At 67.3% G+C, this 57671-nt stretch carries 48 protein-coding genes and 2 pseudogenes (1 of these 50 running past the window's edge); 31 read left to right on the top strand and 19 right to left on the bottom strand.

Going from position 1 to position 57671, the window contains the following annotated elements; genetic code table 11:
- On the top strand, nucleotides 1–124 hold the 3' portion of the coding sequence (locus tag QM693_RS17150) for a YVTN family beta-propeller repeat protein (protein WP_283352933.1). The gene continues 848 nt to the left of window position 1, outside the view; only the last 124 of its 972 coding nucleotides appear in the window; its start codon lies beyond the left edge, outside the window; the stop codon is at nucleotides 122–124.
- Between the two features lie 2 nt (nucleotides 125–126).
- Here the strand turns inward: QM693_RS17150 and QM693_RS17145 are convergent, their stop codons facing one another.
- On the bottom strand, nucleotides 127–1326 hold the full coding sequence (locus QM693_RS17145; RefSeq protein ID WP_283352932.1) for an MFS transporter: 1200 nt from the start codon (nucleotides 1324–1326) through the stop codon (nucleotides 127–129).
- 155 nt (nucleotides 1327–1481) lie between these two features.
- Here QM693_RS17145 and QM693_RS17140 point away from each other — a divergent pair, with 155 nt between their 5' ends.
- The gene (locus QM693_RS17140; RefSeq protein WP_283352931.1) at nucleotides 1482–1925 is read left to right on the top strand and encodes a MarR family winged helix-turn-helix transcriptional regulator; all 444 of its coding nucleotides are present in this window, start codon (nucleotides 1482–1484) and stop codon (nucleotides 1923–1925) included.
- A 41-nt stretch (nucleotides 1926–1966) separates the two neighbouring features.
- On the opposite strand, the gene thpD is transcribed toward QM693_RS17140, so the two are convergent.
- From thpD to QM693_RS17120, 4 genes are read right to left on the bottom strand one after another with little or no spacing between them, the layout of a single operon-like run.
- Nucleotides 1967–2881, bottom strand: a complete 915-nt coding sequence (gene thpD / locus QM693_RS17135; RefSeq protein WP_283334855.1) for an ectoine hydroxylase — start codon at nucleotides 2879–2881, stop codon at nucleotides 1967–1969.
- Nucleotides 2882–2917: 36 nt separating this feature from the next.
- Nucleotides 2918–3595: a GntR family transcriptional regulator gene (locus tag QM693_RS17130; RefSeq protein ID WP_283334856.1), complete on the bottom strand. Its 678-nt coding sequence runs from the start codon at nucleotides 3593–3595 to the stop codon at nucleotides 2918–2920.
- Nucleotides 3582–4322: a maleate cis-trans isomerase family protein gene (locus tag QM693_RS17125; protein WP_283352930.1), complete on the bottom strand. Its 741-nt coding sequence runs from the start codon at nucleotides 4320–4322 to the stop codon at nucleotides 3582–3584. Before QM693_RS17125 ends, QM693_RS17130 begins: the two co-directional genes overlap by 14 nt.
- Before the next feature lie 34 nt (nucleotides 4323–4356).
- A complete protein-coding gene (locus QM693_RS17120) occupies nucleotides 4357–5097 on the bottom strand; it encodes a maleate cis-trans isomerase family protein (protein WP_037242482.1) in 741 nt (246 codons plus the stop codon).
- An 83-nt stretch (nucleotides 5098–5180) separates the two neighbouring features.
- Between QM693_RS17120 and QM693_RS17115 the strand changes: the two genes are divergently transcribed.
- The 4 genes from QM693_RS17115 to QM693_RS17100 all read left to right on the top strand — a co-directional run bounded on the left by QM693_RS17115 (nucleotide 5181) and on the right by QM693_RS17100 (nucleotide 9538).
- Nucleotides 5181–6155 carry a D-2-hydroxyacid dehydrogenase gene (locus tag QM693_RS17115; RefSeq protein ID WP_283352929.1) on the top strand — a complete coding sequence of 325 codons (975 nt, stop codon included), beginning with the start codon at nucleotides 5181–5183 and terminating at the stop codon, nucleotides 6153–6155.
- A gap of 36 nt (nucleotides 6156–6191) precedes the next feature.
- Complete coding sequence (locus tag QM693_RS17110) at nucleotides 6192–7562, top strand: amidase (RefSeq protein WP_283334857.1); 1371 nt, start codon at nucleotides 6192–6194, stop codon at nucleotides 7560–7562.
- Nucleotides 7563–7703: 141 nt separating this feature from the next.
- Nucleotides 7704–9194 (top strand): protein kinase family protein, encoded by a 1491-nt coding sequence (locus tag QM693_RS17105; RefSeq protein ID WP_283334858.1) that lies wholly within the window; start codon nucleotides 7704–7706, stop codon nucleotides 9192–9194.
- Nucleotides 9191–9538 carry a YidH family protein gene (locus QM693_RS17100; protein ID WP_247252241.1) on the top strand — a complete coding sequence of 116 codons (348 nt, stop codon included), beginning with the start codon at nucleotides 9191–9193 and terminating at the stop codon, nucleotides 9536–9538. The genes QM693_RS17105 and QM693_RS17100 overlap by 4 nt, the downstream gene beginning before the upstream one ends.
- Here the strand turns inward: QM693_RS17100 and QM693_RS17095 are convergent.
- From QM693_RS17095 to QM693_RS17060, 8 genes are all read right to left on the bottom strand, one after another.
- A complete protein-coding gene (locus QM693_RS17095; protein WP_283334964.1) occupies nucleotides 9530–10414 on the bottom strand; it encodes a formylglycine-generating enzyme family protein in 885 nt (294 codons plus the stop codon). The genes QM693_RS17100 and QM693_RS17095 overlap by 9 nt on opposite strands.
- 74 nt (nucleotides 10415–10488) lie before the next feature.
- Nucleotides 10489–11430, bottom strand: coding sequence for an HAD family hydrolase (locus tag QM693_RS17090; protein WP_283334859.1), 942 nt, complete (start codon nucleotides 11428–11430; stop codon nucleotides 10489–10491).
- 5 nt (nucleotides 11431–11435) lie between these two features.
- The gene (locus tag QM693_RS17085) at nucleotides 11436–12974 is read right to left on the bottom strand and encodes an arylsulfatase (RefSeq protein WP_283334860.1); all 1539 of its coding nucleotides are present in this window, start codon (nucleotides 12972–12974) and stop codon (nucleotides 11436–11438) included.
- Nucleotides 12975–13082: 108 nt separating this feature from the next.
- Complete coding sequence (locus tag QM693_RS17080) at nucleotides 13083–13736, bottom strand: hypothetical protein (RefSeq protein ID WP_283334861.1); 654 nt, start codon at nucleotides 13734–13736, stop codon at nucleotides 13083–13085.
- 61 nt (nucleotides 13737–13797) lie between these two features.
- Nucleotides 13798–15999 (bottom strand): maltose alpha-D-glucosyltransferase, encoded by a 2202-nt coding sequence (gene treS, locus QM693_RS17075; RefSeq protein WP_283352928.1) that lies wholly within the window; start codon nucleotides 15997–15999, stop codon nucleotides 13798–13800.
- Between the two features lie 97 nt (nucleotides 16000–16096).
- Nucleotides 16097–16477: a DUF1937 family protein gene (locus tag QM693_RS17070; RefSeq protein WP_283352927.1), complete on the bottom strand. Its 381-nt coding sequence runs from the start codon at nucleotides 16475–16477 to the stop codon at nucleotides 16097–16099.
- A gap of 46 nt (nucleotides 16478–16523) precedes the next feature.
- Entirely contained in the window at nucleotides 16524–17312 is a 789-nt protein-coding gene (locus QM693_RS17065) for an alpha/beta fold hydrolase (RefSeq protein WP_283334864.1), read from the bottom strand.
- 1 nt (nucleotide 17313) lies between these two features.
- Complete coding sequence (locus tag QM693_RS17060; RefSeq protein WP_164059353.1) at nucleotides 17314–17832, bottom strand: RbsD/FucU domain-containing protein; 519 nt, start codon at nucleotides 17830–17832, stop codon at nucleotides 17314–17316.
- 252 nt (nucleotides 17833–18084) lie between these two features.
- On the opposite strand from QM693_RS17060, the gene QM693_RS17055 reads away from it, so the two are divergent.
- The 15 genes from QM693_RS17055 to QM693_RS16985 all read left to right on the top strand — a co-directional run bounded on the left by QM693_RS17055 (nucleotide 18085) and on the right by QM693_RS16985 (nucleotide 35761).
- On the top strand, nucleotides 18085–18843 hold the full coding sequence (locus tag QM693_RS17055) for an SDR family NAD(P)-dependent oxidoreductase (RefSeq protein ID WP_280778986.1): 759 nt from the start codon (nucleotides 18085–18087) through the stop codon (nucleotides 18841–18843).
- Between the two features lie 124 nt (nucleotides 18844–18967).
- Nucleotides 18968–20605 (top strand): GMC family oxidoreductase, encoded by a 1638-nt coding sequence (locus QM693_RS17050; protein WP_283352926.1) that lies wholly within the window; start codon nucleotides 18968–18970, stop codon nucleotides 20603–20605.
- A complete protein-coding gene (locus QM693_RS17045) occupies nucleotides 20602–21111 on the top strand; it encodes a hypothetical protein (protein WP_283352925.1) in 510 nt (169 codons plus the stop codon). Before QM693_RS17050 ends, QM693_RS17045 begins: the two co-directional genes overlap by 4 nt.
- A 60-nt stretch (nucleotides 21112–21171) precedes the next feature.
- The gene (locus QM693_RS17040) at nucleotides 21172–21957 is read left to right on the top strand and encodes a GntR family transcriptional regulator (protein ID WP_280778990.1); all 786 of its coding nucleotides are present in this window, start codon (nucleotides 21172–21174) and stop codon (nucleotides 21955–21957) included.
- Nucleotides 21950–23770 (top strand): putative nucleotidyltransferase substrate binding domain-containing protein, encoded by a 1821-nt coding sequence (locus tag QM693_RS17035; RefSeq protein WP_283352924.1) that lies wholly within the window; start codon nucleotides 21950–21952, stop codon nucleotides 23768–23770. The genes QM693_RS17040 and QM693_RS17035 overlap by 8 nt, the downstream gene beginning before the upstream one ends.
- Nucleotides 23767–24411, top strand: a complete 645-nt coding sequence (locus tag QM693_RS17030; protein WP_283352923.1) for a 3'-5' exonuclease — start codon at nucleotides 23767–23769, stop codon at nucleotides 24409–24411. Before QM693_RS17035 ends, QM693_RS17030 begins: the two co-directional genes overlap by 4 nt.
- A 199-nt stretch (nucleotides 24412–24610) precedes the next feature.
- Nucleotides 24611–26074 (top strand): APC family permease, encoded by a 1464-nt coding sequence (locus tag QM693_RS17025; protein WP_283352922.1) that lies wholly within the window; start codon nucleotides 24611–24613, stop codon nucleotides 26072–26074.
- 44 nt (nucleotides 26075–26118) lie between these two features.
- Complete coding sequence (locus QM693_RS17020; RefSeq protein ID WP_283352921.1) at nucleotides 26119–27558, top strand: aldehyde dehydrogenase family protein; 1440 nt, start codon at nucleotides 26119–26121, stop codon at nucleotides 27556–27558.
- Nucleotides 27555–27812, top strand: coding sequence for a hypothetical protein (locus tag QM693_RS17015; protein WP_283352920.1), 258 nt, complete (start codon nucleotides 27555–27557; stop codon nucleotides 27810–27812). Before QM693_RS17020 ends, QM693_RS17015 begins: the two co-directional genes overlap by 4 nt.
- Nucleotides 27813–27848: 36 nt before the next feature.
- Nucleotides 27849–29282: an FGGY family carbohydrate kinase gene (locus tag QM693_RS17010; protein ID WP_283352919.1), complete on the top strand. Its 1434-nt coding sequence runs from the start codon at nucleotides 27849–27851 to the stop codon at nucleotides 29280–29282.
- A complete protein-coding gene (locus tag QM693_RS17005; protein WP_283352918.1) occupies nucleotides 29275–30714 on the top strand; it encodes an NAD(P)/FAD-dependent oxidoreductase in 1440 nt (479 codons plus the stop codon). Before QM693_RS17010 ends, QM693_RS17005 begins: the two co-directional genes overlap by 8 nt.
- Nucleotides 30711–32045, top strand: coding sequence for an NAD(P)/FAD-dependent oxidoreductase (locus QM693_RS17000; RefSeq protein WP_283352917.1), 1335 nt, complete (start codon nucleotides 30711–30713; stop codon nucleotides 32043–32045). The genes QM693_RS17005 and QM693_RS17000 overlap by 4 nt, the downstream gene beginning before the upstream one ends.
- Nucleotides 32046–32126: 81 nt before the next feature.
- Nucleotides 32127–33467, top strand: a complete 1341-nt coding sequence (locus tag QM693_RS16995) for an MFS transporter (RefSeq protein ID WP_280779002.1) — start codon at nucleotides 32127–32129, stop codon at nucleotides 33465–33467.
- Nucleotides 33468–33648: 181 nt separating this feature from the next.
- Nucleotides 33649–34545 carry a dihydrodipicolinate synthase family protein gene (locus QM693_RS16990; protein WP_043780845.1) on the top strand — a complete coding sequence of 299 codons (897 nt, stop codon included), beginning with the start codon at nucleotides 33649–33651 and terminating at the stop codon, nucleotides 34543–34545.
- A gap of 181 nt (nucleotides 34546–34726) precedes the next feature.
- Nucleotides 34727–35761, top strand: coding sequence for a proline racemase family protein (locus QM693_RS16985; protein ID WP_283352916.1), 1035 nt, complete (start codon nucleotides 34727–34729; stop codon nucleotides 35759–35761).
- Nucleotides 35762–35804: 43 nt separating this feature from the next.
- On the opposite strand, the gene QM693_RS16980 is transcribed toward QM693_RS16985, so the two are convergent.
- Both QM693_RS16980 and QM693_RS16975 read right to left on the bottom strand, forming a co-directional pair.
- The gene (locus QM693_RS16980) at nucleotides 35805–36689 is read right to left on the bottom strand and encodes an LLM class flavin-dependent oxidoreductase (protein ID WP_283352915.1); all 885 of its coding nucleotides are present in this window, start codon (nucleotides 36687–36689) and stop codon (nucleotides 35805–35807) included.
- Between the two features lie 46 nt (nucleotides 36690–36735).
- A complete protein-coding gene (locus QM693_RS16975; protein WP_349307503.1) occupies nucleotides 36736–37842 on the bottom strand; it encodes a LacI family DNA-binding transcriptional regulator in 1107 nt (368 codons plus the stop codon).
- Between the two features lie 209 nt (nucleotides 37843–38051).
- Between QM693_RS16975 and QM693_RS16970 the strand changes: the two genes are divergently transcribed.
- Genes QM693_RS16970 through QM693_RS16960 form a run of 3 tightly spaced genes read left to right on the top strand, consistent with a single transcriptional unit; the run spans nucleotide 38052 to nucleotide 42108 of the window.
- Entirely contained in the window at nucleotides 38052–38717 is a 666-nt protein-coding gene (locus tag QM693_RS16970) for a ThuA domain-containing protein (RefSeq protein ID WP_283352914.1), read from the top strand.
- A 20-nt stretch (nucleotides 38718–38737) separates the two neighbouring features.
- On the top strand, nucleotides 38738–40525 hold the full coding sequence (locus QM693_RS16965) for a thiamine pyrophosphate-binding protein (protein WP_283334878.1): 1788 nt from the start codon (nucleotides 38738–38740) through the stop codon (nucleotides 40523–40525).
- Nucleotides 40522–42108 (top strand): GMC oxidoreductase, encoded by a 1587-nt coding sequence (locus QM693_RS16960; protein ID WP_283352913.1) that lies wholly within the window; start codon nucleotides 40522–40524, stop codon nucleotides 42106–42108. Before QM693_RS16965 ends, QM693_RS16960 begins: the two co-directional genes overlap by 4 nt.
- Nucleotides 42109–42180: 72 nt before the next feature.
- Here QM693_RS16960 and QM693_RS16955 read toward each other — a convergent pair whose 3' ends face one another.
- The 3 genes and pseudogenes from QM693_RS16955 to QM693_RS16940 all read right to left on the bottom strand — a co-directional run bounded on the left by QM693_RS16955 (nucleotide 42181) and on the right by QM693_RS16940 (nucleotide 46566).
- On the bottom strand, nucleotides 42181–43404 hold the full coding sequence (locus QM693_RS16955) for an MFS transporter (protein ID WP_283352912.1): 1224 nt from the start codon (nucleotides 43402–43404) through the stop codon (nucleotides 42181–42183).
- Nucleotides 43405–43521: 117 nt separating this feature from the next.
- Nucleotides 43522–44838, bottom strand: a pseudogene (locus tag QM693_RS37625) (MFS transporter); the annotation flags it as partial.
- Nucleotides 44839–45024: 186 nt separating this feature from the next.
- The gene (locus tag QM693_RS16940) at nucleotides 45025–46566 is read right to left on the bottom strand and encodes a PucR family transcriptional regulator (protein WP_283352911.1); all 1542 of its coding nucleotides are present in this window, start codon (nucleotides 46564–46566) and stop codon (nucleotides 45025–45027) included.
- A 132-nt stretch (nucleotides 46567–46698) separates the two neighbouring features.
- Between QM693_RS16940 and hisD the strand changes: the two genes are divergently transcribed.
- From hisD to QM693_RS16905, 7 genes and pseudogenes are all read left to right on the top strand, one after another.
- On the top strand, nucleotides 46699–48024 hold the full coding sequence (hisD, locus tag QM693_RS16935) for a histidinol dehydrogenase (RefSeq protein WP_283352910.1): 1326 nt from the start codon (nucleotides 46699–46701) through the stop codon (nucleotides 48022–48024).
- Nucleotides 48021–49415 carry an aspartate ammonia-lyase gene (locus QM693_RS16930; RefSeq protein ID WP_283352909.1) on the top strand — a complete coding sequence of 465 codons (1395 nt, stop codon included), beginning with the start codon at nucleotides 48021–48023 and terminating at the stop codon, nucleotides 49413–49415. Before hisD ends, QM693_RS16930 begins: the two co-directional genes overlap by 4 nt.
- Before the next feature lie 170 nt (nucleotides 49416–49585).
- The gene (locus QM693_RS16925) at nucleotides 49586–51172 is read left to right on the top strand and encodes a GMC family oxidoreductase (protein WP_283352908.1); all 1587 of its coding nucleotides are present in this window, start codon (nucleotides 49586–49588) and stop codon (nucleotides 51170–51172) included.
- A 35-nt stretch (nucleotides 51173–51207) separates the two neighbouring features.
- Nucleotides 51208–53007, top strand: coding sequence for a thiamine pyrophosphate-binding protein (locus tag QM693_RS16920; protein ID WP_283352907.1), 1800 nt, complete (start codon nucleotides 51208–51210; stop codon nucleotides 53005–53007).
- A gap of 12 nt (nucleotides 53008–53019) precedes the next feature.
- Complete coding sequence (locus QM693_RS16915; protein WP_283334886.1) at nucleotides 53020–53859, top strand: sugar phosphate isomerase/epimerase family protein; 840 nt, start codon at nucleotides 53020–53022, stop codon at nucleotides 53857–53859.
- A gap of 173 nt (nucleotides 53860–54032) precedes the next feature.
- Nucleotides 54033–55415, top strand: a pseudogene (locus QM693_RS16910) (NAD(P)/FAD-dependent oxidoreductase).
- A 72-nt stretch (nucleotides 55416–55487) separates the two neighbouring features.
- Complete coding sequence (locus tag QM693_RS16905; protein WP_317570270.1) at nucleotides 55488–56552, top strand: LacI family DNA-binding transcriptional regulator; 1065 nt, start codon at nucleotides 55488–55490, stop codon at nucleotides 56550–56552.
- Nucleotide 56553: 1 nt separating this feature from the next.
- Here the strand turns inward: QM693_RS16905 and QM693_RS16900 are convergent, their stop codons facing one another.
- Nucleotides 56554–57447: a LysR family transcriptional regulator gene (locus tag QM693_RS16900; protein ID WP_283352906.1), complete on the bottom strand. Its 894-nt coding sequence runs from the start codon at nucleotides 57445–57447 to the stop codon at nucleotides 56554–56556.
- Nucleotides 57448–57671 lie beyond the last annotated feature (224 nt).

Below are 57671 nucleotides of genomic sequence, written 5' to 3'. Positions count from 1 at the left end.
CGGCGACAGTGCCGGTGGCGTCGCGGTCTCCGCCGACGGCGCGAAGGCCTACGCCACCAGCCAGAACGACAACACGATCGCCACCCTCACGCGCGCACCGGGCGACGCGACGCCGCCGCGCTGACACTAGACCGACACCACCGCCGGATCCTCCTCCACCGACTGATCTTTCGACCGCCGGTCGACTGCGGTGGCGAGGACGAGAACGGCGAGCGCACCGACGGTCAGCGCGGCACCCATCCAGATCGGGGACGTGAAGCCGAGTCCCGCGGCGATGGTGATGCCGCCGAGCCAGGCCCCGAGTGCATTGCCCACGTTGAAGGCGGCGATGTTCGCGCCGGACGCCATCGTCGGCGCCTGTGCCGCGTAGTTCATGATCCGCATCTGCAGCCCGGGGACGGTCGCGAAACCGAAGGCGCCCATGAAGAACAAGGCCACGATCGTCATCGGCTTGCTCCCCGCGGTGAGCGCGAACACGACGAGCACGACGGTGAGCACGGCGAGGACCGTGATCAGCGTGCGGGTGAGTGCCTTGTCGGCGGCACGTCCACCGAGAACGTTGCCGACGAACAGACCGCCGCCGAAGAGCACGAGGAGCCAGGGGACGCTGGTCGACGCGAATCCGCCGACCTCGGTGAGGGTGAATGCGATGTACGTGAACGCACCGAACATGCCGCCGAATCCGAGGATGGTGACGGCGATCGAGAACCACACCTGCGCAGACCGGAAGGCCTGCAGTTCGGTACGCAGACCGCCGGATTCCGGTGCGTCCGCCGGACGGGACACGGACGGCACCAGCGTTGCGATGCCGATCAACGCCACGACGCCGATGACGGTGATGGCCCAGAACGTGGAGCGCCAGCCGAACTGCTGGCCGAGGAACGTGCCGAACGGGACGCCGAGAACGTTGGCGATGGTCAGTCCAGCGAACATCGTCGCGATCGCGCCTGCCCGCTTGCTCGCGGGCACGAGGTCGGCGGCGAGGACCGAGCCGATGCCGAAGAACGCGCCGTGGCACAGGGCCGCGAGGACGCGTCCGCCCATCATGACCTCGTACGTCGGGGCCAGCGCCGACAGCAGATTGCCGCCGATGAACAGCACCATCAGCGCCTGGAGCACACGTTTGCGGTCGAAGCGGGTGACGGCTGCGGTGATGACGATCGCCCCGATGGCGACGGAGAGGGCGTAGCCGGAGATGAGGTAGCCGGCCACCGACTCGCTTACCTGGAAATCGGCCGACACCTCCGGCAGCAATCCCATGATGACGAATTCGGTGAGACCGATCCCGAAGCCGCCCATTGCGAGGGCGAGCAGACCCAGTGGCATTGCAGCCACTCCTTTCGTACAGACTGGGAGATAAGAGCGCTAGCTCGAATACCGCGTCTGCATTAGTTGCAGGCGCGCCATAAATAGTTGCACACGCCTGATATGTGCGCAAGCTGGTATTCTGGCCTGACAGTCGTATCCACAGGAGGTGGGCAATGGCAGTCGCCGACGACGCCGTCGAGATCCGGTCGCAGGGATGGCGCACGCTCGCGGCCCTGCACGGGCTGCTCGAGGCGGAGCTCGAGCGTGCCCTGCAGCGCGGGCACGATCTCTCGGTGGTCGAGTACACGGTGCTCGACGCCCTCGGCCGTCAGGACGGCTGGCACATGCGCATGGCGCAACTCGCCCGCGCGGCGGCGTTGAGCAGCAGCGCCACCACCAGACTCGTGAACCGTCTGGAGAACCGCGGACTGCTCACCCGCATTCTGTGCGACGACGACCGCCGCGGCATCTACACCGAGCTCACACCGGCCGGGCGGGCGGCGCTGGACGAGGCCCGTCCCACCCACGACGCCACACTGGAAGCGGCGCTCGACCGGGCCGCCGACATTCCCGAGCTCGCCCACCTCGCCCGAGCCCTGCACGAGGTCCCCGCATAGGTGAGTGGCAAGGCGTGCCGGAGCACTCCTTGCCACTCACGTCAGGACAGCGGAGTGAAGTCGCGCGACGCGATGTACTCCGGCCGCGGACGCGCCGCGGCGAACGGCTCGACGAGGGTGTTCTCGACACTGTTGAACACGAGGAACAGGTTCGACCGCGGGTAGGGCGTGATGTTGTTCCCCGACCCGTGCATGAGGTTCGAGTCGAACCACAGCGCGGTGCCTGCGGCACCGGTGAACTGGTCGATCCCGAACTCCGCCGCCATCCGCGTCACGTCCTCCCGACGCGGAACCCCGACCTCTTGCGAGACGAGGGACGACGTGTAGTTGTCGTCGGGGGTGGCGCCGACGCACTGGACGAATCGCTTGTGCGAACCGGGCATCACCATCAACGACCCGTTGAACGGGTAGTTCTCGGTGAGCGTGATCGAGCAGCTGACGGCCCGTGGGACGGGAAGACCGTCCTCGGCGTGCCAGGTCTCGAAGTCCGAGTGCCAGTAGAAACCGGTGCCCTTGAAACCGGGCATCGAGTTGATCCGGCTCTGATGGATGTAGACGTCGGAGCCGAGGAGTTGTCGCGCGCGGTCGAGGATCCTGCCGTCGCGGATCAGCTCGGCAACCACGTCACCGCGCCGGTGCACGTCGAAGACGGAACGAACCTCGTCGGTGCCGCGTTCGCGGATGACGCGCCCGCTGTCGCGCATCGCGGGGTCCCGGGACAGCCGGTCGAGTTCCTCCCGGCACGACATCACTTCGCTCGCGTTCAGGAAATTGTCGATGATGGTGAAGCCGCGTGACTCGTGTCCGGCGAGGGCCGACGAATCGAACGGCCCGTCGGCGGGTCTGCCCCACACGGCGGGTTCGCTTCGTTGGAGCATCGACGGCTCGGCGGCGATCCGAGTCGGGTAGCGATCGTGGCGGTTGGTGTCTCCCTGAACCTCAGCTACCTGAGTCATTGTCCCTCCTCGGCACTTACCTCTGCTTCTCCGTCGCTACGACGACAGAGTCTTCTGATCGGCGCGGAGCCGCTGGACGGCGTCGTCCAGGTGTTCGGCGAGCAGTTTCTGCACCTCTCCAGCTGTACCCGACCGGATCGCCTCGCGCAGGGTGGCATGTTCCTGCGCCTGCTCGCGGATGTCGTCGTAGGTGGTCTGCAACGCACCCAGGCACATCCGGGTCTCGATCAGCAGCGTCCTCGCCGCCCGAATGAGCCGCGGGCTCTGCGAACTCTCCACCAGGATCTGATGGAACTGCTGGTCGGCGTCCGAGACGGCGGCGGCGTCGCCGCGTTCGGCCGCGGCCTGCATCACGAGCACGGTGGGTTCGAGCGCCAGGTAGGTGGCTTCCCGGCGGCCGTCGTCGAGAATCATTTCGAGCGCCCCGCGCTCGATGACCGAGCGGCTGCGGTACACGTCGACGACGTCGTCGAGGGTCAGTTCCGTCACGAAGATCCCGCGATGACGGATGCTGTGCAGTATGCCCTCGGACACGAGCCTCTGCATGGCTTCGCGCAGGGGCCCGCGCGAGACCTGGAAATGCGCGGCCAGTTCCGCCTCGCCCAGCTGTGCACCCGGTTCGAGCGCACCCTTCATGATGGCGACCCGCAGGCGGTCCGCGATGAATTCGGCAGTCGATTGACGACTGACGGGTTCCAGGTCAGTCAGAGCCATGACTGTGGCCTTTCTCGAACAAGGTTCCTAACGACGGGTGCACCGCCGTGTGGCCCGCAAGACGCAGGCCTTCCCAGATGGTCACCTGGTTTGCCGTGAGGACCGGCTTGCCGAGGCGCTGCTCGAGAGTACGCAGCGCACCCAGCGTCCTCATGGCCGTGTCGGGGATGAGCAGGGCTTCGGCGTCCGGGTGGTCGTTCTCCACCGCGAGTTCCACCACGGATTCCGGGCTGAGGAGACCGACCTCGGCCGCGGTGTCGATTCCCGCACTCGACATCGACAGCACCTCGATACCGGCGGCGGCGAGGAACTCGACGAACAGCTTCGCGACGTCCTCCGGGTAGCTGGCGGCCACCGCGACGCGGGTGATTCCCAGCGCGTGCAGGGCGTGGACGAACGCGAAGCTGGTGCTGGACGTGGGTACACCGGTGGCCGCGGCGAGCGTCTCGGCCTGCTGCTTCGCCCCGTCGGGGCCGTAGACGAAGCTGCCCGAGGTGCACGCCCACACGACGGCGTCCGGCTTCTCCTCGGCGAGGAGTGCGGCCCCGCCTGCGAGCTTCTCGGGGCTCCCCAGGTCGAGCAGTTCGGGCACGGCGTGCAAGTCGGTGCCGTAGATGTGCACGACCGGCAGATCCACTCCGAGCATCTCCGCGGCGAAGGGGTAGTCGTCCTCGGCGGCGTGATCGGGGTAGATGAATCCCACAGTGGGGGTCGGCGTGCTCGTCATACGTTCTCCTCTTTTCCGTGTCGTGAGGGTGATGTCAGAAGACATTGCGGAGCCACTTGCCGGGGCCCGTCATTGGGAGTTTCATCCGGCCGAGACAGGCCCAGATCGTGAGCTGGTTGGCGGTGAGGACCGGTTTCCCGAGCTCCTGCTCGAGCGGGGCGATGACGTCGTAGGTCGGCAGATTCGTACAGCTGACGAAGATCGCCTCCGACCTGGGGTCGTCCGCGGCAATGATCCGCTCGGCGATCGTGCGGTAGTTGACCTTCCAGATGCCACCGCCGAGCCCGAGATGATCGGAGCGCACCACCTCGGTGCCCGCCTCGTTCAGGAACGCGTGCAGCCGTTCGGTCAGCGGGGCGTCGTACGGCGTGATCACCGACAGCCTGCTCAGCTCGAGGTGTTCGATCGCCTCGACCAGCGCACCGGACGTGGTGATCGCGTGCTGGGCGCCGGCCTCGCAGATCGCGTCGCACAGGGTTCGCTCGTATTCGAGGCCCTTGATGAAACTTCCCGACGTGCACAGATAGGCCACGACCTCGGGCTCGACGTGCAGGACGTCGCGCGTCGCCGCCATGAGGTGTCTTCGCTCGGACACGAGTTCGGCCATCTCCAGGCTGACGGGCACGGGTTCGTACGGCGTGCGCGCCAGATGGAGGCTCACCTCGAGGGGAGCCCATCGCCACAGTTCTCGTTCGAGCGCCAGGTCGAACGGGGCGATGATGCCGATTCCCCGTTGCGCGATAGGCCCCTCGAATTCGGGAATGTTCAGTTCCAACACCAGGCCTCACCTTCGTTTCGGCCGCGCCCGAGCATTATCAGATTGTTGACAATCATACGAGTTACTCATACGGTGTCAACGTGAGTCGGAACCCGATCGTCGCGGTGCTACATGCCCACGTCCTGCCGAGCGACGAACTCATGGCACCCGTCGCGACCCGTGCCGAAGTTCGCTACACCGGCAAGGCGGGGCTGAGCGACGCCCTCGACGGCGCGGACGTGCTGTTCCTCTACGACTTCCTCACCGACGCGGTGCCGGGAGCCTGGCACGCCGCCGGTTCCCTGCAGTGGCTGCACATCGCCGCGGCGGGCGTCGACCCCGTGATGTTCCCCGAGGCCCGCGACAGCGACGTCACGATCACCAACTCACGGGGCGTGTTCGACGGGGCGATCGCCGAGTACGTGCTCGCCCAGATCCTCTCGTTCGCGAAGGATCTGCCGGGCTCGCTGCGCCTGCAGCAGTCCCACACGTGGCAGCACCGCGAATCCGAGCGGATCGCGGGCCGCACCGCCCTGATCGTCGGCACCGGTCCCATCGGCCGCGCGATCGCACGACTTCTCCGCGCAGCGGGTATGAAGGTCAGCGGGTCGGGCCGCACCGCACGCAACGCCGACCCCGACTTCGGAACGGTTTCCGCAACGGAGGATCTCCCGGAGCAGCTCGCCGTCGCCGATTACGTGATCGCGGTGGCACCGCTCACCGAGCAGACCCGCCACCTGTTCCGCGACTCGACGTTCGCCGCGATGAAGCCGGGAGCCCGGTTCGTGAACGTCGGACGCGGTGAGCTCGTCCGCACCGACGACCTCGTCGCCGCGCTCCGGGCGGGGACGATCGCGGGCGCCGCGCTCGACGTGTTCGACACGGAACCGCTCCCCGCAGGCCATCCACTCTGGGACATGCCGAACGTCTCGATCACGCCCCACAATTCGGGCGACTTCGCCGGCTGGCGAGATGACCTCGTAACCGTGTTCACCGACAATTTCGAACGCTGGGTTGCGGGGTACCCGCTCGAGAACGTAGTTGACAAGCACCTCGGGTACGTACCGAGCCGATGAAGACAGGGCCCGAACGTCCAGGCTGAAGGAGTTCTCATGAATCCCACCGACATGACCGCCGTCGAACTGGTCACGGCCTACTCGTCCGGAGAACTTTCGCCGGTGGAAGCGACGCAGGCGATGCTCGACGCCATCACCGAGCGTGACCGCACCATCAATTCCTACTGCCTCGTCGACGAGGAGCGAGCCCTCGCGCAGGCCCGGAAGTCCGAGGAGCGCTGGACCACCGGTTACTCCAAGGGGCTGCTCGACGGCGTGCCGATCTCGATCAAGGACATCTTCCTCACCGACGGCTGGCCGACACTGCGGGGATCACAGGCCGTCGACGAGGACCAGCCGTGGGACGTCGACAGTCCCGTGGCCGCCCGGCTTCGCGAGGACGGGATGGTGTTCCTCGGCAAGACCACGACCCCCGAGATCGCGTGGAAGGCCGTGACCGACAGTGCCCTGTGCGGGATCACCCGCAACCCGGCGGACCCGACCAAGACGGCCGGCGGATCTTCGGGCGGCAGCGCCGCGGCGGTCGCGGCCGGTCTCGGTCCCTGCTCCGTCGGCACCGACGGCGGCGGCAGCGTGCGCATCCCCGCCTCGTTCTGCGGCGTCGTCGGTTTCAAACCCACCCACGGTCGGATCCCCCTGTTCCCGGCGAGCCCGTTCGGGCCGCTGGCGCACGCCGGCCCCCTCACCCGCACGGTCGAGGATGCGGCGCTGCTGATGGACATCCTGTCGCTGCCCGACCCGCGCGACCCGACGTCGCTCGCCCCGTTCCCGACCACCTTCCGCGGCGAGATCGGCCGCGACGTGGTCGGACTCGGAGTCGCGTACTCCCCCACGCTCGGCTATGTGACCGTCGATCCGGAGGTCCGGGCGATCGTCGACCGAGCCGTGCAGGCCCTCGACGCGGCGGGTCTGCCGGTCACCGCCGCCGACCCCGGCTTCAGCGATCCGATCGAGGCCTTCGAACTGCTGTGGGCAGCCGGCGCCGCGGCCATGCTGAAGAACTTCCCGGAGGGTGCGCGCGACAAGGTCGACCCGGGGCTCGGCAAGGTCTGGGAACGGGGCGAGAAGTTCAGCGCGGTCGACTATCTCGATGCTCGCGCGGTCGCCGCGGACATCGGCATCAGGATGGGCAGATTCCATCTGACGCACAACGTCCTGCTCACGCCCACCGTCCCGATTCCGGCTTTCGAGGCCGGTTACGACGTGCCGCCGGGCAGCGATCTCACGAGCTGGCCGCAGTGGACCCCGTTCACCTACCCGTTCAACCTGACGCAGCAGCCGGCGATCAGCATCCCCGTCGGCCGCACCGCAGCGGGTCTGCCGGTGGGTCTGCAGATCATCGGCCCCCGCCACTCGGACGACCTGGTACTCGCGGTCGCGCGATACGCGGAGCACGTCCTCGGCTAGGTCGGCCGAAAAGCACACGGTTCGCTCGTCATCCGAGGATGATCAGCAGTAGGCCCGGTGCTGTGCGAACGTCTACGCTGCTGCCCGGGTGACAGTTGCCTGACAGGGATTTTCGGGGTCGGGGAGAGCCCGGGAGAGTAGATGACAGCGACGCCGGTGTTCGGGGGCCTGCCGCATTCGCCGCAGGGCCGGGATCCGCTCGCCCCGGGCATGCTCGTCGCCACCCGATACCGGCTCCTGGGACGGTTCGCCGGACCCGATTGGGTGCAGTGGTGGCACGCACACGACACCGAACTGTGCCGGGACGTCTCGCTCAGCCTCGTCGACTCGGCGCACGTCCGCGCCACCGACACGCGTCCGGATCCGGTGGCGCGCTTCTGCCGGAACACCACCGGAACCAGCTTCAGCCACGAGGGCCGGATCGCGCAGGTCTACGACATCGCGGCAGTCGGCGACCGGATCGCCGTGGTCGCGGAATGGACGCCGGGGTGGCGTGTCGCGGATGTCGCGCACACGGTCCCACGGCCGTTGGATGCCGCTCGCACCGTGCGGCACCTGGCCGCCGCGACCGCAGACGCACACCATTTCGGTGCCCGCATCTCACTTGATCATCCCAACCGGGTGCGGATCTCCCACGACGGACTCGCGGTCCTCGCCTTCCCCGCCACCCTTGCCGACGGCAGCGCGGCCGACGACGTCGCAGGACTCGGTGCGCTGCTGTACGCCCTGTTACTCGGCACGTGGCCGTTGTCCTCGTCCGGCGCGACCCGGGCAGCCGGGCTGCCCCCGGCCGGCAGGCGCGGTGACGGTTCCGTCGTCCCGCCACATCGTGTGCGGCCCGCGATTCCACGACGCCTGTCCGACGTGGCCATGAACGCCCTTGCTCGGCGACCCGGGATGTCCACCGCGCAGGCGGTCGTCGACGCCCTCGACCGCATCCTGGCGGACGCGCGGGCCCGCTCGGCATCCGCATTCGCTCCGACCACGAAGAGGGCCCGCCCGGCACCCGCCAACCGGGTACCCCGGCCGAACGCGCCGCTTCCCGCGTTGAGCGGCGCACTCGCCCTTATCGTCGCGCTCGGCGCCGCCGGGTGGGCGGCGGGCGCCACATTCAGCTCGTCGGACGCTCCCCCGGCCGCCGTCGCAGACAACATGCTCAGCCAGATCGCGCCGGTTCCGGACCCCCGTCAGGCGCCGCTCACCCCGTCGTCCGCGGCCGCCTACTCCCCGCTGCGCTTCCCCGACAACGGTGCCACCGCCTCCCTCGCCGTCGACGCGAACCCCGCGACGTCCTGGGCGACCGACCGTTACCCGCAGCAACTGTCGGCGACGAAGCAGGGAATGGGTCTGATCGTGTCGTTTCCCGGGCCCGTCGATCTGCGGACCGTCTGGATCGACTCCCCGACACCGGGCACCACGGTCGAGATCCGGACCGCGCCCGTCGCGTGGGCGAGCATCGATCGCACCCAGCTGATCGGCAGCGCCACGCTCGGCGACGGGGTCACCCAGATCGTGGCCCGGACGCCTGCACCCACCGACCGGGTCCTCGTCTGGATATCGGGACTGTCGGGCGGCGAGTCCGGGTTCCAGTCGCGCCTGTCGGAGATCGGCTTCCTGGGTCGCGGCGCATGAGCCGCAACATCTTCGGCCCCACGCAGCCGAACGAGGGAAGCACCGCGCGCGACCATCTCGCCAACGAGCGGACCTACCTCGCCTGGCATCGCACCGGTATCAGCGTCGCCGCACTCGGTGTGGCGGTCGCGAAGTTCGCGCCGCACCGCGGCGGCCACGCCGTGGCTGCCGGATTGATCCTGATCGGCGCGGGACTACTGGTCTCCGCGTACGGCACCGTCCGCTATCGGGTTATCAGCCGGCAGATCGAATCCGGGGAATTCGCGCCGGCGACGTTCACCGCCGTGGTCACCTCCAGCATCGTCACACTGCTCGCGCTCCTCGCCGTGGTGGTCCTACTCTGACCCGGGCAGGGCCGTGACGCAGCGGAATCCGATGTGGCTCATCCCGGTGTCGACCATCTGCGGCCGCCGTGCCGCGGGCCGATACCGCCGACAGTAACTGTCCGCGCACAGGAACGACCCACCCTTGATCACCCGCCGGGGCACCCGGAACTGTGGCTGCCGGGCGTCGAAGCTCTCCGACATGCCGGGCCCACGCGGATTGCGTGGCGCGCAGCACGACTCCGCCGTGTCGGCGTGCCGATCCGAGTACCAGTCGGCGGTCCATTCCCACACGTTGCCTGCCATGTCGAACAGACCGTAGTCGTTGGGCGGATAGCTACCGACGGCGGTCGTGGTGCCGTACCCGGTGGCCGCGCGCCAGGGAAACTCCCCGTGCCAATAATTCGCCAGCGGAGGGGATTCACTCTCGGCGGTGTCACCCCAGGTGAATTCGGCGTGGTCGAGTCCGCCGCGCGCCGCGGCCTCCCATTGCGCCTCGGTGGGGAGGGACCGCCCTGCCCACTCCGCGTACGCTGCCGCATCCTCGTGGGCGACGTGAACGACGGGATGCCGTTCGCGGCCGGTGATCGTCGATGCCGGCCCCGTGGGGTGCCGCCAGGACGCGCCGACGGTCCAGGTCCACCACTGACTGAGGTGACGGAGATCGACCGGGCCCCGAGTGGGGGTGAACACCATCGATCCCGGTTGCAGATTCTCGGCGGGAGCACCGGGGAATTCGGCGGGGTCCAGCGGCCGCTCGGCGACGGTCACATAACCGGTGTCCCGGACGAACGCGGCGTACTGCGCGGTGGTGACCTGGTGGGCCTCGATGGCGAAGGCGTCGACGGCGACCCGATGCGCCGGACCTTCTTCCGGGTAGTGCCGATCCGAGCCCATCGTGAAGGTCTGAGCGGGGATGTGCCGGACTTCGGAGACGGTCTGGGTATCCACACGCCTTCCCTTCTGCCTGATCAGGTGACGGCCGGCGAGAAGACGCTCGTCCAATCGTTCCTCATGCTTACCACGGTCCAGTTCTTTTCTCGTGCGTGTTCGAGAGCCTGCTCCGCTCCCGCGACGTAGTCGAATTCGCGATCGGCGTCGTCGTGCAGGATCAGCACCCGAAGCGACGGGCGGTCGGGTAGCCCGGAGAACGCGAGCATCGGCAGGTCGCCGTTGGAGTTGCCGACCGACAGGATCGGCCGTCGCCCGATCCGACTCCAGATTCGGACCGGTTTCTCCGGCCCGTCGTCGAAAAAGTCCATCGCGGCCTTGTAGAGCAGGTCGCTCGTCTCCGCCCCTTCACGGTACGAGAGTCCGAGGGCACTGCCGATGACGCGTTCCGGCGGAATCCCGTAGAGCCGTCCGGCGACCGGGCGCATGAAGTCCCGGTCACCGCCGGACGCGATGTAGATCGTGAATTCGTTCGCCTCGAGATAGCGCAGCAACTCGACCATCGGCGCGTATCCGCAGCCGGCGTACGGGCGGCCGAGCGTCGGGTGATCCGCGTCGTCGAAGAAGGCCCGCACCCTTGCGTCGTAATTCTCGACGGTGATCGAATCGAATGCCTCGGTGACTGCGCCCATCAACAGTTTCAGGTCGCCGTCGTCGCCCTGGTAGTGCTTGACCATCGCCGCACCGAGCCACTGAAGGTCGTGCTCGTGGGCCGCCTTCCACGGTTGCGTCTGCTGGAGGCCGGGATCCTTCGCGGCCATCTCGGCGAAGCGCCGGATGGTGAAGTCGAGCTGGATGGGCATCGGCTTCTCACACCAAAGTGTGCCGTCGTTGTCGAATACGGCCACCCGGTCGGCGGGCTCGACGAAGTCCGGTCCCCGTGTCGTCACCCGCCCGACGAAGTCCTCGATCGCGGACCGCGTCGATCCGTCCGCCCAGGAACCACCCAGCCCGGCCCCCACGTCGGTCAGTCCTTCGCCAGGAACGCGTGCAACTTCGCCACCGCGTGGTCGATCGTGAAGCTCGCCGGCTCCTGCCTCGGGGGGAACTCCTTGAACGTCTCGAGGAATTGGGTCGTGATGAATGTTCCGTAGATGGCGATGTAGTCGTGGTCGAGGAACCAATCCCAATAGGTGTTCGACGTGATGTCTGCCCGCTCGAACGGATCGGTGCGCAGGTTGAACAGTTTCGGCAACCGCAGTTGAGTGAACGGCTCCGCCCACAGGCCGAGGGTGCCCTGCGCCCGCTGCTCCATGAACACGATCTTCCAATTGTCGAAACGGATGCCCAGCACGTCGCAGTCGTCGGAGAAGTACACCATTCCCCGGCGCGGCGACGTCTCTACCTCACCGGTGAGGTACGGGAGCAGGTTGTAGCCGTCGATGTGCACCTTGAACGTCTTCTCGCCGATCGTGTGCCCGGTCTTCAGTTGCTCCACCACGTCCGGTGCACCCGCGGCGGCGAGGAAGGTGGGAAGCCAGTCGTGGTGCTGCACGATCTCGTTGGACACGCTGCCCGCGGGGATCCTGCCCGGCCAGCGGATCACCTCGGGGACGCGGAACGCACCCTCCCAGTTGGTGTCCTTCTCACTGCGGAACGGGGTGGTCGCCCCGTCCGGCCAGGTGTTCGCGTGGGGACCGTTGTCGGTGCTGTAGATGACGATGGTGTTCTCGGCGAGACCCAGCTCGTCGACCGCGTCGAGCAGTTGGCCGACGTGCTTGTCGTGATCGATCATGGTGTCGTGGTACGGCGACTGCCAGTGCCCGGCTTGGCCGACGCTTTCCGGCTTCGTGTGGGTCCGCAGGTGCATGTGCGTCGTGTTCATCCACACGAAGAACGGTGTCTCCGCTTCCTTCTGCCGCGTGATGAAGTCGATTGCCGCGGAGACCGTCTCGTCGTCGATGGTCTCCATCCGCTTCTTGCTCAGCGGACCGGTGTCCTCGATGCGTTGCTTCCCGAGCGGCCCGTACCGCTCATCGACCTCGCCGGCGTCCTCCTCGGTGGCCCAGCAATGAAGAACACCGCGCGGCAGCATCACCTCGTGCAGTTTCGGGTAGTCCTCTGCGCTCGGGTAGTCGGGAAGCTCCGGTTCTTCCTCGGCGTTGAGGTGATAAAGGTTGCCGAAGAACTCGTCGAACCCGTGAGCGGTCGGCAGATACTTGTTCAGGTCGCCGAGATGGTTCTTCCCGAACTGCCCGGTGGCGTATCCGAGGGGCTTGAGCAGTTCGGCGATGGTGGGGTCTTCGGGCGACAATCCGACGTCGACTCCCGGGATTCCGACCTTGCTCATGCCGGTGCGATACACGCTCTGCCCCGTGATGAACGACGCGCGACCGGCAGTGCAACTCTGCTCACCGTAGGAGTCGGTGAACTTCATGCCCTCCTCGGCCAGACGGTCGATGTTCGGTGTCCGGTACCCCATCAGTCCGTCGCTGTAGCAGCTGAGATTGGTGATACCGATGTCGTCGCCCCAAATGACCAGGATGTTGGGTTTCGCGTCCGTCATCTGTCTCTCCTCGCATCATCGGGGGAATCGCAGTCCTGACGTTGCTCGCGGTGCGCCCGCGCCACATCACCCGTACCGGGTGAGAACCTCGTGTCCGAGTACCGGCGGTCAGTCCGGGGGGATCGACGGCGGTCGATCCACGGCGAGGATGTACACGCTGATCACCGTCACCCACGCCGGGAAGACCAGCGTCACCCAGAGACTGAAACTCACGACCACCAGCAGGGTGAGTGACAGCAGGTAGGTGGTGACAGCCAGCCATCGCGGCATCAGTCCGGTGCGCAGCCAGATGGTTCCCAGCGAGATCATGAACACCCCGGCCATGCGAACCCCGTAGACGTTGTTCACATGCAACATCACCTCGCGCCCGAAGAAGACGAGGTCGGTCTGCGGAACGCCGGAGAGCCGGGACACGGCGAGGAGCCCGCCGGCGATTGCCGTCGACACGAACGTCATGGCGAGAAACAGCAGCCCACTGCCGAGGAAGACGGTCGAGAAGAATCGGTCTTCGAGGTTCCCGAGCCGGTCGCGGATGACACCGATGAACCACAGGAACGCGATGCCCGCGAAGGGTGCGAGTATCAGGGCTGCCGTGATCTGCCGTTGGTGGTGTAACCACGGGGTCGCGGCTGCGCCGGGCAGCGCGCTACGCAGCAGAACGATGCTGGAGGCGAACAGCACACCGAAGACGACACCGGCGACGGCCGCGGCCCGTGGAGTCCGTAGCTGGTGGAACTCGGCGTCGCTCTGTGTGCGGGCCATGAGATCAGTCTTCGCCGAGGTCGAGGTCCGGGGCAACAGGGAGCCCGAATCGTGCCCGTTTTCAGCCCGCCTCGTCGGTCCTGCCCGGTCGCACGACGACCGGAACTCCCTCATAGGGCGCGAGGGAGATCGGGAAGCTGTGGAGTTCGTCGACGGTGCCGATCTGTTCGTCGGTGAACAGGTTGACGGCGGGCGATCCGGCCGGCAGGAACTGGGACTGCACGGTCGCGGCGATCTCCTCGGACGTGAAGTTGAGAACGGTGACTTCGAGACTCGAGTCCGCCAGTTCGTGGACCATGACGAGCAGCCCCTTGTGCGACACGGTGGGCACGTCGAGCTGGACCGCGGTGGCGATGCCGAACCGGTTTCGGATGTCGATGATGCGGGCGAGACCGCGAGCGAAGGACGCCGGATCCTGCAGTTGCACCGGCAGACTTCCGTACAGGCTGGTGCCCCGGGGAATGCCCGACTCCGACCGGGCGGCTTCGGGATTGACCCCCATCAGGTCGTGCGCACCGCGGTTGATCCACCGGGTGTCGCCTTCGGCGAGAAGGTCGGCGACGTCCTCGGACGGCACGGGCAGCAGCCCGCACAGATCCCAGCCCGACAGGGCGAAGACGCCGGGCTGGAGCGCGTTGAACATCGCCAGGAGCAGATGCGCCTGCTTGACGGTGTCGATGTCCGCGGCATCCATCCTGTCGAGGTCACGGATGCCGAGCGCCGCGGTGATGACGCTGGCGGTCGTGCAGGCGATCCCATTGGTCGTGAACGTGCGGTTGTACGGGGCCCAGCGTCCGGTGAGCCGCTCGCACAAGTCCTTACGGATACGGTCACCGAGATCCGACCCCGTGATCGACTCGCCGCCGTACGCGAACTCGTCGTCCTTGTGCAGCGTCGCGAAGTGGACCAGTTCGAACGTCAACTCGTCGTGGTTCTGCAGGGCATGGACGAGCGACGCGGCGTCGACACCATGATCGCGGGCGAGGTTCATGGTGAGCCGGAGAAATTCGGTGTTCCCCATGACGAGGGCGTGATGGTAAGCGGGGCGATTGATGAAGTCGTAGGACAGGTCGGCTCCGGTCGTGCCCATCGCCTTGATGTCGTCGATGGTGAGGTTCAGTTCCTGGAACGTGAATCCCCCCATCTTCCGAACGATGCTGGCGATCAGGTGATTCGCCGCCTCCGACAGTGGATGCCCCTCCGACCAGCCGGGCAGTCCCTCGGTCCGGCGTTCGACCCCGAGGAATCCGTTGGCATCCAGTCGAAGTGCACCCGCACCGAGGTCCGCGATGGAGTGGCAGGCATCCCCGATGACGAGGCGCATGCCCGCGAACGACGGATCCAGCCAGTTGATGGAGGGCTGCCCGGCCTTGAAATAGTGCAGGTACACCCACCTCCGCTCGATGCCGTCCACCCCCTTCACCACGGGGGTGACACTCCAGTTGGTTTCCTTGACACCGAGTTCGTAGAAGATGACGCGCTGGAGTTGACCGATGATGTACCCGGCCCGGGCGAGTTGCGCCTCGGTGTCGGCGTCGATGTTGACCGAGTCCCGGCCTTCCGGCACGCGGGGAAGCAAGTGCCAATCCTGTTGTTCGATCTCCACCATGTGATAGATGCCGGGGTAGTCGGCGTACGCCATCTCGGCGAGCCGGAAGTCGGCACCCTTGCCGGTGTGACCGGGGACGATGTCGTCGATGACGATGCCGTCGTACGCGGCGGCGACGACGCAGAGCTTGCGGAACTCCTCCTCGGTCCCGAAGGCCGAGTCGATCTGCATGCTGATGCGATCGAAATGGCCGTCCACCGACGGCGTGGCCCGCCACCCGTTGATCCCGCCCGCCTGCTTCACCGGCCCGGTGTGAACGGCCGTCACCCCGATCTCGGAGAACGCCTGCCACAGGGACTCGTCGCCGAGCGAACTCAGGAAACTCGCGCCCGGAGCCGTGATGATCGAAATCGGGTACGCCGTGAACCACACCGATCCGCGTTCCACCGCTGCGCGCGGATTCGGATCGGCATACGGGTTCTGCCACATGCTGCCCTTGCCGGACAACTGCTCCGCGATCAACTTCGCATCGTGCAGGATCGACTGATTGATCAGCCACTCCACATAGTTCGGGTTGTCCGGCACGGGCTCACCCGACTGCGCATCGACCCTGGTCGCACGGCGGACCGACGGTTTCAACGGCCGAGGGCGCGCCGGGTAGAACTGCTCGTCGTAGCTGATCTCGCTGGGCTCGTGATGGATCTCGGGGTTCATGGTCCTCCGTCGTCATCTCGTCTGCTCCGCCGCACGGTCGGCTACCCGTCCACCGTCCCACGGAAACGACCGCCCGGCATGGGGAGTTGGACGACTGTCAGCGGACCGCGGAACTTTCGGGTGCGACGAACTCGGCGGAGGCCTCGGACCACAGGCTCACCCGCCTGTCCCGGCTCTCGAAGAACTCGACCTCGCGTCTGATGCCGGAACTCTGATCCCATCCGGGGAGGTCGAGGATGATCAATTCCTCCATCGCGTCCATGAACACCCGGTCGACGGGTCCCCACATCCTGCCGATCGCCGTGTTGTCCTTTCCGGTGAAGGTCAGGTTGACGGGATGAGACATCGACACCTGACTGAACACCGCATGGCCGGATTCGACGATGTATCCCGCTACCTCGTTGCTGGCGAGAAACCGCTCGTGCGTCACCGCCGGATCGGCATGGCTGTAGGGGCAGGCCAGAAAGATCTTTCTCATGGTTTCCTCGTGATTCGTGGGGCGCAGGCCGCGGTACAGGGCCCGCTCATCGAGACCCCGCCGGGAGTGGATGCACGGTCCGGCACCATCGCGAGATCGCCTCGATCATCAGCGACGCGACCTCCCGGTGGGCGACGTCGTTCGGAATGTCGTGGTAGCCGCCCGGGATGACGACGCTCTGTCCGTGCTGCAGTTCTCGCGCGAATTCGGCAGCGCGATCGGGTGTCGCGAAGGCGTCGAATTCGCCGTTGACCAACAGGATCGGCATCGTCATCGCGGGCAGACACGCCCGCACTTTTCCTCCGGCCACGGTGAGCGCCTGCCAGAGGTTCGGTTCGGCGGGAGCCGTGTCGAAGCCGAGCGGATCGTTCTCGAGCGCATCGAGGTACGACCGGTCCTTCGCCATGACGAGGTCCGTCCGGCCCTCCGCCTCACGCGGCAGTCCCCAGAGGGGCGCTCCCGTCATGATCAGTCCGGTGCGCAGGGACGGTGTGCGAACCGAGAGGAGGGCCCCGGTCAGTGCGCCGAGCGAGTGGCCCAGGACGACCACCGGCACGCCGGGCCCGTCGCCGGCCATGATGTCGACCAGAACTCCTGCATTGGAAGCGAGTTCGTCCACCGAGGGGAAGAGCCCTGCCGGTCCGCCGGTGTGACCGTGGCCGAGGTGATCGGGCGCCCACACGTCCAGACCGGCCGAGTTCAGCTGCCCCGCGAGCCGGTGATAGTGACCGGAGTGCTCACCGAATCCGTGCAGGAGCAGGATCCGCGCCCAGGGCTGCGAGGCTTCCCACTGCCGGTAGTAGACCTTGTTCCTGACACCGTCGAAGTAGGGCATGTCAGGCCTCCGGACTTCCCGGATCGGTCGACGGCGGTGCGGTCGGCAAGTCCTCGAACCAGGTCGGGGACGTGAGCCAGTTCAGCGGAATCGGCGGGCTCGGGTAGCCCGCGACGAGAACGACGTTGCCGTGCACCGAGTAGTCGCCGGTCTGGACGAAGACCTTCACCCGGTCGCGGAGGTTGTAGAACTCGGGGAGGTACCGCAGCTCGTGGACGTTCTCCTCCCCCACCAGTGCTGAGACGAACTTCCGGGCTTCGGGGTTGGCGGTCACCATGTCCTCGGTGACGATGGCTGCTTCGAAATCCCCCACCTCGCACAGCACCGACAGCAGATCCCCGACCGACGGCAATCCCGGTGCGATGCCGAGATCGATGGTCTCGACCTGCGGCGACAGTGGAACGAGGCTCGCGGAAGACGTGCCGCTTCCCGCGTCCGCGACGTAGATCATCTCGCCGTGCCGGAGCTGGCTCACGACGGCGGCCAGGCGTTCGTGCAGCAATCGGGTTTTTGGTGCCATGGGATTCGTCCTTCGATCGAGGGCGTGAGGTGTGCGGCGCAGCGCGCCGGGCACAGAATGTGCTCTAGTCGACAATCGACTAGAAATCTAAGACGTTCCCGCCCGGAGGTCAAGCACTGAGCGGATCCGGATCCAACGCTTGACCGATCGTCCGGCGAGGGCGCACACTTTCCTGGTCGATTGTCGACAAGGAGTCAATCGCTTAAGCGTCTTCGCGCTTCCACATCCACATGACCCTCGAGGGAGAACACCATGGGCCAGCTGCTGCAGGGTAAGACAGTCATCGTTACGGGTGCAGGCGGAGGAATCGGCCTCGCCACGGCGTTGCATCTCCACGACGAGGGGGCACAGGTGGTCGCCACCGTGCACTCCGAGTCCAGCCTTCCCCAGCTGAAGGTCGACGACGATCGCCTGATCGGCCGCGTCGTCGATGTCACCGAAGAAGAGCAGGTCAAGAACCTCGTCGACTTCACGGTGGCGACGTTCGGCAAGCTCGACGGCATCGTCAACAACGCCGGCATCCTGAAGCCCGGCACCATTCTGGACGCGTCGGTCGAGGACTACCAGAAGACGTTCGACGTCAACGTGAAGGGCGTGTTCCTGGGGTCGAAGTACGCGATTCCCGAGATGCTGAAGGTGGGCGGCGGGTCGATCGTCAACTTCGGTTCCATCAACTCGATCGGCGCCGAGAAACTGCTGACGACATACACGGCAAGCAAGGGCGCCGTGCTCACGCTGACCAAGGCCATCGCCCTGGACTTCGGCGCGCAGGGCATCCGCGCCAACACCCTCTGCCCGGGCTTCGTCGACACCCCGCTGAACGTGCCGCACTACACGGCACTCGGCGGCCGCGAGGAACTCGAGGCCGGGCTCCCCGACTTCCAGCCGATCGGACGCGCCATCCTCCCCATCGAGATCGCGCACTCCGTCGCCTTCCTGCTGTCGGACCACTCCACCGCCATCACCGGGACGGCGTTCGTCGTCGACGGCGGCGTTCTCGCCGGGGCCTGACACCCAGTCTTGCGGTGGGAGCCCTGCCGCCTCGGGCTCCCACCGCAATCCCATTTGACAGCCGACGTGACTCCCATCACCATTGACGTAATGTCGACAATTAGACGAAATGAGGTCGACCCCGATGACTTCCACTGACTCCGATGTCACCCAGCACGAGATTGTCGACGTGTTGGTGATCGGCGCGGGTCCGTCCGGCGCGGTGGTCACGCACACTGCCGCCACGGCGGGACTGAGCACCCTCTGCCTCGAGCAGGGCGACTGGGTCAACCCCAGCGACTTCCCCGCCAACCACCCCGAGTGGGAACTGCTCATCCAGCACGACTGGGCGCACGATCCGAATGTCCGTGCCCTGCCGTCCGACTACCCGGTCGACGTGACGGAATCCGACATGTGGCCCGTGATGTTCAACGCCGTCGGGGGAAGTTCCATCTTCTACGGCGCGGAGTGGCCGCGGCTGCTGCCCTCGGACTTCCGGGTCAAGACGCTCGACGGTGTCGCGGACGACTGGCCGATCAGCTACGACGACCTCAAGCCGTACCACGACGAGGTCGACGAATTCATCGGCGTCTCCGGAGTCGACGGCGACACCGCCTACCCCGAGGGTCTCGAATACCCGCTGCCGCCCCACCCGTTGGGCAAGCCCGGCATGAAAGCGGCCGAAGCCGCGAACAAGCTCGGCTGGCACTGGTGGCCGGGCACCAACGCGATTCCCAGCCAGAAGAACAAGACACTCGAGCAGTGCGGTCGCTGGGGCGTCTGCGAATGGGGTTGTCCGCAGGGCGCGAAGGCCTCGTTCGACTTGATCTACATGCCGCAGGCGCAACAGGCCGGCGCCCGCGTGGAGACCGGTGCGCGTGTCCGCCGGATCGTCACCGGCGACGACGGACGCGCGGCAGGCGCCGAATGGGTGGACCGCACCGGCGCCGTCCATTTCCAACCGGCCCGGGCAGTGATCGTCTGCGCGAACGGCATCGGAACACCGCGACTCCTGCTGCTGTCGGCCGACGAGAAGCATCCGGACGGCCTGGCGAATTCCTCGGGCCAGGTCGGCCGGAACCTCATGCTGCACCCCAACTGCACCGCCATCGGGTACTACGAGGACAACCTGGAGAGCTGGCGTGGGCCTGCCGGGCAGCTCATTCACTCGATGCAGTTCTACGACACGGACACCTCCCGCGGATTCGTCCGGGGAGCCAAGCTGCATGCCCTCCCGACGCCGGGACCGCTGAACACGATCGAGACCCACCGGCAACTCGATTTCGACGACCTGTGGGGACCGGCCATTCACGATGTCGCGCGCGCGGCGTCCAACGGCATTCTCTGGGCGGCCAACGTGGAGGATCTGCCCGAGGAACACAACCGGGTCACCCTCTCCGCCGAGGAGTTCGATGCCGACGGCCTGCCTGCGCCGAAGGTCGAGTACCGCGTCAGCGAGAACACCCGCAAGATCCTGAAGTACACCGTCGAGCGCATGGTCGAACTCCACGAGGCGGCGGGCGCGAAGCAGATCTTCACGCAGGAATTATGGGTCGACCAGCCGGGGCACCTCCTCGGGACGGCCCGGATGGGCGACGACCCGGCGACGTCCGTTGTCGATTCGCACGGCCGGGCCCACGATGTCGAGAACCTCTACATCGCGGACGGCAGCATCTTCGTCACGTCCGGCTCCGCCAACCCGACCTGCACGATCAGCGCGCTCGCCCTGCGGGTGGGCAAGAAGGTCGTCGAAGACGTCAACGCACGGAAGGCATCGGCATGAGCACCACATCCCTCGACCTGCAGTCGGCACCGAAACGGCGACTGTCGGTACCGGGCAGGCACACGGCACCGCCGCGGCCGCTCACGGACTCCGAACTGACGACGCTCCTGCGGATCGCGGACTGCCTGATCCCCGCGTCCGGTGAGAATCCCGCCGCCAGCGACGCCGACGAGTACCTCCGCTACCTGAATCTGGCGCTCGCCGCCCGGGCCGACGTCTTCGACGCGGTCCTCTCCGCGGTCGACAAGACGGCCGGTCTGCACGGCGACGGCCTGCGCGCCGAGATCAAGCGGATGTGGGCCGAAGACAAGTTCACGTTCGATCCGCTGTCGTCGATCCTCGCCGGCGCCTACTTCATGACTCCCCAGGTCAAGGCGTTGATCGGGTACCCCGGGCAGCACCGCGACGCCGCCGGATTCGAGGATGCCGCCAACGAACTGGACACCGGGATACTCGATCCGGTGCTCGAACGCGGACACTTCTACGTGTCCGCGAACGGCGAATAGCCTGCTCGGACGCTCCCCCGTCCCGCACTGTTGATCTATTGTCGACAAGAGGCTCCCGGCGTGGTCAACGTCGAAACAACCACCATCAGAAAGGACAACCCGATGACTCTGTCACCGAATCGTCCACCGGGATCGACTGTGGGTCGACGCGAGGACGGCGACATCTCCCTCGGGCGGATCCATCAGCGCACCACTCCGGGCACGGTCGCGGGCGTCCTGCGCACGGCGATCCTCGACGGCACCCTGGCCCCCGGCAGTCAGCTCCGCGAGGCACACATCGCCGCCGACCTGGGTGTGAGCCGGGCGCCGCTGCGAGAGGCGCTGAGCATCCTCGCCGACGAAGGCCTCGTGGTGAAGATCGCGTACAAGGGTGCGTTCGTCGCCGAGGTCAGCGCGAAGGGGATGGCCGAGATCGCCAGCCTGCGCAAACGGCTCGAGCCCTACGCGATCGAGTTGGCGCTGCCACGCCTGTCGGGCGCAGGCCGGACCAAGATCGTGCGGACCCTCCAGGACATGGCCCGGGGCGCGGACGACGGCGACCTGACCCGGACCATCGACGCGCACATGAGCTTCCACCGGGTGATCTACGAACTGTCCGAGCACGGCCTCCTGCTGGACCTGTGGCGCAGCTGGGAATCCCAGCTCCAGTTGTTCCTCTCGGCGGATCATCAGTCGTTCCCCGATCTCCACGACGTCGTCGCCGAACACGAGCGCCTGCTCACCATCATCGATACCGGCGACCTCGAGGCGATCACCCGCGAGATCGACCGGCACGTCCACGGTTCGACCGACGCTGCCCCGGCCGCAACCACTCCAGCCGACGGTTCTCAACCGTCGAATGCGTGAGTACGTCGACTTCCTCGGCAGTCAGCCGCCCTACGACGCGCTGGACTCCGCCGACCTCGATGCCCTGGCTCGGACGGTGGAGGTCGAGTACTTCACCGCCGGCGCCCGGATCGTCGAGGCAGGCGAGGCCCCACTCGATCACTTCTTCGTAGTCCGCACCGGAGAGGTCGAGGTGATCGACCGCGGCCGGGTCGTCGACCTGCTCGGCCCCGGCGAAACGTTCGGGCAGATCTCGGTGCTGTCCGGTTTGCCTCCGCCTCTCGCGATCCGCGCCTCGGAAGACACACTCTGCTACCGCTTCCCCGACCCGCGGCCGGTGCTGCGGCACCCGCAGCGACTCCAGTTCGGGCATTACGGCACCCTCGTCACGCGGGAACGGTTGGCCCGCTCCGGTTTGGTCGATCAGGCATTGCGCGCGGCCCGGCATCAGATGCGACCCGTCGTCTGGTGCCCCGCCGACGCGACCGTGAGCGAGGCGGCGTCCGTGATCACCGAGGCCGGCCAGTCGTACGCGTTGATGGACCGGGGCGGCGCGATCGGCATCGTCACGGACAACGACTTCCGGCGGGCGTTCGCCGACGGGCACGTCGACGCGCACAGCCCGGCATCAGTCATCGCCTCGTTCCCCGCCCGGTCCGTTCCCGCCGAGACTCTCGTGGGCGATGCGTTCCTGACGATGGTCGAGTCGGGGGTACACCACCTGGTCGTGACCGGCACCGGTGAAAGACCGGTGGGGATTCTCCGCGTCGTCGACCTCGCGTCGGCCGAAGTGCGCAATCCCCTCGTCGTCCGCCGTGCCATCGACGACGCGACCACGGTGGAGGACCTGGCGTCCGCGGCGGCCCTGCTCCCCGGAACCTGGGTCGAGTTGTACGACACCGGCGCGTCCGTCATGCACGTCGCGGGACTGATGTCCGCGGTGATCGACGCGATCATCAGGCGGCTCGTCGAGCTGACCGACGTCGGCGCCGACCACGTTCCCCACCGGACGTCCTGGCTGCTTCTCGGATCGGTGGCCCGCCGCGAACCGCTGCCCAAGTCGGACGTCGACACCGGCCTGGTCTGGGAAGACCTGCCCGGCACCGACTCGCCCGCCCGGAAGTTGCAGAACTGGGCCGGGCGCGTCCTGGACAACATGGAACGCTGCGGCCTGCCCCGCTGCGCCGACGGCGCCAACGCGACCAACCCGCTGTTCGCGCGTTCGCGCACCGACGCCGTCGCCGCCGCGACGTCGTGGATCACGAATCCCACCCAGAAGAACGCTCTGCTGCTGTCGTCGATGATCGCCGACAGCAGACCCGTCAGCGGGATGTCGCTCGGACGTTCGGTGTCCGACGCCATGCTCGCGACCACCCGCAGTCGCGAGTATCTGTCGGCCCTCCTGCACTTCACCACCTCCCGGCGACCTCCGGTCGGGTTCGTGCGCAACTTCGTCGTCGAACACTCCGGCGCCAACCGCGGCCACCTCGACCTCAAGGCGGGTGGACTCGTGCCGATCGCCTCCCTCGGACGGTGGATCGCGGTGGTCACCGGCGACGATCGCGGCTCCACCCTCACCCGGTTGCGGCGCGGCGAGGCCGCCGGTCTGCTCACCGCGGACGAAACCGAGACGCTCGTGCGCGCGTTCGAGTACGTGTACGGATTGGTCCTGGGCCGCGAGATCGAGGCCATCAAAGGCAGCACAGTCGCGACGACGTGGGTCGCGCCCAACCAACTGGACACGCTCACCCGCCGGTATCTGCGTGAATCGTTCCGGGCGGTGGCCGAGGTCCAGAACCGGCTGGAAAGTGAATGGGTGGCGCGCCTTCCATGAGGGCACACCGGAGGTTCCGCCGCGCCGACGCTCTGGTGCGCCCGTGGCGCGACGCCGAGTTCGCGGTCGTCGATCTGGAGACGACCGGACTGGACCTCGCGCGGGACACCATCGTGTCCTACGGGGCGGTCGTGGTCCGGCACGGTCGCATCGTCGTGTCGGAGAGCGTCTACGGACTGGTCCACCCCGAGTGCGACATCCGGCCGGAGGCCGTTGCCGTTCACACACTCCGGGAGGCGGACGTCGCCGATGCCCCACCGTCGACCGAGGCCGTCGGGGTCCTGCAGCGCCTCCTCACCGACCGTGTCCTCGTCGCCCACGCGGCCTGGGTCGAGACGGCCTTCCTCTCTCGCGCCTTCCGCGACAGCGGGCTGAAGTTCCGGCCGACGGTCGTCGACACCGCGGCCCTCGCCCGTGCGGTCGGCGTGGCGCCACGGCAGCACCGGTGCGAGCCGAACCTGGAATGGCTGGCCGACACGCTCGGCCTGCCCGTCGTCGATCCCCACCACGCGCTGGGTGACGCCGTCACCACGGCACAGGTGTTCCTCGCACTGGCGTCCCGGCTCGAGCGCCTCGGTTACGACACCGCGCGCTCACTGGTGGATCTGAGTGCCGGCGACCGTCGCCTCGGGCGCGGTTGACGCAGACGTAATCCAGCCGAAACAACTGGTGATTGAGGTCACACCGATTTGTGGTAGATTGTCGACAGTAGAACAAGCGCGGCGCATCCAGTCGCCTTCTTCCACGACAACCGAACCTCGTCTCGGCACATCCCCCGCCGAGATACCCGCGACAGAGACCAGCGAGGTCACGATGGCCATAACCCCGGAAGAGCCCCCGGTGTCCATTCAACCGCCCACCGAGCCCGAGCGTCCGCTCCTCGACTCCGGAGCGGACACCGATTCCGCCTATCTGGAGAAGCTCGGCTACAAGCAGGAACTGAACCGAACGCTGGGACTGTTCTCCGCCTTCGGAGTCCAGTTCACCTCGATCGCGATCGCCTCCGGAATCTTCACGACCCTGATCGTCGGCTTCGGATTCTTCGGGCCCGCGTCGTTCTGGTCGTTCCTCGTCGGCGGCGGCCTGCAGGTATTCACGGTCGGACTCGCGGTCGCGCAGCTCGTCTCCGCCTACCCACTGGCCGGCGGCGTGTACCAGATCACCGGGCGGATCACCGGGAAGCCGTGGCTGGCCTGGCAAACCGGATGGTGGCTGCTGATCGCGCACACCGTCGCGGTCACCACCGTCGCCGTGAGCATCGCCCCCTTCGTCGCCGGCTGGTTCGGCGTCACGTTCGAGGACAACACGGACGCACTCCCGTGGGCGCTCGGCCTGATCGTGCTCGGCACCGTCATCAATATCGCCGGAGTCAAGGTCGCCGCCGTGCTCAACAACATCGGCGTGGTGGCGGAAGTGCTCTGCGTCGTCGCGCTGGTAGCCGTGCTGCTGATCGTGAAGCACCCGACCCAGCCGCTGTCGTTCCTGAGCGAGTCCGGCGGAACGACCACCGGCGGCAACTGGTTCGTCCCCTTCCTTCTCGCGATGATCCTTCCCGCATATGCGATCTCGTCGTTCGACGCGACCGGAAACGCCTCCGAGGAGACCAAGGACGCCGCCCGCAAGGCGCCGATGGCATCGGTCATGGCCAACGTCTCCTCCTACGTCGTCGGCATCTTCATGGTCGCGCTGATCATGCTCGCCATCCAGGACCTCCCGGCGGTCATGGAGAGCACCACCCCGGTCAAGCTGATCCTCGACACCGCGGTCGGTGCCGCGTTCGCGAACATCTTCGAAGCCGTCGCGATCGTCGCCCTGTTCGCCGCCCTGGTCATGCTGCAGCTCACCGGCATTCGCGTCCTGTGGTCACAGGCGCGCGACGGCCAGATCCCCGCGGCCTCCTGGCTGCGCAAGGTCAGTGCCCAGCGGATCCCGATCAACGCGACCCTCACGATCTTCGCGATCTCCGTGGTGTTCGCGCTGTGGTCCTCGCTGCTGTCCGTACTCGCAGCGATGACGGCACTCGCCTGGGGAATGGCCTACGGTGTCGTGGTCGTCGTCGGCTTCTACGGACTGGTCAAGCGCAAGCTGCCGTCCCACCCGTGGCACTACGGCATCGTCAGCCCGGTCATCTTCGTTCTGGCGATCGCCTGGTCGGTCGTGCTGTGCGCGCTCCTGATCTACTCCGACCCCACCCATGTCGGCCTCGGCATGCTGCTGGTCATCGCGTCGGGCGCCGTCATCTACATGCTGATCCCCAAGAGCAGGCGCGGGAAGTCCATCGACACCCAGGCCGGACACCTCTGACAACCCACTTTCCCGATCACCGACCCACATTCGAAAGGACTTTCATGTCTTCCACGCTTCGTTCCGTCACCAACGTCATCGACGGCAAGGCCGTGGCAGGATCCTCCGAGCAGGTGCGACAGGTCCGCAACCCGTCCACCGGCGAGGTTGTCGCCGAACTCCAGGAATCGACCGTCGAGGACGGCTACCGCGCCGTCGACGCGGCCCGCGCCGCGTTCCCCGCCTGGGCCGCGAAGACGCCCGGCGAGCGCTCGCAGATTCTGCACGACCTCGCCAACCTCCTCGAGGCGAACCTGGACGAACTCGCCGACCTCGAGACGCTCGATGCCGGCAAGCCGACGACAGCGGCGAAGGGTGACGAGCTTCCCGGGATCGTCGCGGCGTTCCGGCACTTCGCCGGAGCGGGCCGGGCATTGTCCGCGCAGGCCGCCGGGGAATTCACCGCCGGCAACACCAGCTTCGTCCGGCGAGAACCCCTGGGCGTCGTCCTCGGCATCACACCGTGGAATTTCCCTCTCTGGCAGGCAGTCTGGAAACTGGCCCCCGCACTGGTCGCCGGCAACACCGTGGTCGTCAAGCCGGCCGAGCTGACCCCGCTGGCCACCACCCGGTTCGCGGAGCTCGCGCAGCAGCTGCTGCCCGCGGGTGTCCTCAATGTCGTGCACGGCAAGGGCAGTGTGGTCGGGGACGCTCTCGTTCGTCACCCCGACGTCAACCTCGTCTCCTTCACCGGCTCGACGTCCGCCGGACAGCGGATCGCCGAGGCTGCGGGTGCCACACCCAAACGGCTGGTGCTCGAGCTGGGCGGGAACGCTCCCGTCGTCGTCTACGACGACGTCGACCTCGAGGCCGCACTCCCGATCCTCACCAACGGCATCCTGTTCAACGCCGGCCAGGAGTGCATGTCGGCAACCCGGCTGCTGGTGAGCGAGACCATCCACGACACGTTCGTCGCGGCGCTGGCCGACAGCCTGCGGGCGGCCCGGATCGGCGACGCCGCCGACACGTCGACGGTTCTCGGACCTCTCATCTCGGAGGGCCAGCGCGCCCGCGTCGCCGAGCTCGTCGACGGCAGGCCGGACCACGCGCGGGTCGTGACCGGCGGCAGGATCGTCGACGGTCCCGGCTACTTCTACGAGGCCACCCTCATCGACGGTCTGCAACAGGACGATCGGCTGGTGCAGGAAGAGATCTTCGGCCCGGTGGCGACGGTCCAGACGTTCACGGACGAGGCGGACGCCCTGGAGAAGGCCAATGCGGTCGAGCAGGGACTCGCCGCGTCGGTCTGGACCCGCGACATCGGCCGAGCACTGCGGAACGTCAACGCGATCGAGTCCGGGGTCGTGTGGGTGAACAACCACATGGCGGTTGGCCCGGAAGGACCACTCGGCGGTTTCAAGGGCTCGGGCTACGGCAAAGAGGGCGGCGCGGCCGGTCTCGAGGAATTCACCCGGGTCAAGCACGTCATCGTGAGCCTGTCGTGACGGCGCCGAGCCGCCACGGCACCGCGTGGGGCACGTGGGTGCCGGCAGAGCCGGAAGACGCGGTCGGACGGGCGATCCGGCGGATCGACCTGCGCAGTGGAACGGCATCGCCCTGGGCGCACGCCACCATGGTCGTGCCATCACGAGGGCGCACGTGCTGGTTGGTGACGCTGTGGGACGGCAACGTCGACGTGTGGCGGGTCGACGACACGACCGCGAGATACGAGTTCGATTTTCGCACTCGGACCGACTAGACCATCTCCACCCCTCCGACCCGAAAGGAATAGCGCGTGACAGTCCTTGCCATCGACCAGGGCACGTCCGGCACGAAGGCTGTCGTCGTCTCCGAGGACGGCGACGTCCTCGCGATCGCCGAAACACCGGTCCGTCCGGCATATCTCTCCGCAGGCGGCGTGGAGCAGGACCCGATGGAACTGCTGGGTTCGGTCCTCGAGGCGGGACGGAGCGCGATCGCGAAAGCGGGTGTGCACGTCTCCGCCGTGTCCCTCGCCAACCAGGGCGAGACCGTCCTGGTGTGGGACCCGGACACCGGCCGACCCCTCAGTCAGGCCGTGGTGTGGCAGGACCGCCGGTCGGACCAGCTGTGCCGCACCAAGTCCGAGTCCAAGGCATGGGTCGAACAGCGGACGGGCCTCGTGCTCGATCCCTATTTCTCGGCGCCGAAGATGCAGTGGCTGCGGCAGAACGCCACCACGGCGGGGGTGGTCACCACGACGGACACCTGGATCGTGCACTACCTGACCGGGGAGTTCGTCACCGATTCCGCCACCGCCAGCCGTTCGCTGCTCACCGACCTCGACACGGTCGCGTGGGATCCGCAGCTTCTCGAGTTGTTCGAACTCTCCGCCGAGCGGATGCCTGCCATCGTCGCCAACGACGTCGTCGTGGGGACCACGGATGTCTTCGGATCCGACGCTGCCGTCGGCGGTCTCGTCGTCGATCAGCAGGCGGCCCTGCTGGCGGAGCGGTGCTTCGACGCGGGCACCGCCAAGTGCACGTTCGGCACCGGGGCGTTCCTGCTGGCCAACACCGGCACGCTCCCGGTCCGCTCGGCCGCCGGGTTGGCGTCCTGCGTCGCGTGGAATGTGCGCGGGAAGACGTCGTACTGCGTCGACGGCCAGGCCTACACCGCCGCCTCCGCCATCCGGTGGATCCAGGACCTCGGCTTGATCGAGTCGGCGCGCGACCTCGACAGTGTGGCCGCACACGATTCCGGTGGAACGTATTTCGTGCCCGCACTGGCCGGCCTCGCCGCACCGTGGTGGCGGCCGGACGCGACGGCATCGTTCTCCGGGATGACGTTGTCCACCGATCGGTCCCAGTTGGTGGCCGCCGTCCTCGAGGGGCTGGCGGCGCAGACGGCAGAGCTGGTGTCTGCCGTCGAAGGTGACCTGGGCGCTCCCCTCACCCGGCTGCGAGTGGACGGCGGGCTCACTCGGTCCCGCCGCCTCATGCAGGCCACGGCCGATCTGACCCAGATCCCCCTCGACGTCTATCCGTCGTCCCACGCCACCGCTCTCGGTGCGGCGGCCTGCGCCAGATTGTCACTGAACCCCGACCTGTCCCTGGAGGACGCGGTAGCCGACTGGGAACCGGCGACCACCTACGAGCCGCGGTGGTCGGTCGACCGCGCGGCAGAATTCCGACACCACTGGCGGGCGGCCGCACGAGCGGCGCTGCCACAGGAGAAAAGCGATGACTGACACCCCTCCGCCCCCCGATTACGATTTCGTCGTGCTCGGTGCGGGCATCGTCGGCTCGGCGATCGCGCGGGAGCTGGCCGGATATCACCACAGCGTGGCACTCGTCGAGGCGCGGGACGACGTGGGCGACGGGACGAGCAAGGCGAACACGGCGATCCTGCACACCGGATTCGACGCGAAGCCGGGCACACTCGAATCCCGCATGGTGAGCCGCGGTTACACGCTGCTCTCCGAATACGCCCAGCAGACCGGGATTCCCGTCGAACGCTCGGGCGCCATCCTCGTCGCGTGGAACGACGAGGAACTGGCCGCACTGCCAGGCCTGCGCGACAAGGCCGCCGACAACGGCTACCCCCACTGCGACATCATCGACGCCGACGAGATCTACCGGCTCGTGCCCGCGCTCGGTGACGGCGCGCTCGGCGGACTCACCGTCCCCGACGAGTCGATCATCTGCACCTGGACCACCAACCTCGCACTGGCGACGGATGCCGTCGCCCGCGGAGTGACGCTGCGGACGCGGACCCGCGCCGAATCGGTGACCACCCTGGCCGAGCGGACGATCCTGCACACGTCGAGCGGCGACATCGGCGCGCGGTGGGTGATCAATGCCGCCGGGCTGGGAGCCGACTACATCGACAGGGAATTCGGCTACGACCGATTCCACGTCACCCCGCGGCGCGGCGAACTGCTCGTCTACGACAAGCTCGCACGACCGCTGATCGACAAGATCGTGCTCCCCGTCCCGACGTCCCGCGGCAAGGGTGTTCTGGTCAGCCCGACGATCTACGGCAACGTGATGCTCGGGCCCACCGCGGAAGACCTCACCGACCGTTCCGCGACGGCGACGTCGGAAGCCGGCTTCGAGTTCCTGCTGGACAAGGGCGCCAAGCTGATGCCGCGCCTGCTCGAGGAGGAGGTCACCGCCACGTACGCCGGACTCCGTGCCGCCACCGACCACGGCGACTACCTCGTCGAGGTCGACCACGATCGGCGTTACGTCCTGGTCGGTGGAATCCGCTCGACCGGGCTGACGTCCGGAATGGCGGTGGCCGAGCACGTCGGCGAACTGCTCACCATGGCAGGCGTTCTCGACAGCGCACGCACCGAATTGCCGCCGCCGCCCCGGATGCCGAACATCGGCGAGGCATTCACTCGCCCGTATCAGGATGCCGAACTCATCGCTCGTGACAGTGAATACGGCAGGGTGGTCTGCTTCTGCGAGCGCGTCACGGCGGGTGAGATCCGCGACGCGTACCAGTCGCTGATCCCCCCGGCCGGACTCGAAGGGCTCCGTCGCCGCACCCGGGCGATGAACGGCCGGTGCCAGGGCTTCTTCTGCGGCGCCGAGGTCGGTTCGCTCGTCGCTGCACACCGATGCGCCGCCGGTTCGCCCGAGGCGGCCGAGACCAGGAAGGAAGCCGTCCGATGAGCGCTCCCGACACCTCACGCACCGTGATCACCGCCGAGGTCGCCATCGTCGGCGCAGGTCCCGCCGGGTTGGCTGCGGCCACACAGCTCGGAAAGGTCCACGGGCGCAAGGCTCTCGTCCTGGACCGTGAAAGCCGTGCGGGTGGGATCCCGCGCCATTGCGATCACCCCGGCTACGGCATCCGAGACCTGCACACGTTCATCGGCGGCCCGGCCTACGCCGAACGCCTGGTGCGGGAGGCGAAGTCCGCGGGCGCCGACATCATGCCGAACGCGATGGTGACGGCGGTGCATCCGGACGGCGCGCTCGACATCACCTCACCCGCGGGTCTTCTCCGCATCGAGTCCAGGGCACTCGTCCTGGCCACCGGTGCCCGCGAGCGTGCCCGCCCGGCCCGCATGATTCCCGGCGACAGACCGTCCGGGGTCTACACCACCGGACAGCTGCAGAACATCGTGCACCTGCATCACGGACGGGTCGGAACGCGCGCGGTGGTCGTCGGCGGCGAACTGGTGAGCTGGTCCGCGGTCATGACGCTGAAGCACGCCGGGTGCAGGACCGTGCTCATGACGACGCAGTACCCGTCGCCGGAGTCCTACGCCGCCTTCACCATTCCCGGTAAGGCGTTGTTCCGGTTCCCGATCGCCACCCGCACCCGCGTCGTGCGGATCATCGGTCACGGGAACCTGGAGGCGGTCGAGATAGAGAATCTCGACACCGGCGCACGCGAGATCGTCGAGTGCGACACGGTCGTCTTCACCGGCGACTGGATCCCGGACCACGAACTCGCGCGCACGGCGGGTATCGCCATCGACCCCGGAACGAAGGGACCGCTGGTCGACACCGCTCTGCGGACCAGCCGGCCGGGTGTCTTCGCCGCGGGTAACGTCCTGCACCCGGTCGACACCGCCGACATCGCAGCCCTCGACGGCACGTTCGTCGCAGACCGGGTGGCCGCGTTCCTCGACGCCGGCGAAGCGATCGATCCAGGTGCGACCGCGGTACGCATCCTCGCGGCCCCGCCGTTCCGCTGGGTTTCCCCTGGACTGCTCCGGGCAGGCGACCCCGCCCCACCACGCCGGCGCCTGCTGCTGTGGACCGATCAGCTGGTCCGGTTCCCGAAGGTGACTGTCTCGCAGCGGGGTCGCGTCGTCGCGACCACGCTGCTGCCGTGGGCCGCGTCACCGGGGCGGGTCTTCCGCGTGCCGTGGTCGATCATGGATGCCGTCGACCCGGCACTGGGGCCTGTGACCGTCGGTCTGGCCAACGCACCTCGTCGGGGAACCACGCCCAATGCGGTCGGGGAATTCATTCCGACCCGCTGCAGCTGAGCACACCCCGCCACCCATCTTCGTTCAGCACCATCTCGCACACAGATTGTCGACAATAAACCTCGATCGATCGGAAGACTCATGACGGAAGTACAGGGCGGTTTGCACGGCCCCGAGATGCGGCGGGCCATCACGGCCGCCGCGATCGGAAACTTCATCACCTGGTTCGACTTCGCCGCATACGGATTCCTCGCCGTTCTACTCGGCAGGATCTTCTTCCCCTCCGAAAATCCGGCGACGAGCCTGCTGGCAACGTTCGCCGCGTTCGGAGTCGCGTTCCTGATGAATCCGATCGGCGGCTTCGTCTTCGGACGGCTCGGAGACAAGGTCGGCCGCAAGAAGATCCTTGCGACAGTGATCATTCTGATGTCGCTGTCGACGTTCGCGGTCGGCCTGCTGCCGGGATACGCCACCATCGGCCTCGCGGCCCCGGCACTGCTGGTGACACTGCGGATCATTCAGGGTTTCGCCGCCGGCGGTGAACCCGGCGGTGCGGCGACGTTCCTCGTCGAGTCCGCAAAACGTGGCAGGCGGGCGCGCACCGTCAGCTTCTGGCACTGCTCGAGTTATCTCGCCAACGCGGCGGCCTCGGTTCTCATCCTCGGCCTCAACGCCGCACTGAGCGAAACGGCGATGTTCGAATGGGGCTGGCGGATCCCCTTCCTCATCGCGGGACCGCTCGGGCTGGTCGGTCTCTACATTCGTCTGAAGCTCAGCGACACTGCGGAATTCGAACGACTCCAGTCGTCGGGAGAAGTCAGCGAGTCTCCGGTCAAGGATGCCCTCGCGACCAGTCGCCGGCAGATCGTGCAGGTGGTCGGGTGTATTGCGCTGCAGGCCGCGGCCTTCTACTTCATCTTCGTCTACATGGAGACGTATCTACAGTCGGAAGTGGGATTCTCATTCGGTCTGGCCTCCGCGTCGACGGTCACCTGCCTGTGCTCGGCGGCCGTCGCCATCTTCGTGTTCGCCCGCTTCTCCGACCGCTACGGCCGCAAACCGGTGATCATCCTCGGTGCCGTCTCGAGCACGCTGATCGTCTATCCCGCGTTCATGGTGTTCGCGACGGGGAATGTCCCCGCAATCGTCGTTGCGCACGCCGCGATGGGGATCTGCCTCGCCATGTTCATGTCCGCGTCGGGCGCAGCGATGGTGGAGATCTTCCCGAGTCGTGTTCGGTACGCAGGATTCTCGATCGGATTCAACATTTCGGTGGCAGTCTTCGGCGGCACCGCGCCGTATGTGGCGACGTATCTGATCGCGGCAACCGGCAGTCCGTTGGCGCCCTCGGTCATTCTGATCGTGACGGGCGTGATGGCCATTGTGGCGGCGGCAACGCTGCACGAAACCGCGGGCCGGAAAGTCGATGCGCGGGCGGAGGCGGAGCCCCTCCGCCGCGATCCCATCACCGTCGGCGAATAGCAGCCGAAGAACCCCGGCCGATCCCTTGACACCACCGAGGATCGACCTTAGATTTGACATCGTTCTCTTGTCGACAATCGCCAATTTAACAATTGTCGAAGGCCAGAGCGAGTTCCCGGAAGTTCACCAGTCGAGGACCCCACAACGGGCATCGACCACCACCACCGAACAAGGACACGACATGACCAAGAAGCTGGGTGGCATCCTCGCCGCCGTCTCCACTCCCTTCGCCCAGGACGGCTCCGTCGACGAAGGCGCACTGCGCAACCACGTCGACTTCCTGATCGAGAACGGACTGCACGGCCTGGTCCCCGGCGGCAGCACCGGAGAGTTCGCAGCACTCACGCTCGACGAGCGCAAGCTCGTCAACACGGTCGTCATCGACCAGGCCGCCGGTCGCGTGCCCGTCGCACCCCAGACCGGCTCCACCCGCACCGCGGAGGCCATCGAACTGTCCCGGCACGCAGCCGACGCAGGCGCCGACGCCGTCCTGCTGGTGCAGCCCTTCTACGAGGCCCCCACCCGCCACGAGGTCATCGAGTACTTCGCCACCGTCGGCGAAGCGGCGAACATCCCGGTGATCGCGTACAACCTGCCGGGTGTCACGGGAATGAATCTGGATCGCCCGTTCTACCGTGAACTGCTGGAACGCACGGACGCCGTCCGGTACATCAAGGACACGTCCGGGTCGATCGAGCAGGCCTTCGACCTCATCTTCAACCTCGGCGACGCCATCGACACCTTCGTCGGCTGGGACACGATCGTGCTGCCCGCCTTCTCCGCCGGTGCCGCCGGTTCCATCTGGGGTGCGCCCAACTTCGCCCCCAAGGAGTGCGTCGCGATCTACGAACTCGCCAAGGCCGGCAAGTACACCGAGGCCCTCGAAATCTTCAAGCGGCTGTGGAACGTCCTGGACTTCCTCGGCAAGGAAGGCTATGCCGTGGCCACCAAGGCCGCCGCTCAGGCCGTCGGCGTGGACCTCGGAGTGCCCCGCGCACCGTACGGTGAACTGCCCGCGGACAAGAAGGAAGAGCTCACCAAGCTCATCGCCGAGACCGGCCTCACCTACGCCCGCTAGTCACCACCAAGAAGACCGCGCGCGTTCATCACGGAGTGACCCTTCCCCGACACGTGCGCAGAGGCCGGCAGCAATCACCCCCGCTGCCGGCCTCGCCTCTCGCCCGCAGGCGCAGAGAAGTTCAGCCCTGGCAGGGTGGAACCAGGCCACCGCAACGCAGACGAACACACGGAGGAAGATCGTGCGCTGGAGTCGAGTAGTCAACGTAGTGAAGTGTCACGTCGGGGGCGAAATCAACAACGTCGTCACCGGCGGAATCGGCGACGTCCCCGGCGCCACGGTCTTCGACAAGATGAAGCACTTCCGCGAGCATCGCGACGACCTCCGTCAGCTTCTGCTCCACGAGCCGCGGGGCTCGGTGACCCAGTGCGTCAACTTCGTCGTCCCGGCGACCGACCCCGAGGCCCAGATGGGTTACGTCATCGCCGAGTCCACGGAGTACCCGGCCATGTCGGGCAGCAACACCATGTGCGTCGCCACCGCATTGCTCGAAACCGGCATGATTCCCATGGTCGAACCGGTCACCGACATCATGCTGGAAGCACCCGCGGGGCTCATCCGCATTCGCTGCACCTGCGAGAACGGCAAGGTGACGAGCGTCGAGTTCGAGAACCAGCCCGCGTTCGCCTACGAGATCGGGGTGCCGCTCGAACTCGACGGCTACGGCACATTGACCGTCGACGTGGCGTGGGGTGGCATGGCCTACGTGCTCGCCGACGCCGACCAGCTCGGATTGAAGTTGCAACCCGACGAGGCCCGCGAAATCTGCGACCTCGGACAGAAGCTCAAGACCGCCGCCGTCGAACAGATCCCCGCGGTGCACCCGACCAATCCCGAGTTCGCGGGAATCACCCAGACCGAGTTCGTCGGCCCCCTCTCACGCACCGACGGGGTGCTGACCGCCCGGAATGCCGTGGTGGTCTCCCCCGGCCGACTCGACCGCTCGCCCTGCGGCACCGGCACGTCCGCTCGACTGGCGGTGCTGAAGGCGAAGGGCCTCATCGAGGTCGGGGAGAAGTTCGTCCACGAATCGGTGATCGGCAGTCGCTTCGAGAGCCGGATCGACAGACTGACGAAGGTCGGAACGTACGACGCCGTGGTCCCCCGCGTCAGCGGCCAGGCGTACATCACCGAACTCAGCCAGGTCGGGCTTGACCCCGCCGACCCGTTCCCGACCGGCTATACCCTGTCTGACACCTGGCCGACCAGCCACTGACCCGCACGTGAGTGGGAAAGTGTGCTCGGGCACTCTTTGCCACTCACGTGGGGATGAGGGGTTTGACGGCGCGGCCGAGGAACTCGACGAATCCCAGCAGATCCGGTTCGTCCTCGGTCGGCGCGAAAGCCACCGACGTCGCGCCCAGGCGGGCGAGCCTTCGCACCTCCTCGGCGACGGTGTTCGCGTCACCCGCGACCCCGATTCCGGTGTCGGCCGGCTTCTCCCACCGCGCCAGTTCCTCGTCCACCCGTTGCCGTGCGCCCTCCCCGGTGGCGGCGATCTTCGGGACGACCAGGTGATGCGATGACACCCCGTCGGCTCCGATTTCGTCCAGGATCAGGTCGCGGACCCTGCGGATGTCGTCGTCATCGACCGCGGACGCGAGGAGGTTGCCGTCACCCAGACGCGCCGCCAGGCGGACCGACTTGGGACCTTCGCCGCCGAGCATCAGCGGAACCCGTTCGGTGGGAGGCCAGTCGAGCTTCACCCCGTTGAGCCGGACGTACCGCCCCTGCGTGCTCACCGACTCACCGTCCAGCAGTGCCCGGAGCGCCACCGTGTACTCCTCGAGGAGAGTCATCGGCGACGCCGCACGCGCACCCACCTGCTCCATCCATCCCTGCACACCGTGCCCGATACCCGCGATCACTCGACCGGGAAACAACCGAGCGAGCGTGGCGATCTCCATCGCGGTGAGCGCGACATTGCGCAGCGGGACGGGCATCAACCCGACGCCGACGTGGATTCGCTCCGTCCACGCGAGTGCCGCGGCCGCCGCAGCCACGCCGCTCTCCTTGAAACAGTCTTCCCACAACCAGATCTCGTCGAGGCCACTGTCCTCGGCCACCCGCGCGAAGTCCTTCAACTTCTCGGGTTCGATCGTCGGGATGAACGTCACGCCCAGTCGCGGCACCGCAGTCGTCATCGATCCATCATGGAGGATGACACCCGGCCGTCGCGGAGCATCGCCATCATTCGCGTGGCGGCGCGGTGCTGGATTCGCGCGGCGGCGCGGTGCTGGATTCGCGCGGCGGCGCGGTGCTCGCGCGGACGACCAGCGACGTCTTCATCAACGATCGTGTGCGGGTGCCGCCGCCCAGCCGATCGAGCAGGATCGTCGCGGCCGCGCGGCCCTTCTCGACGATCGGTTGATGAATTGTGCTGAGACCGAGAAGCTCTGCGACGGGTGCGTCGTCGAAGCCGATGACGGACATGTCGTCGGGCACCGTCAGGCCGCGCTCGCGTAACACCTGCCACGCCGCCACCGCGTGCACGTCGGACGTCGCCACCAGGGCGGTCGGCTGAGCGGCGTCGAGCAGGATCCGGGTGGCCTCGGCACCGGCGGCGCGATCGATGTTGCCCGCCACGACGATCGACAGTTCCTCCACCGGGAGGTGGTGGTCGCGGGCGGCGGCGAAGTAGCCGGCGAGCCGCTCCCGCGCGTTGCGTTCGGTCGCCGCGCCGACGTCGTCCGCCGTGACCATCCGGCAGTCGGAATCCTGGCCGAGCTTGTCGACGATGATCCCGATGCGTCGATGGCCCAGGCTCAGGATGTGGTCCATCTGCAGGTAGGCGCCGTGGCGGTCGTCGATGGCCACGAACGGCAGTCCCGCGCTTCTGGGCGAATCGACGACGACGGCGGGGATACCGCGCGCGATGATCGCCTCGACCAGGGGATGACCGTCGGGGACGTTGTGGATGACCACGCCGTCCACGAGTCCACGGAGAACCAGCGAGTTCGGTGGTGAATCCGGGGATCCACCACGTGAGGCCGGAAACAGGGTGAGGGCGATGTCGGCCGAGTTCCCGATTTCCGCGATGCCCTTCATCAGCAGGGTCACGGACGGATCCTCGAGCGCTTGAACCGGGGAATCGGGCACGATCACCCCGACCGCGCCGATCCGTCCCGACCGCAGACTGCTCCCGGCGATGTTCGGCCCGGCGTAGCCGAGTTCCGCGGCGACGGAATAGATGCGTTCCCGTTGTGTCGCAGAGACCTTCGACGATTTGCTGAAGGCGTAGGAGACGGTGGCGACCGATACTCCGGCCGCTCGGGCGACGTCTTTCATCGTGACCAAGTGGTGCTCCCTCGTCGGCGATCATCGGCCGCAACCGGCCGTTGCGCACCGGAGCGCACAATTGGCAAAGCCCGATCCTAGTCCGCGTCCGGACGCGTCCCACGTTCCCCTCGGCATCAGCCATTGACAGCTCCCCAGCCGGTGATACGATTCACCACCATAAGTTAATCGTTTCACCATTTCCGGTTTCACCATCCCTGGGAGCACTCATGACCAAGGTCCTCTACCTGTACGGCGGCTGGCCCGGCCACCATCCGTACGACATCGCCGCATGGGCACGCGAACTGTTTTCCGAGCTGAACTACCAGGTCGAGGCGTCGCAGGACATCTTCACCCTCGATCGCGACCTGACCGGATACGACCTGATCGTGCTCGGCTGGAACAACGCGCTCACCACCGAAGACCTGAGCGATTCGCAGGAGAAGAACCTGCTCGACGCCGTCGCGGCCGGAACCGGGGTCGCGGCGTGGCACGGCGCCGCCGCCGCGTTCCGGGCGAGCCTGAAGTACCACTTCCTCCTCGGCGGCGACTTCGTCGAACATCCTGCGGGAGAGGCCTTCCCGCAGCCGTACAAGGTGAGCATCACCGACCGCGAGCATGAGGTGACCGCCGGTGTCGAGGACTTCGCGGTGGCGTCCGAGCAGTACTACATGCACGTCGACCCGAACAACCGGGTGCTCGCGGAGACCGAGTTCAGCGGCGAGCACCTGCCCTGGCTGGAGGGCCTGCGCAGCCCGGTGGCGTGGGTGCGCCAGTGGGGCGCCGGCCGGGTCTTCTACCACTCGATCGGCCACACGCCGGCAGACCTGTCGGAGCCGAACGTGCGCCGACTGACCAAGCAGGGACTGCGCTACGCCGCCCGCGTAGCGAACTGACACAGCAAGGAGAAACGATCATGGCGAAATTGACCGGCGGGCAGGTGGTCGCCCAGGTCCTGAAGCAGTACGGCGTCGAGTACGTGACCGGGATTCCCGGCCACGGGATCTGGTCGCTCACCGATGCGTTCCTGGAGAAGGGGTCCGAGATCCCGTTCATCCAGGTCTACCACGAGCAGAGCGCCACGCACCTCGCGGACGGGTACTACCGGGTGTCCGGGAAGCCGATGGCCGCGGTGGCGTCGATCGGGGCGGGCGCGGCGAACACCGTGCTCGGTCTCGCGACCGCGTACAGCGACTCGACGAGTCTGCTGTGCATCACCGGCGGGCCGCCCACTCACATGCGCGGGCGTGGTCTGCTCCAGGAACTGGAGCGGCACACCGACAACGGCTTTCCGCAGGTCACCGACGCAGTGTCGAAGCGCAGCTGGGTCGCCACCCGCGTGGAGGAACTGCCGTTCATCATGCACCGTGCGTTCAGCACCATGCTGACCGGTCGCCCGGGGCCCGCGCACATCGAGGTGCCGATGGACGTGCAGGCCGAGGCCGCCGACGTCTCCCTTCACGACCTCGCACGGCGGCTGCCGGTCGGGCTCCAGCAGCCCGACCCGTTGGCGATCGACAAGGCCGTCGACGTGCTCCGTGACTCACGCCGGCCGGTGATCGTCGTCGGCGGCGGCGCCATCACGTCCGACTCGGCCGACGAGGTGCTCGCCCTCGCCGAGGCGTGGCAGATCCCCGTGGTCACCACGTGGAACGGCAAGGGCGCGTTCCCCGAGGACCACGCCCTGTTCGCGGGCAGCGTCGGCCAAACAGGAACGATCGTGGGCAACGCCGTCGCCTCTCGCGCCGACGTGGTGATCTCCATCGGATGCCGGTTCACCGACTGGTCTTCCTCCAGCTACGCGCAGGGAGTCACGTTCTCGATTCCGCCTGCCAAGCTCATCCACATCGACATCGATCCGCACGAGATCGGCAAGAACTACCCGGCCGAGGTCGGCATAGTCGCCGACGCCAAGCCGACCGTCGCCGCGATCGTCGCCTCCCTCCCCCGCAGCAGCGCCGACCGGTCCGAATACCTCGCCGAACTCGAGCAGCTGAAGGCCGAGTGGGAGACCAAGCTCGCAGGCCGGCGCGATTCCGACCGGTTCCCGTTCACCTCCCAGCGCCCCCTCGGCGGTCTGCGGTCGGTGATGGAACGGGACGGCATCATCGTCGCCGGCTCCGGCAACACCCAGGGCGCCGTGAAGCAGACGTTCCCGGTGTATCACCCGCGCACCCACCTGACGTCCGGCGGATTCTCGTCAATGGGCTGGGCCGTGCCCGCCGCGATCGGCGCCAAGCTCGCCGCCCCTGACCGGCAGGTGGCGTGCGTGCTCGGTGACGGCGACTTCCTCATGACGTCGCAGGAGATCGGTGTCTGCGTGCAGCACGACATTCCGGTGGTCTTCGTGGTCCAGGACAACGCGGGCTTCATGTCCATCCGCGGTGGGCAGCGCAAGCAGACCAGCCGGCACATCGGCACCGAGTTCAATCGCCCCGACGGCACCCCGTACAGCCCCGACTTCAAGGCACTCGGCCAGTCGTTCGGACTCGAATCGTTCCGGGTGGACGACCCGGCCGACCTCGAGAGCACCTACCGGAAGGCCTTCGACTCGAAAGCGCCTGCGCTGATCGAAATCCCGACCGATCGTGATGCGGCGGGACCGTGGGTTCCCGGTTGGTGGGACTTCCCCGTTCCCGCGTACATCGAGGACGAGCGTCAGGACGAGTACTGGGCGACCCGAGCCAAGGAACAGCACCTGTGAGAACGTCCGGACACGATCAGATCGACGCGTATTCACCGCTGCGCGAAGGCGCGGTGGTCGATGTGGGCGACTCCGACACGGTCACCGCCGATGTCGTGGTCGTCGGATCCGGGATGGGTGGTTCGACGCTGGCGTGGGCGCTCCGCGATCGGGACGTCGACGTCCTGGTCGTCGAGCGCGGGCGGTTCCTCCCCCGCGAGGTGGAGAACTCGCAGGCCGCGGAAATGTTCCTCGAGGGCCGGTACAAGACCGCGGAACCGTGGTTCGACGGCAGCAACGGTGAACCGTTCCAGCCCGGCGTGTACTACTGGGTGGGCGGTAACACCAAGTTCTACGGCGGCAGCCTCCCCCGCTTCCGCGTCACGGATTTCGAGGAGACGCAGCACTACGACGGCATCTCACCGAAGTGGCCGTTCGGCTACGCCGATCTCGAACCGTTCTACGCCGCGGCGGAGCGTCTCTACCAGGTGCACGGCATCGACGGCGAGGATCCGACTGAACCGCCGCGGTCGTCTCCGTACCCGTTGCCACCGCTGCCGCACGAGCCGACGATCGAGCGTTTCGCGTCCTCGCTTCGTCAGCAGGGCCTGCACCCGTTCCACACACCGAACGGCATGAACCTGACCACGCAGGAGCATCGCAGGCAGTCGACGGCGTCGGACGGCACCCCGTCGCAGACCGATCACAAGAGTGAGGCGGAGAACCGCGCGCTGCGGCCCGCTCTCGAGTCGGACCGGGTGCGCCTGCTCACCGAAGCCAAGGTGACGCGTCTGCTCACCGATGCGAAGGGCACGCGAATCGTCGCCGCGGAGGCCGAGTTCCGTGGTCGCACGATCCGGATCACGGCCAACCAGTTCGTGGTCTCGGCAGGGGCGGTCAACACCGCGGCACTGCTGCTCCGATCGGCCGACGAACGGAATCCGGACGGCCTCGGCAACTCGTCAGGGCTGCTGGGCCGGAACTACATGGTGCACAACAGCACGTTCTTCATGGGCGTCAACCCCTTCCGGACGAACACGACTGCGTGGCAGAAGACGCTGGGAATCAACGACTGGTACGTCGCGGGCCCGAACAACGAGTACCCGCTCGGCAATCTGCAGATGCTCGGCAAACTGCAGGCCGCGCACGTGAAGGGGGCGCGGCCCTGGGCTCCGATGTGGGCGCTGAAGGCGGTGGTGGATCGCAGCCTCGACATCTACCTCACCACCGAGGATCTGCCGACGCGGAACAACCGGGTCCGGATCGACGGCGACCGGATCATCGTCGACTGGACTCCCAACAACACGGCACCGCACAGTGAACTGGTTCGCCGCGTCTCCGCGGCGGTCCGCAAGGCGGGGTATCCGATCATCCTCACCGAGCGGATGGGGATCGCGACGAACTCGCACATGTGCGGAACCGCGGTCGCGGGTACCGATCCGGCGGCGAGTGTCCTCGACCCCCACTGTCGCAGTCACGACGTCGACAATCTGTGGGTCGTGGACGGCTCGTTCTTCCCGTCGTCGGCGGCGCTCAATCCCGCGTTGACCATCGCGGCCAACGCGCTGCGCGTGGCGCCGGAGATCGCTTCTGCCGCAGTGTGATGTGATCCGACCACGGTTCGCCCGGCCTCGTTCTCAGAGGCCGGGCGATCGCGTGCTCACCTCGAGCCGCTCTCACCTCACGCGGGCGAGCGGAGACTCCTCGGTCTCACGGGTTTCCCCGGCCGCGCTCGCCACGAGCCCGGCGAGGACGGCGCCGGCCAGGACGACGTAGAAGGCCTGCAGGAGTCCGAACTGTTCCCCGAGCAGCCCGAGGAGCGGCGGACCGACCAGAAATGCCATGTACCCGAGCGTCGACACCGCGCTGACGCGTCGCGCGGCGTCGGCCCCCGAGTCGGCCGCCGCGGACAGCGCGAGCGGAAATCCGAGAGCGACACCGACACCCCACAACGCACAGCCGAACGCGGGGAGTACCAGGTTCCCCGCCAGGATCACGATCAGGACCCCCGCCACCGCGAGCGCCGCGGACCAGCGGACGGTCGCAGCGCGGCCGTACCGGTCGACGACGCGCCCGCCGAGCAGGCGGGCCGACGTCATCGCGGCCACGAACACGACGTAGAACGCGGCGCCGGTGGCCGATCCGACGCCGTACCCATCGACGATTCCCAGTGGCAGCCAGTCGTTGGCACTACCTTCGGCGAATGCCATGCCGAGCGCGATCAGGCCGAGGAGAACGATCCGGCTGTCCCGCCAGACGGTCGGACCGCCGGACGTGCCGGATCGACGGCGCGTGCGCCCGACCTCTCGTCCGGTGGCCGGAGGGAGTAGCGCCACGACGCTCACGCTCGACCCGAGGACCACGACGGCCAGCACCCCGAGATGCACCGGCACCGGAACGTCGAACAGTTCGGCGATCGCCCCGAGGCCGGCGCCGGCGAGCGTTCCGAGACTGAACGCACCGTGCAGCGACGGAAGGAAGCTGCGTCCCATGCGCTTCTCGATCGCTGCACCCTCGACGTTGAGGGCCACCTCGCACATGCCGAATCCCGCACCGGTGAACGCGAGTCCCAGACCGACCAGGGCCGCGATCGCGACACCCGAACCGAGCCCCACCGTGAACAGGCCGAGGCTCGCGACCGTGGCCGCGGCCGTGATGACGTGACGGGCGCCGATCCGGGCGACGACGGGACCGGCGAGCAGCAGCCCCGCCATCGATCCGATCGACAGACCGAGAATGATCAGCCCCATGTCGCCCGTGCCGACTCCGAGGGACGAGCGAATGGCCGGGGTGCGGGTCACCCAGGACGCATAGGTGATCCCCGTTCCGACGAAGATGACGAAAGTTGCTGCTTTCCAGCCGCGCTCACCTCGCTTCAACGGCGGACTCTGGGTAGGCACAGCTGTCTCCTGTTCGTCTCGGGGGATGGTTAATCGTATCACCGGGTAACGACACGAAAGGCGGTCCGGCACCTCGGAAGAGGTACCGGACCGCAGGAACCGGAAGTGCCGGACGACCTACCCGGTCGCGACCTCGTGCCTGCTCGTCTCCGATGCCGGCTTGTGGTAGCGCGGCACCAGGCGCATCAGCGCGGGACCGCCGATCGCGATCAGTGCGAGAAGGATGGCCGGCAGCAGCGGCATCCATTCGATACCGAGGTTGTCGACGACGACGGTGATCGCGGCAGGCCCGACCAGCATGCCGACGTAGCCGATCGCGTTGACCAGACCGATGTTCCGTCCCGCGTTCTCGGGATCTCGTCGCCCGGCCGCCGACAGCATGAGCGGTGCCATGCACGCCAGGCCGAGTCCCAGCAGCACGAAACCGGTGAGGGCGAGCGGCGCCGAGCCACCCAGCATCGCGAGCAGCGCACCGGCGGCGCCGATGACACCGCTCGCACCGACGATGAGTCGAGCGCCGAAGTACTCGGCCAGCTTGTCGCCGAACAACCGGCCGACGAACTGCGCTCCCGAGTAGAGCGTGACAGCCGTCGCTGCCAGGCCTGCCGTGGTGCCGACTGCGCGGCGCACGAATTCCTGACCCCAGTCCAGGACCGCGCCCTCGCTCAACATCGATCCGAGCAGGAGCACACCGAATCCGATCATCACGAGAAGTGTCGCCGTGGTGGCCGAACGCTTCCCCGGGTGCGCGGGGTCGGCGGCGCCCGGAATCTCGTCCTGGTCCGGAGGCAGCAACTCGTCAAGGGAGAGAAGCCACTTACCGAAGACGACACCGAGTACCGACAGGACCACGCCGATCGAGATGTAGGCGACGGCCGGGCTGTCGGTGAAGTGCCGGGCCAGAGCGCTGCCGACAAGTCCGAGAACGAAGCCACCCGCCGGGTAGGCGGCGTGGAACGCAGACATGATGGGCCGCCCGTAGTACCGCTCGACCTGCACACCGTGAGTGTTGAACGCCGTGTCGAAGGCACCGCGAAGCAGTCCGATGAGCACGCCGATCACCATCGCTCCGACCAGTCCGTCGAGGAACGCGAGGGGGATGTAACAGAGGGGGTAGACGACCATCGTGGGCATGGCCGTGTTTCTCGGACCGTACCGATCGATGAAGGGGCCGATGGCGAAACAGCCGACAGCGGCGCCGATACCGATCGACAGCGCGAGGAGGCCGAACTGGGAGTCGCCGCCGTCGCCTTCCCACCCGAGGTGACTACGCAACGAGGTGGTGCTCGTCGACCACATCAACATCACGGCGCCCAGCTGGAAGAAGCCGAAGAATGTCGCGATTCGCGCCTTACGCACGCGTGTATGGTCGAGCACGGGAGCGGTGCCTGCTCCATGTGTTGCCATGATTTCGTCCTTGCGGTAGGTCTCGGACCGCCGCGGGCGCCTACGGGGGTAGGCGTCCGTTCAGCGAGTAGCGAGTGCGTGAACTTTCGATCAACGCCGACTGGATGGCCGGAATCTTGGTGAAAACACTACGAAGGTGACGCGCCGCACAACAGGTACAGACCGTGTACCTCCTGCGTGCAGACTGCACAGAATGAGAAGCCGACGACAGCGTCATTGCCGTCCGCCCCGTCGAGCCACGATGGACGACCCCTCGAGCAGATCCAGCCCCTTCACCGCGAGCAGCAGACTTTGGCGGGTGGCGGCGTCGTCCAGGGATTTGCCCAGGATCGCGGCGATGCGGTCGAGCCGGTTGTACAAGGTCCGGCGCTGGATGAAGAGTTTCTCCGCCGCTTCGGTCTTGCGGCCGTCGACGGCGAGGAATGCTCGCAGTGTCGGCAACAACGGGGTCGTGGACTGCGCATCCTTCGTGAGCAATGGGCCGAGCTCGTCCTCGACGAAGCTGGCGAGCTCGGGCCCCTGCGCCAACGTCACGAGCAGACGTTCGACGCCGAGGTCGTCGAAATGCAGCATGGGTGAGGCAGGCAGGGAGCGCGACACCGCGGCGGCACTCTTCGCCTGTGTGACCGCAACCTGCAGCATCGATGCGGGCACTGCGCGGCTCATGCCGCCGCCGTGCTCCATTTTCCCGAGCAGACCCGCGAGCTCGGCGCGGGTCCGGCCGGACTCCGCCGCCACAGCCACGACGTAGTCGCCCATGTCGGCGCTGATCGCACCCGTGTCGATCTGACGGCCGGCGCGCGGACCGGACGACTCGTCGCGGGCATCCTTGTTCGCGATGACGACGACGATCTGTCCCGACCCCAGCTGGTACCCGAGTCTGCCTGCCTGGTCGACGAATTCGGCCCCGGAGAGATCGCCGATCAGCAGTCGCGTGATCAGCGCCGTGCTCCGCTGATCGTCCCTCGCTTCGCGGCTCCGGTCGGTCAGCAACGAGATCGCGACGGCCGCGGCGGCACGTTCGGTCGCGAAGGCCGCGGTGGACCGTTCGGTCGCGGGCCGGTCGGTGAAGACGTGAATCCAGCCCCACGGCTGACCACGCATCAGGACCGGTCTGCGGACGCATCCGCTGTCGTCGCTGTGGAGGCCTCGCGCGTGCCGGTCCCAGTCCTCGATGCCGGCTTCCTCGTCGAATTCGCCAACGTACGCCATCACGCGATGTGCGATGTTCTCGAGTACCACCGTGCCGTCGGTGAGTTCGGCCAGCGTCTGCACGATCGAGAGGTAGTCGGCGCCGTCCAGGAGGAGGTTCGAGAACGTGGACTCGACTTCCCGTTCGTGGGTGAGCGCCTGCAGGCGCTTGTCGGTCAGGATCTCGTGCACCTGCGACGAGACACCGGCGAACGACACCTCGCGGGCAAGGGCGATGATCGGCAGGCCGCAGGCCTGCCCTTCGGCGACCACTGCATCCGGTACGCGGTCGAACATCCGTCCCGACTCCTCGATGACGAGAGCGGCGGCCCCGGCACGAGCGGCTGCGCGGACGAACACCTGTTGAAGGGCGCCCGTGCTGCCCATTCCGAGCCCGGCGGTCAGGAGTAATTCTCCACCCCGCAGGAAGCGGGCGATATCCGAGATCTCCGACGAATGCACCCAGCGGACCTCACGGTCGAGGCTGTCCGATCCGGTCAGGACACGGGCTCCCGCGTCTTTCAGGAGATCGATGTCGAGAGCGTCGGCGACGGTGAAGACCATGCTCAATGGTACACAGAACGTGCATGAACCGACGCAAATAGTTCCCACAATGCAACTGTCGAAAACGTGTGCGGCACCGCGATGCTGAGTGGCAACAGATCCAGCCCCTCGCTCATCCGAAGGAAGCATCCCATGTCATTCGTTCTCAAGGCCGCCGTCGGTGAACCAGCGCAGCGGGCGAGCAACCCCGCCGTGGTCGACACCGTCGCCGCCGTCATCGCCGATGTCCGCGCGAACGGCGACGAGGCCGTCCGGAAGTACTCCGAGAAGTTCGACGGCTGGTCCCCCGAATCGTTCCGGCTGAGCGAGGACCGGGTGGCGGAGATCGTGAAGTCCGTTCCCGAGACCGTCCTCGACGATCTGCGATTCGCGCAGCGCCAGATTCGCGACTTCGCCCAGGCGCAGCGGGACTCCATCCAGGACCTCGAGGTCGAGACCCTGCCGGGAGTGTTCCTCGGGCACCGCAACGTCCCGATCGACGCGGCTGCCGCCTACGTTCCCGGCGGGCGCTACCCGCTGACCGCTTCCGCGCACATGACGGTCCTCACCGCGAAGGTCGCGGGTGTCGAACGCGTCGCCGCGACGACGCCCCCGAATGCCGGCGAGCCGCCGCAGATCAGTGTCGCGGCGATGCACCTTGCCGGCGCCGACGAGATCTTCGTTCTCGGCGGAGTGCAGGCGGTCGCCGCACTCGCACTGGGCACCGAGTCCATCGACCCGGTGTCCATCCTCACCGGCCCCGGCAACGCCTACGTGGCCGAGGCGAAGCGCCAGCTGTTCGGCGAGGTCGGGATCGACCTCTTCGCCGGGCCGACCGAAACGCTCATCGTCGCGGACGATCTGGCCGACCCGTTCACCATCGCCGTCGACCTGCTGAGCCAGGCCGAGCACGGCCCCGATTCGCCGTGCGTGCTGATCACCACGTCGGAGTCCGTGGGACGGGCGGTGATCGACCATATCGACGCCTTGCTCCCCGGATTGGTCACCAACGCCATCGCCGGCCCCGCGTGGCGTGATCACGGCCAGATCCACGTGGTGGACACGCTCGACGAGGCGTACCGGCTCGCCGACGTCTTCGCGTCGGAGCACGTCCAGATCCTCACCGAGGACCCCCGTCAGGCCCTGACCTCCATGCGGAACTACGGCGCCCTGTTCCTCGGCGAAGGCACGTGTGTTCCCTACGGCGACAAGCTGATCGGCACCAACCACGTTCTCCCGACGCTCGGTGCGGCCCGCTACACGGGCGGTCTGTGGGTGGGCAAGTTCCTCAAGACGCTCACCTACCAGGAGGTGCGCGACCTCGGCAGCAGCGCGAAGCTCGGCGAGGTGTGCGGCCGCCTGTCGCGGCTGGAGAAGTTCGAGGGGCACGCCCGCTCCGGCGACCTTCGCGCCGCCAAGTTCGGCAGCGCCCCGCTCCCGTGGGGCGACCTCCCGACCCGGGTGACGTCCGAACGATGACCCGCACCGAACACGACCTCCTCGGCGACCGCGAGGTCCCCGACGACGCCTACTACGGCATCCACACTTTGCGGGCGACGGAGAACTTCCCGATCACCGGCATTCCGCTGGCCAGCCATCCCGACCTCGTGTCGGCGCTGGCGTCCGTCAAGCAGGCTGCGGCGCAGACCAATGCGAGCCTCGGCCTGCTGCCGCGGCGCGAAGCGGACGCCATCGTGGCGGCCTGCGAGGAGATCCGGGCCGGTGCCCTGCGCGACCAGTTCGTCGTGGACGTCATCCAGGGCGGTGCCGGCACGTCGACGAACATGAACGCGAACGAGGTGGTGGCCAACCGGGCTCTGGAATTGCTCGGTCACCGGCGCGGCAGCTACGAGTATCTTCATCCGCTCGAGCACGTGAACATGAGCCAGAGCACGAACGACATCTACCCCACCGCAATCAAGGCCGGCCTGCAAACCGCCCTGACCAGGCTGCGGGCGGCCATGCGGGACTTGGCGGCGGAGTTCGCGGTGAAGTCGACGGAGTTCTCCGACGTCCTCAAGGTCGGCCGCACCCAGTTGCAGGATGCGGTTCCGATGACCCTGGGCCAGGAGATCGCGACGTTCGCTCTCATGATCGACGAGGATTCCCAGCGGCTCGGGGAGGCGGCGACGCTCATCTCCGAGATCAATCTGGGTGGAACGGCTATCGGGACCGGTCTCAACGCGCACCACGAGTACGCATGGCGGGTGCGCGAACATCTTGCCGCGATCACCGGAATCGAGGTGACGACGGCGTCCGACCTGATCGAAGCCACGCAGGACGTCGGGGCATTCGTCCAGCTGTCCGGGGTGCTTAAACGCACCGCGGTGAAGCTGTCCAAGATCTGCAACGACCTTCGGCTCCTGTCGTCGGGGCCGCGTGCCGGTTTCGGTGAGATCACGTTGCCGCCCGTGCAGGCAGGATCGTCGATCATGCCGGGCAAGGTGAACCCGGTGATCCCGGAGGTGGTGAACCAGATCGCCTTCCGGGTGGTCGGCAACGACCTGACGGTGACGATGGCGGCCGAGGGTGGGCAGCTTCAGCTCAATGCCTTCGAGCCGGTGATCGCGCACAGCCTGTTCGAGACGATCGAACTGCTCACGCGCGGATGCACCGTCCTGCGGGAACGCTGCGTGGTCGGCATCGGCGCGAACATCGACCATCTGAAGAACATGGTGGACGCGTCCATCGGCGTGGTCACGGCCCTCAACCCGCACATCGGGTACACCGCGGCCACCGCGATTGCCGCCGACGCACTCGCGACCGGGCGCACCGTCGCCGCGCTCGTGCTCGAGCGGGGTCTGCTCAGTCGCGAGCAACTCGACGACGTGCTGCGGCCGGAGAACCTCACTCGACCGCTCGTGCCCTGACCGCCGCGAGCAGCTCATCCCGCCAGGATGAGCTGCTCGTGCGGGGTTGACATCCCCGGCACTGCCGCTAACCTCTAGTTATACGTATAACCATTTCACCGACTGTCGGTTCACGTCGACCCGCCCGGCAGATCCGTGACACCACTCTCTACGACCGAGGAGCAGGACCCATGAGAGACGCATCCGTGGGGGAGCCCACAGGCCCGAGCAAACACAGCTACGACGTCGTCATCGTCGGCAGCGGAATGGGCGGCGGAACGCTCGCCTACGCGCTCGCCGACTCGGGAGTCGATGTGCTTCTGATCGAGCGCGGCGACTTCCTGCCGCAGGAGAAGCAGAACTGGGACCCGCAGGAAGTCTTCGAAGGTCACCGGTACGCGAACGCCGAGCAGTGGTACGACACCGAGGGCAGGCCGTTCAGCCCCGGCACGTACTACTACGTCGGCGGGAACACGAAGCTGTACGGCTCGTCGCTGGTGCGGTTCCGGCGTGAAGACTTCCAGTCGACGCAACACGAGGCCGGCGAATCTCCCGAGTGGCCCTTCTCGTACGACGACTTTGCCCCGTATTACGCACGGGCAGAACAGGTGTACCGGGTCCACGGCGATCACACCGACGACCCGACGCTCCCCCGCGACGAACCCTTCCCCTACCCGGCGATCGGACACGAGCCACCGGTGCAGGAGGCGGCCGACGCACTGCGGCGCCTCGGGTACACGCCGTCGAACATCCCACTGGGCATCGACCTGCGCGACGGCGGCGGATGTATCCGATGCCGGACCTGCGACGGGTTCCCCTGCCGGGTGCTGGCGAAGTCGGACGCGGATGTGTGCTGCGTCCGGCCCGCCATCGCGTCCGGCTCGGTGGAACTGCTGACCAACGCGTACGCCGAGCGCGTGCTCACCGACGAGACCGGGCACCTGGCCACCGGCGTGCAGATCCGGCACCGCGGCACCGAACTCGTCGTCGATGCACGCACCGTGGTGGTGTCCTGTGGCGCCGTCAACTCCGCGGCACTGCTGCTCCGGTCGGCGAACGCCGCACACCCGGACGGTCTCGCCAACTCCTCCGGCATGGTCGGACGAAACTACATGGTGCACAACAACTCCATCATGGTCGGCGTCAACCCGCTGAAGAAGAACACGTCCGAGTTCCAGAAGACGTTGTACATCAACGATTTCTACACTCACGGCACCGCCGACCACCCCTACCCGCTGGGACACGTGCAACTCATCGGCAAGTTGCAGGGTGAGATGATCAAGGGCCAACGGCCGCTGATCCCCAAGTGGGCACTGAGCCACGCCACCGCCCGCAGCATGGACTGGTGGCTGTTCACCGAGGATCTGCCCGATCCGGACAACCGCGTCACCCTCACCGACGACGGCAACATCCAGATCGCGTGGACCCCCAACAACACTCGCGCCCACGAGGTACTCGTCAGCGAGGTGCGGAAGATCCTCCGGAAGATCGGCTATCCGTTCGTCTTCAGCCAGGGCACCGGCATCGAGGTCAACTCCCACCAGGCCGGCACCGTGCGGGCCGGAACCGACCCCGCGACCTCCGTGCTCGACGCCGACTGCCGCGCCCACGACGTCGGCAACCTGTACGTCGTCGACTCGTCGTTCTTCCCGTCCCTGCCCGTGATGAACCCTGCCCTGTCCATCGCGGCCAACGCTTTCCGCGTCGCCGAGAGCATCGCCGACCGAATCGGCAAGACCCGTTCCCACGACACCCCGGCCCAGTCCGCGTCCCTGTGACGCTTCGCCCCCACCACACCCAGAAAGCCTCTTCGATGACAACACAGAAACTCACCGGCGGACAGATGGTCGTCGACTTCCTCATCCGCGAGGGAGTCGAGAAGGTCTTCGCGATCCCCGGACACGGCAACACCGCCCTCCTCGACGCGTTCGTCGACCGAGCCGACGAGATCGAACTGGTGCCGGCAATGCACGAACAGGGCGCCGCCCACATGGCCGACGGCTACTACCGGGCCTCCGGCAAGATCGCCGCGATCTGTACCTCCATCGGACCGGGTGCGACCAACACCCTCACCGGGCTCGCGACGGCCTTCGCCGACTCGATGCCGATGCTGCTGATCACCGGCGCCGTGCACACCTACATGGAGAACCGCGGGGTGCTCCAGGAGATCGACCGCCCGCACGGCAACAACTTTCCCCGCATGGTGGAACCGGTGGTCAAGCGCTGGTGGCAGCCCAGCCGCCTCGAACAGCTGCCGGTGGCGCTCGCGCAGGCGTTCAACACCATGCACGAGGGCAGGCGCGGACCCGTGCTCGTCGACATCCCGCAGGACCTGCAGGCCGAGTACGGCGACTACACCCCAGACACCGGTGCCCGCCGTCCCGCCACCCGCGCGACCGGCGACTCGGCCGTGATCGCCGAGGCCGCACGCCTGCTCGCCGGTGCGAAACGTCCCGTCATCGTGGCCGGTGGCGGCGTCATCCACGCCGAGGCCGCCGCCGAGTTGATGGCCGTCGCCGAGCACCTCGGCGCGCCGGTGACCCATTCGTTCCAGGGCAAGGGCGCGTTCCCCGCCGACCACGACCTCTACGCGTGGCCGTGCGGCGACATGGGTTCGATCCCCGGCAACGGCGTGACCCGCACCGCCGACGTGATCCTCGCCGTCGGCTGCCGGTTCAGCGACCGCATCACGTCGTCGTACCGCCCCGGCGTCACGTTCGACATCCCGAACACCAAGCTCGTGCAGATCGACATCGACGGCTTCGAGATCGGCCGCAACTACCCGGTCGAGGTCGGCGTCGTCGGCGACGCGAAAACGTCCCTCGCCGCGCTGCGCGACGTGCTCGCCGACCTCGGGCCTGCCCTCGACTACCGCAGCACCGACTACTTCGCCGAACTGCAGGATCTCAAGGCGCAGTGGGAAGAGCACCTGCGGCCGATGCGGACCACCGACTACCTCCCGATGACCAACTCGCGGGCGATGGTCGAGATCCGCAAGGCCCTTCCGCGCGAGGGCATTCTGGTCACCGACTCGTCCAACCCCGCGAACCAGGCGTTCAACGAGTTCCCGATCTACGGCCCGAAGACCAACATCGTGGCCGGCGGCTTCTCCGGCATCGGATTCGGTGTGCCCGCCGCGATCGGCGCGCAGATCGGCGCCCCGGACACCCCGGTCCTGGCGATGGTCGGCGACGGCAGCTTCCTCCAGACCGGCACCGAGATCGCGACCGCCGCGATGCTCGGAGTGCCGCTGGTGATCGTCGTGCTCAACAACGGCGGCTGGGAGGCGATCAAGGACCTCCAGATCAGCCTGTTCGGTGAGGAACGCGAAATCATCTCCGGATGGAAGAACCTCGACGGGACACCGTATTTCGCCGACATCACCCGGTTCGCTCAGTCACTCGGCTGCAGCGCCGAGCGCGTCGAGGACCCGGAGAAGCTGGCCGACGCCATCGAGCGCGCGTTCGCGACACCCGGCCCGGTGATCATCGAGGCGATGAGCGCCCACGAGCTGCCGTGGACCGAGATGCACCCGACCGGCTGGTGGGACATCACCGTTCCCGCCTACCACGGCGAGGTCCGCGACGACTACGTCGCGCAACGCGGATTCTGATCGGAGACCGGCATGGGAGAGATCAAGCTCGGCCTGAACCTGGAGTTCGCCCGATTCGAGAACGGGTCGTTCGACTGGGCCATGGACCAGGCCGCGGAGATCGGCTACAAGTACGTGGAGCCGATGGTCTACTGGGGCCGCGAGTTGCTGAGCACGGCCGGGTACTTCCACACCCGGTCGATGCTCGACGACCCGCTGATCATGCGGGACGCCGCCGAATCACGCGGGCTGTGCATCTCCTCGCTGTCCAGTCATGCACCGCTGGCCAAGCCGGACGTGAGCGTCGACTATCTGAAGCAGTCGATCCGCTACGCGGCCGAGGTCGGTTCGCCGATGATCATGGTCGACGACGGGCCGCTGCCGACGTGGACCACCGAGGCGGAGAACTACACGCTGATGCGGTACACACTGCAGGAGGCGGCGAAGGTGGCCGAACCGCGCGGCATCAAGATCGCGATCGAGACGCACGGCGAGTACACCGCGACCCCGGAGCGGCTCGAGAAGATCATGACGCTGATCGACAGCCCTGCGTTGACCATCAACCTCGACACCGGCAACAGCTACCTCAGTGAGAACGACCCGCACGAGTGGCTCGAGCAGATCGTCGGCGGCGTCACGCACCTGCACGCCAAGGACATCGGTATCGAGGACGCGAAGAGGCTGCGCGGCAAGGTCCGCGGCATGCTCGGCTGCGCCTGCGGCGACGGCGTCATCGACTGGGAACGGATCGTGAAGACCCTCCACGACGCCGACCACGACGTCGTCCTGTCGGTCGAGTGCGGTGGTCTCGACGCCGCGAAGAAGAGCTACACCTACCTCACAGATCTGATCACCCGCACCCAGGGCAGCTGACAACGGCGTCGCCGGTCCCGCAGGTGATCTCGCGACACGCCGGATCCTGAACCGACATTCGAGTCTCCGGTGCGTCGTGTCCACCGTGCCGCCCGACGCCCCGTGTCGGGCGGCACGGTTCACCCCTACCAGTACTGCGGATGGCGATAGACGCGATCCGGGAAGAGCGTGTCATGAATACTCCTGCCCGCACCGAGGCACGTCATCGCGTGGTGATCATCGGTTCCGGATTCGGCGGCCTGTTCGCCGCGAAGGCGTTGCGCCGCGCCGACGTCGACGTGCTCGTCGTCGACCGCACCAGCCACCACCTGTTCCAGCCGCTGCTGTACCAGGTGGCGACCGGAATCCTGTCCGAGGGAGAAATCGCACCGTCGACCCGGATGGTGCTGAAGAAGCAGTCGAACGCCTCGGTGATGCTGGGGGACGTCACCGACATCGACCTGGCCGCGCGCAGGATCACCTCGACCCACCAGGGCAGAACGACCACCACCGAGTACGACAGTCTGATCGTCTCGGCCGGAGCCCGGCAGTAGTACTTCGGCAACGACCACTTCGCCGAACACGCCCCCGGCATGAAGACCATCGACGACGCACTCGAACTCCGCGGCCGGATCCTGGGCGCGTTCGAACTTGCCGAACTGTCCACCGACCCCGAGGAGCGGGCCCGCCTCCTGACGTTCGTGGTGGTCGGCGCGGGACCCACCGGGGTGGAGATGGCCGGTCAGATAGCGGAACTGGCCCACCGAACCCTCGTCGGCGCGTACCGGAACATCGACACCCGCGAGGCCCGGATCGTCCTGCTCGACGCCGCGTCCGCGGTGCTGCCGCCGTTCGGTGACCGGCTCGGGTCCACCGCCGCCGAGCGCCTCGAGAAGATCGGGGTCGAGGTGCGGCTCGGGGCGGCCGTCACCGACGTCGACGCGGACGGCGTGACGATCAAGGACGGGCGAGGCGAGACCGTCCGCATCGAATCGGCGTGCAAGGTGTGGTCGGCGGGTGTCAAAGCCAGCCCGCTGGCCAGGCAGCTGGCCGAGCAGTCGGACGCCGAACTCGACCGCGCCGGGCGGATCGCCGTCCGCGAGGACCTGACCGTGCCGGGACACCCCGAGGTGTTCGTGATCGGAGACATGATGGCGCGCGACCGCCTTCCCGGGGTGGCGCAGGTCGCGATCCAGGGTGGCCGCTACGCGGCGCAGCAGATCGCGGCCGGCGCCCGAGGACGTGACTCGTCACCCGACCGCGTTCCCTTCCGGTACCGGGACAAGGGGTCGATGGCCACGATCTCGAGGTTCCACGCGGTCGTGAAAGTCGGGGGTATCGAACTCGCGGGACTGTGGGCGTGGATCCTGTGGCTGGCCGTCCACGTCGTCTACGTCGTCGGGTTCCGGAGCCGGCTGTCCACGCTCATGTCGTGGACGTGGACCTTCCTCGGGTCGTGGCGGGGACAGATGACGGTCACCGATCAACAGGTGGTGGCACGCAACGTCATAGGCAAACTCGTTCTCCTCGACCGGGGTGAGGACGACGATGACACCGTTGTCGCCAGAGCGAGCTGACACCCGGGGGACGCACACGGTCCGGCCGATAAGCTGGCCTCGGTAACCGTGCGACGGAGAGGATCGGCATTCGTGACCACGATGCACGACGTCGCCCGAGCGGCAGGCGTGTCCCAGGCCGCGGTCTCGTACGCGTACAACCAGCCCCACAAGCTGTCGGCAGCCCGGCGCGCCCACATCTTCCAGGTGGCCGCGGAACTCGGCTACGCCGGCCCCAACCCCGCGGGACGCAACCTCCGCACCGGGCAGGTCGGTGCGCTGGGGCTGATGATCACCGACTCGTTGCGCTACGCCTTCGACGACCCGGCCACCGCGCAGTTGCTGAAAGGCATATCGGAGGTCGGTGAACTCGCCGAGGTCGCGCTGACCCTGCTGCCCTGCCCACTCGAGTCGACCCGGGTGGCCGAGGGTTCCGGCGTGCTCGTGCGGGGCGCGGTGGACGGCTTCCTCGCGTACGCGATGCCGGACGGCCACCCCGGAATGCAGACGGCGATGAGCCGCCGGCTGCCGATCGTCGTGATCGACGGTCCCAATCCCGGCGGACTGCCGCGGGTCGGAATCCGGGATCGGCAGGCCGCCAAGGAGATCGCGGAGCACGTGCTGTCGCTCGGGCACCGCCGTGTCGGGTTTCTCGTCGACCGGCTCGTCCCCGACGGCAAGGGTGGGCCCGTCGACGCCGCCCGCACCCGGGCCGCACGAGATCACGTGATGAAGGAACGCCTCGCCGGATACGCGTCCGCCTGCCGCAAATACACGGTGCCGTGGTCGTCCACCGTGGTCGTCGAAGCAGGCGGGTTCGACTACGAACTGTCGCGCACCGCCGTCGAGACGTTGCTCGATGCCGGTCCCGTGACCGCCGTCATCGCCGCCTCCGACCTGCTGGCGCTCGCGGCCATCGACGTCGCACACGAACGTGGTCTCCGGGTGCCGCAGGATCTGTCGGTGGTCGGTTTCGACGACATTCCCGCGGCCCGGGCCGCCGGACTGACGACGGTCCGGCAACCACTCGTCGACAAGGGCCGCGAGGCCGCGCAGCTGCTGCTCGACATCATCGGCGGCGGAGCGGGACGGGAAATCACACTCCCCACCGAGCTCGTCGTCCGCGCGAGCGCCGGACCCGTCCCCGCGGACCGGTAAGTTACCCTGCTGCGCCACGCAGTTCGGGATTGCCGTCGACGATGGAGTAGAGCGCCTCGGTGATCGCCTTCACCCGCGCGAGTCGCGTCAGTTCCCGCGGTACCACCAGCCAGTAGGTGCGGTGGGCGATGAAGTCGTCGCGGAGAACCGGCACCAGATCCTCGTCCAGCGCGCCGATGTAACTCGGCAGCGGAGCGATCCCGACTCCGTGCTTCACGGCCTGGTAGTGGCCCGCGATGTTGTTGGTCTGGATCTGGGCCTGGAAGTCCGGAATCAGCGCGTCGAGGATCCGCAGCGGCTCGACGTCCAGGAACGCATCCACGTACCAGATGAGCGTGTGGTGCCGGAGATCCTCGAGTGACGTGATGGGGTCGTGTGCGTCCAGGTAGCGCCGCGACGCGTACAGGCGAAGGTCGTACTCGGCCAGTTTGCGGACCACGACGGACCGCGGCGACGGACGTTCGAGGGTGACCGCGATGTCGAAGTCGCGCCCGGTCAGCAGGTCGTGAGTGGTGGACGTGACGAGTTCGGTGAACAGGTCGGGGTGCTCGGACCGTAGTGCGGTCAACCCCGGCACCAGCACGAACGACCCGAAGCCGTCCGGAGTGATGATCCGGACGGTGCCCGTCAGCCCGCCCAGGGACGACGTTTCGTCGAGAGCGGCGAGCACCGCCGATTCCACCGCCTCCGCATGGGGAACCAGTCGCCGGCCCGCTTCGGTGAGCTGCCACCCCGACACGCCACGATCGAAAAGTCTCGTGCCCGTGTCTTTCTCGAGTCGAGTGATTCTCCGCGAGACGGTCGTGTGATCGACACCGAGTCGCTTCGCCGCATCGGCGAGGCGGCCGGTTCTCGACAACTCGAGGAGGTAACGCATGTTGTCTGCGGTGAACATCGCCCTCATCCCTCGTGCAAAAGTGCAGTCCGAAGTGCCATTTTACTCGTTGACGCAGGCATTGTTGCCCAGCAGACTCGTGGGCACCCCACCTTTCCCAGGAGTGAACCCCATGGCCGTCATCTCGCATTGGCTCAACAACAAGTCCTACCCCGGAACGCGTGCCGATACCGCTCCGGTGACGAATCCGGCGACCGGTGCCGTCACCGGTCAGGTCGCCCTCG

The sequence above is a fragment of the Rhodococcus sp. IEGM 1305 genome, from assembly GCF_030058635.1.
Classification (GTDB): domain Bacteria; phylum Actinomycetota; class Actinomycetes; order Mycobacteriales; family Mycobacteriaceae; genus Rhodococcus_F; species Rhodococcus_F opacus_D.
This window is presented reverse-complemented; position numbering and strand designations above follow the sequence as displayed.

Excerpts from the sequence above, each read along its gene's own strand:
- QM693_RS17145 (WP_283352932.1), bottom strand. The coding sequence starts at position 1,326 with ATGCCACTGGGTCTGCTCGCCCTCGCAATGGGCGGCTTCGGGATCGGT.
- QM693_RS17140 (WP_283352931.1), top strand. The coding sequence starts at position 1,482 with ATGGCAGTCGCCGACGACGCCGTCGAGATCCGGTCGCAGGGATGGCGC.
- thpD (WP_283334855.1), bottom strand. The coding sequence starts at position 2,881 with ATGACTCAGGTAGCTGAGGTTCAGGGAGACACCAACCGCCACGATCGC.
- QM693_RS17130 (WP_283334856.1), bottom strand. The coding sequence starts at position 3,595 with ATGGCTCTGACTGACCTGGAACCCGTCAGTCGTCAATCGACTGCCGAA.
- QM693_RS17125 (WP_283352930.1), bottom strand. The coding sequence starts at position 4,322 with ATGACGAGCACGCCGACCCCCACTGTGGGATTCATCTACCCCGATCAC.
- QM693_RS17110 (WP_283334857.1), top strand. The coding sequence starts at position 6,192 with ATGAATCCCACCGACATGACCGCCGTCGAACTGGTCACGGCCTACTCG.
- QM693_RS17105 (WP_283334858.1), top strand. The coding sequence starts at position 7,704 with ATGACAGCGACGCCGGTGTTCGGGGGCCTGCCGCATTCGCCGCAGGGC.
- QM693_RS17100 (WP_247252241.1), top strand. The coding sequence starts at position 9,191 with ATGAGCCGCAACATCTTCGGCCCCACGCAGCCGAACGAGGGAAGCACC.
- QM693_RS17095 (WP_283334964.1), bottom strand. The coding sequence starts at position 10,414 with ATGGGCTCGGATCGGCACTACCCGGAAGAAGGTCCGGCGCATCGGGTC.
- QM693_RS17085 (WP_283334860.1), bottom strand. The coding sequence starts at position 12,974 with ATGACGGACGCGAAACCCAACATCCTGGTCATTTGGGGCGACGACATC.
- QM693_RS17080 (WP_283334861.1), bottom strand. The coding sequence starts at position 13,736 with ATGGCCCGCACACAGAGCGACGCCGAGTTCCACCAGCTACGGACTCCA.
- treS (WP_283352928.1), bottom strand. The coding sequence starts at position 15,999 with ATGAACCCCGAGATCCATCACGAGCCCAGCGAGATCAGCTACGACGAG.
- QM693_RS17070 (WP_283352927.1), bottom strand. The coding sequence starts at position 16,477 with ATGAGAAAGATCTTTCTGGCCTGCCCCTACAGCCATGCCGATCCGGCG.
- QM693_RS17065 (WP_283334864.1), bottom strand. The coding sequence starts at position 17,312 with ATGCCCTACTTCGACGGTGTCAGGAACAAGGTCTACTACCGGCAGTGG.
- QM693_RS17060 (WP_164059353.1), bottom strand. The coding sequence starts at position 17,832 with ATGGCACCAAAAACCCGATTGCTGCACGAACGCCTGGCCGCCGTCGTG.
- QM693_RS17055 (WP_280778986.1), top strand. The coding sequence starts at position 18,085 with ATGGGCCAGCTGCTGCAGGGTAAGACAGTCATCGTTACGGGTGCAGGC.
- QM693_RS17050 (WP_283352926.1), top strand. The coding sequence starts at position 18,968 with ATGACTTCCACTGACTCCGATGTCACCCAGCACGAGATTGTCGACGTG.
- QM693_RS17045 (WP_283352925.1), top strand. The coding sequence starts at position 20,602 with ATGAGCACCACATCCCTCGACCTGCAGTCGGCACCGAAACGGCGACTG.
- QM693_RS17035 (WP_283352924.1), top strand. The coding sequence starts at position 21,950 with ATGCGTGAGTACGTCGACTTCCTCGGCAGTCAGCCGCCCTACGACGCG.
- QM693_RS17030 (WP_283352923.1), top strand. The coding sequence starts at position 23,767 with ATGAGGGCACACCGGAGGTTCCGCCGCGCCGACGCTCTGGTGCGCCCG.
- QM693_RS17020 (WP_283352921.1), top strand. The coding sequence starts at position 26,119 with ATGTCTTCCACGCTTCGTTCCGTCACCAACGTCATCGACGGCAAGGCC.
- QM693_RS17005 (WP_283352918.1), top strand. The coding sequence starts at position 29,275 with ATGACTGACACCCCTCCGCCCCCCGATTACGATTTCGTCGTGCTCGGT.
- QM693_RS17000 (WP_283352917.1), top strand. The coding sequence starts at position 30,711 with ATGAGCGCTCCCGACACCTCACGCACCGTGATCACCGCCGAGGTCGCC.
- QM693_RS16995 (WP_280779002.1), top strand. The coding sequence starts at position 32,127 with ATGACGGAAGTACAGGGCGGTTTGCACGGCCCCGAGATGCGGCGGGCC.
- QM693_RS16990 (WP_043780845.1), top strand. The coding sequence starts at position 33,649 with ATGACCAAGAAGCTGGGTGGCATCCTCGCCGCCGTCTCCACTCCCTTC.
- QM693_RS16980 (WP_283352915.1), bottom strand. The coding sequence starts at position 36,689 with ATGACGACTGCGGTGCCGCGACTGGGCGTGACGTTCATCCCGACGATC.
- QM693_RS16970 (WP_283352914.1), top strand. The coding sequence starts at position 38,052 with ATGACCAAGGTCCTCTACCTGTACGGCGGCTGGCCCGGCCACCATCCG.
- QM693_RS16965 (WP_283334878.1), top strand. The coding sequence starts at position 38,738 with ATGGCGAAATTGACCGGCGGGCAGGTGGTCGCCCAGGTCCTGAAGCAG.
- QM693_RS16940 (WP_283352911.1), bottom strand. The coding sequence starts at position 46,566 with ATGGTCTTCACCGTCGCCGACGCTCTCGACATCGATCTCCTGAAAGAC.
- hisD (WP_283352910.1), top strand. The coding sequence starts at position 46,699 with ATGTCATTCGTTCTCAAGGCCGCCGTCGGTGAACCAGCGCAGCGGGCG.
- QM693_RS16930 (WP_283352909.1), top strand. The coding sequence starts at position 48,021 with ATGACCCGCACCGAACACGACCTCCTCGGCGACCGCGAGGTCCCCGAC.
- QM693_RS16925 (WP_283352908.1), top strand. The coding sequence starts at position 49,586 with ATGAGAGACGCATCCGTGGGGGAGCCCACAGGCCCGAGCAAACACAGC.
- QM693_RS16920 (WP_283352907.1), top strand. The coding sequence starts at position 51,208 with ATGACAACACAGAAACTCACCGGCGGACAGATGGTCGTCGACTTCCTC.
- QM693_RS16915 (WP_283334886.1), top strand. The coding sequence starts at position 53,020 with ATGGGAGAGATCAAGCTCGGCCTGAACCTGGAGTTCGCCCGATTCGAG.
- QM693_RS16900 (WP_283352906.1), bottom strand. The coding sequence starts at position 57,447 with ATGTTCACCGCAGACAACATGCGTTACCTCCTCGAGTTGTCGAGAACC.